The sequence below is a fragment of the Pseudomonas sp. GM24 genome (genome assembly GCF_000282235.1).
Classification (GTDB): Bacteria; Pseudomonadota; Gammaproteobacteria; order Pseudomonadales; family Pseudomonadaceae; genus Aquipseudomonas.
In genome coordinates this window covers 57,672-103,423 of sequence record NZ_AKJR01000024.1, presented here as the reverse complement: position 1 = coordinate 103,423, position 45,752 = coordinate 57,672, and the positions used below count along the sequence as shown (strand labels likewise).

Annotated in this window: 58 protein-coding genes (1 of these 58 only partly in view); 8 read left to right on the top strand and 50 right to left on the bottom strand. The window is 59.7% G+C overall.

From position 1 onward, the window contains the following. The first annotated feature begins 232 nt into the window (after positions 1 to 232). The 5 genes from PMI23_RS04165 to tsaA all read left to right on the top strand — a co-directional run bounded on the left by PMI23_RS04165 (position 233) and on the right by tsaA (position 3,931). The gene (locus PMI23_RS04165) at positions 233 to 706 is read left to right on the top strand and encodes a GNAT family N-acetyltransferase (RefSeq protein ID WP_007908717.1); all 474 of its coding nucleotides are present in this window, start codon (positions 233 to 235) and stop codon (positions 704 to 706) included. Positions 707 to 894: 188 nt separating this feature from the next. Further along, positions 895 to 1,605, top strand: a complete 711-nt coding sequence (locus PMI23_RS04160; protein WP_042704893.1) for an rRNA pseudouridine synthase — start codon at positions 895 to 897, stop codon at positions 1,603 to 1,605. 72 nt (positions 1,606 to 1,677) lie between these two features. Beyond that, the gene (locus tag PMI23_RS04155) at positions 1,678 to 2,148 is read left to right on the top strand and encodes a DUF1456 family protein (RefSeq protein ID WP_007908719.1); all 471 of its coding nucleotides are present in this window, start codon (positions 1,678 to 1,680) and stop codon (positions 2,146 to 2,148) included. Positions 2,149 to 2,277: 129 nt separating this feature from the next. Beyond that, a complete protein-coding gene (locus tag PMI23_RS04150) occupies positions 2,278 to 3,048 on the top strand; it encodes an SDR family oxidoreductase (protein ID WP_007908720.1) in 771 nt (256 codons plus the stop codon). A gap of 175 nt (positions 3,049 to 3,223) precedes the next feature. Beyond that, on the top strand, positions 3,224 to 3,931 hold the full coding sequence (tsaA, locus tag PMI23_RS04145; protein WP_007908721.1) for a tRNA (N6-threonylcarbamoyladenosine(37)-N6)-methyltransferase TrmO: 708 nt from the start codon (positions 3,224 to 3,226) through the stop codon (positions 3,929 to 3,931). A 164-nt stretch (positions 3,932 to 4,095) separates the two neighbouring features. On the opposite strand, the gene fpr is transcribed toward tsaA, so the two are convergent. Beyond that, on the bottom strand, positions 4,096 to 4,875 hold the full coding sequence (gene fpr, locus PMI23_RS04140; RefSeq protein ID WP_007908723.1) for a ferredoxin-NADP reductase: 780 nt from the start codon (positions 4,873 to 4,875) through the stop codon (positions 4,096 to 4,098). Between the two features lie 133 nt (positions 4,876 to 5,008). Here fpr and PMI23_RS04135 point away from each other — a divergent pair, with 133 nt between their 5' ends. Continuing rightward, on the top strand, positions 5,009 to 5,935 hold the full coding sequence (locus PMI23_RS04135) for a LysR family transcriptional regulator (RefSeq protein WP_007908725.1): 927 nt from the start codon (positions 5,009 to 5,011) through the stop codon (positions 5,933 to 5,935). On the opposite strand, the gene PMI23_RS04130 is transcribed toward PMI23_RS04135, so the two are convergent. From PMI23_RS04130 to PMI23_RS04120, 3 genes are all read right to left on the bottom strand, one after another. Then, positions 5,932 to 6,294, bottom strand: coding sequence for a diacylglycerol kinase (locus PMI23_RS04130; RefSeq protein WP_003222276.1), 363 nt, complete (start codon positions 6,292 to 6,294; stop codon positions 5,932 to 5,934). The two genes, PMI23_RS04135 and PMI23_RS04130, sit on opposite strands and share 4 nt — an antisense overlap. 74 nt (positions 6,295 to 6,368) lie before the next feature. Next, the gene (gene erdR / locus PMI23_RS04125) at positions 6,369 to 7,019 is read right to left on the bottom strand and encodes a response regulator transcription factor ErdR (protein ID WP_007908734.1); all 651 of its coding nucleotides are present in this window, start codon (positions 7,017 to 7,019) and stop codon (positions 6,369 to 6,371) included. Positions 7,020 to 7,242: 223 nt separating this feature from the next. Next, positions 7,243 to 7,992 (bottom strand): tRNA-uridine aminocarboxypropyltransferase, encoded by a 750-nt coding sequence (locus tag PMI23_RS04120; RefSeq protein ID WP_007908736.1) that lies wholly within the window; start codon positions 7,990 to 7,992, stop codon positions 7,243 to 7,245. A 186-nt stretch (positions 7,993 to 8,178) separates the two neighbouring features. Between PMI23_RS04120 and PMI23_RS04115 the strand changes: the two genes are divergently transcribed. After that, a complete protein-coding gene (locus tag PMI23_RS04115) occupies positions 8,179 to 8,604 on the top strand; it encodes a PA3611 family quorum-sensing-regulated virulence factor (protein ID WP_007908738.1) in 426 nt (141 codons plus the stop codon). Here PMI23_RS04115 and PMI23_RS04110 read toward each other — a convergent pair whose 3' ends face one another. Further along, entirely contained in the window at positions 8,605 to 8,799 is a 195-nt protein-coding gene (locus PMI23_RS04110; protein ID WP_007908740.1) for a hypothetical protein, read from the bottom strand. Between the two features lie 351 nt (positions 8,800 to 9,150). Between PMI23_RS04110 and PMI23_RS04105 the strand changes: the two genes are divergently transcribed. Beyond that, positions 9,151 to 10,269 (top strand): TIGR00730 family Rossman fold protein, encoded by a 1,119-nt coding sequence (locus PMI23_RS04105; RefSeq protein WP_007908742.1) that lies wholly within the window; start codon positions 9,151 to 9,153, stop codon positions 10,267 to 10,269. 55 nt (positions 10,270 to 10,324) lie between these two features. Here PMI23_RS04105 and recX read toward each other — a convergent pair whose 3' ends face one another. The 45 genes from recX to PMI23_RS03880 all read right to left on the bottom strand — a co-directional run. Beyond that, positions 10,325 to 10,795, bottom strand: coding sequence for a recombination regulator RecX (recX, locus tag PMI23_RS04100; protein ID WP_007908744.1), 471 nt, complete (start codon positions 10,793 to 10,795; stop codon positions 10,325 to 10,327). An 8-nt stretch (positions 10,796 to 10,803) separates the two neighbouring features. Further along, a complete protein-coding gene (gene recA / locus PMI23_RS04095; RefSeq protein WP_007908746.1) occupies positions 10,804 to 11,859 on the bottom strand; it encodes a recombinase RecA in 1,056 nt (351 codons plus the stop codon). An 83-nt stretch (positions 11,860 to 11,942) separates the two neighbouring features. Further along, positions 11,943 to 12,443, bottom strand: coding sequence for a CinA family protein (locus tag PMI23_RS04090; RefSeq protein WP_007908748.1), 501 nt, complete (start codon positions 12,441 to 12,443; stop codon positions 11,943 to 11,945). 67 nt (positions 12,444 to 12,510) lie between these two features. Beyond that, positions 12,511 to 13,029, bottom strand: a complete 519-nt coding sequence (locus PMI23_RS04085; protein WP_007908749.1) for a lysis system i-spanin subunit Rz — start codon at positions 13,027 to 13,029, stop codon at positions 12,511 to 12,513. Further along, positions 13,008 to 13,574 (bottom strand): glycoside hydrolase family 19 protein, encoded by a 567-nt coding sequence (locus PMI23_RS04080; protein ID WP_007908750.1) that lies wholly within the window; start codon positions 13,572 to 13,574, stop codon positions 13,008 to 13,010. Before PMI23_RS04080 ends, PMI23_RS04085 begins: the two co-directional genes overlap by 22 nt. A 36-nt stretch (positions 13,575 to 13,610) precedes the next feature. Continuing rightward, positions 13,611 to 13,865 (bottom strand): hypothetical protein, encoded by a 255-nt coding sequence (locus PMI23_RS04075; protein ID WP_007908751.1) that lies wholly within the window; start codon positions 13,863 to 13,865, stop codon positions 13,611 to 13,613. After that, positions 13,865 to 15,025, bottom strand: a complete 1,161-nt coding sequence (locus PMI23_RS04070; RefSeq protein ID WP_007908752.1) for a glycine-rich domain-containing protein — start codon at positions 15,023 to 15,025, stop codon at positions 13,865 to 13,867. Before PMI23_RS04070 ends, PMI23_RS04075 begins: the two co-directional genes overlap by 1 nt. Before the next feature lie 9 nt (positions 15,026 to 15,034). Further along, positions 15,035 to 15,475 carry a phage tail assembly chaperone gene (locus tag PMI23_RS04065; protein WP_007908754.1) on the bottom strand — a complete coding sequence of 147 codons (441 nt, stop codon included), beginning with the start codon at positions 15,473 to 15,475 and terminating at the stop codon, positions 15,035 to 15,037. A gap of 2 nt (positions 15,476 to 15,477) precedes the next feature. Further along, on the bottom strand, positions 15,478 to 16,398 hold the full coding sequence (locus tag PMI23_RS04060) for a gp53-like domain-containing protein (protein WP_007908756.1): 921 nt from the start codon (positions 16,396 to 16,398) through the stop codon (positions 15,478 to 15,480). 39 nt (positions 16,399 to 16,437) lie between these two features. Further along, positions 16,438 to 16,905, bottom strand: a complete 468-nt coding sequence (locus tag PMI23_RS04055; protein WP_007908758.1) for a phage tail assembly chaperone — start codon at positions 16,903 to 16,905, stop codon at positions 16,438 to 16,440. Beyond that, positions 16,905 to 17,828 carry a glycine-rich domain-containing protein gene (locus tag PMI23_RS04050; protein ID WP_007908760.1) on the bottom strand — a complete coding sequence of 308 codons (924 nt, stop codon included), beginning with the start codon at positions 17,826 to 17,828 and terminating at the stop codon, positions 16,905 to 16,907. The genes PMI23_RS04055 and PMI23_RS04050 overlap by 1 nt, the downstream gene beginning before the upstream one ends. 22 nt (positions 17,829 to 17,850) lie before the next feature. Further along, a complete protein-coding gene (locus PMI23_RS04045) occupies positions 17,851 to 18,417 on the bottom strand; it encodes a tail fiber assembly protein (protein ID WP_007908762.1) in 567 nt (188 codons plus the stop codon). A gap of 7 nt (positions 18,418 to 18,424) precedes the next feature. Further along, positions 18,425 to 19,522, bottom strand: a complete 1,098-nt coding sequence (locus PMI23_RS04040) for a hypothetical protein (protein ID WP_007908764.1) — start codon at positions 19,520 to 19,522, stop codon at positions 18,425 to 18,427. 139 nt (positions 19,523 to 19,661) lie between these two features. After that, entirely contained in the window at positions 19,662 to 20,177 is a 516-nt protein-coding gene (locus tag PMI23_RS04035) for a hypothetical protein (protein ID WP_007908765.1), read from the bottom strand. Beyond that, positions 20,174 to 21,331 (bottom strand): hypothetical protein, encoded by a 1,158-nt coding sequence (locus PMI23_RS04030; RefSeq protein WP_007908767.1) that lies wholly within the window; start codon positions 21,329 to 21,331, stop codon positions 20,174 to 20,176. Before PMI23_RS04030 ends, PMI23_RS04035 begins: the two co-directional genes overlap by 4 nt. 13 nt (positions 21,332 to 21,344) lie before the next feature. Beyond that, positions 21,345 to 21,944, bottom strand: a complete 600-nt coding sequence (locus PMI23_RS04025; protein WP_007908769.1) for a YmfQ family protein — start codon at positions 21,942 to 21,944, stop codon at positions 21,345 to 21,347. Then, positions 21,932 to 22,978, bottom strand: coding sequence for a baseplate J/gp47 family protein (locus PMI23_RS04020; protein ID WP_007908770.1), 1,047 nt, complete (start codon positions 22,976 to 22,978; stop codon positions 21,932 to 21,934). Before PMI23_RS04020 ends, PMI23_RS04025 begins: the two co-directional genes overlap by 13 nt. After that, on the bottom strand, positions 22,968 to 23,366 hold the full coding sequence (locus PMI23_RS04015) for a phage GP46 family protein (protein WP_007908772.1): 399 nt from the start codon (positions 23,364 to 23,366) through the stop codon (positions 22,968 to 22,970). Before PMI23_RS04015 ends, PMI23_RS04020 begins: the two co-directional genes overlap by 11 nt. Further along, positions 23,366 to 23,875, bottom strand: coding sequence for a phage baseplate assembly protein V (locus tag PMI23_RS04010; RefSeq protein ID WP_007908773.1), 510 nt, complete (start codon positions 23,873 to 23,875; stop codon positions 23,366 to 23,368). Before PMI23_RS04010 ends, PMI23_RS04015 begins: the two co-directional genes overlap by 1 nt. Positions 23,876 to 23,989: 114 nt before the next feature. Beyond that, positions 23,990 to 25,036, bottom strand: coding sequence for a phage baseplate assembly protein (locus PMI23_RS04005; protein ID WP_007908774.1), 1,047 nt, complete (start codon positions 25,034 to 25,036; stop codon positions 23,990 to 23,992). A gap of 3 nt (positions 25,037 to 25,039) precedes the next feature. After that, positions 25,040 to 26,275, bottom strand: coding sequence for a DNA circularization protein (locus PMI23_RS04000; protein WP_007908775.1), 1,236 nt, complete (start codon positions 26,273 to 26,275; stop codon positions 25,040 to 25,042). After that, positions 26,262 to 28,034 carry a hypothetical protein gene (locus tag PMI23_RS03995; protein ID WP_007949659.1) on the bottom strand — a complete coding sequence of 591 codons (1,773 nt, stop codon included), beginning with the start codon at positions 28,032 to 28,034 and terminating at the stop codon, positions 26,262 to 26,264. The genes PMI23_RS04000 and PMI23_RS03995 overlap by 14 nt, the downstream gene beginning before the upstream one ends. A 130-nt stretch (positions 28,035 to 28,164) precedes the next feature. Then, positions 28,165 to 28,461, bottom strand: a complete 297-nt coding sequence (locus PMI23_RS03990) for a phage tail assembly protein (RefSeq protein WP_007908778.1) — start codon at positions 28,459 to 28,461, stop codon at positions 28,165 to 28,167. Then, the gene (locus tag PMI23_RS03985; RefSeq protein ID WP_007908779.1) at positions 28,458 to 28,805 is read right to left on the bottom strand and encodes a phage tail tube protein; all 348 of its coding nucleotides are present in this window, start codon (positions 28,803 to 28,805) and stop codon (positions 28,458 to 28,460) included. Before PMI23_RS03985 ends, PMI23_RS03990 begins: the two co-directional genes overlap by 4 nt. 67 nt (positions 28,806 to 28,872) lie before the next feature. After that, positions 28,873 to 30,369: a phage tail sheath subtilisin-like domain-containing protein gene (locus PMI23_RS03980; protein ID WP_007908780.1), complete on the bottom strand. Its 1,497-nt coding sequence runs from the start codon at positions 30,367 to 30,369 to the stop codon at positions 28,873 to 28,875. Beyond that, positions 30,369 to 30,548: a DUF2635 domain-containing protein gene (locus PMI23_RS03975; protein WP_007908782.1), complete on the bottom strand. Its 180-nt coding sequence runs from the start codon at positions 30,546 to 30,548 to the stop codon at positions 30,369 to 30,371. Before PMI23_RS03975 ends, PMI23_RS03980 begins: the two co-directional genes overlap by 1 nt. Then, a complete protein-coding gene (locus PMI23_RS03970) occupies positions 30,545 to 31,129 on the bottom strand; it encodes a phage tail terminator protein (RefSeq protein ID WP_007908784.1) in 585 nt (194 codons plus the stop codon). The genes PMI23_RS03975 and PMI23_RS03970 overlap by 4 nt, the downstream gene beginning before the upstream one ends. Positions 31,130 to 31,271: 142 nt before the next feature. Beyond that, positions 31,272 to 32,303, bottom strand: a complete 1,032-nt coding sequence (locus tag PMI23_RS03965; RefSeq protein WP_007908786.1) for a hypothetical protein — start codon at positions 32,301 to 32,303, stop codon at positions 31,272 to 31,274. A 9-nt stretch (positions 32,304 to 32,312) separates the two neighbouring features. Beyond that, on the bottom strand, positions 32,313 to 32,525 hold the full coding sequence (locus PMI23_RS03960) for a tail protein X (RefSeq protein ID WP_007908788.1): 213 nt from the start codon (positions 32,523 to 32,525) through the stop codon (positions 32,313 to 32,315). Next, entirely contained in the window at positions 32,518 to 32,901 is a 384-nt protein-coding gene (locus PMI23_RS03955) for a phage tail protein (RefSeq protein WP_007908793.1), read from the bottom strand. Before PMI23_RS03955 ends, PMI23_RS03960 begins: the two co-directional genes overlap by 8 nt. Then, entirely contained in the window at positions 32,901 to 35,264 is a 2,364-nt protein-coding gene (locus PMI23_RS03950) for a phage tail tape measure protein (RefSeq protein WP_238539510.1), read from the bottom strand. Before PMI23_RS03950 ends, PMI23_RS03955 begins: the two co-directional genes overlap by 1 nt. A 152-nt stretch (positions 35,265 to 35,416) precedes the next feature. Continuing rightward, positions 35,417 to 35,998, bottom strand: coding sequence for a phage tail assembly protein (locus PMI23_RS03945; RefSeq protein ID WP_007908797.1), 582 nt, complete (start codon positions 35,996 to 35,998; stop codon positions 35,417 to 35,419). A gap of 154 nt (positions 35,999 to 36,152) precedes the next feature. Next, entirely contained in the window at positions 36,153 to 36,659 is a 507-nt protein-coding gene (locus PMI23_RS03940) for a phage major tail tube protein (protein ID WP_007908799.1), read from the bottom strand. Beyond that, positions 36,659 to 37,825: a hypothetical protein gene (locus PMI23_RS03935; RefSeq protein ID WP_007908806.1), complete on the bottom strand. Its 1,167-nt coding sequence runs from the start codon at positions 37,823 to 37,825 to the stop codon at positions 36,659 to 36,661. The genes PMI23_RS03940 and PMI23_RS03935 overlap by 1 nt, the downstream gene beginning before the upstream one ends. A 2-nt stretch (positions 37,826 to 37,827) precedes the next feature. Next, entirely contained in the window at positions 37,828 to 38,013 is a 186-nt protein-coding gene (locus PMI23_RS03930; protein WP_007908808.1) for a hypothetical protein, read from the bottom strand. 99 nt (positions 38,014 to 38,112) lie between these two features. Continuing rightward, positions 38,113 to 38,535, bottom strand: coding sequence for a hypothetical protein (locus PMI23_RS03925; RefSeq protein ID WP_007949656.1), 423 nt, complete (start codon positions 38,533 to 38,535; stop codon positions 38,113 to 38,115). A gap of 85 nt (positions 38,536 to 38,620) precedes the next feature. Continuing rightward, on the bottom strand, positions 38,621 to 39,160 hold the full coding sequence (locus PMI23_RS03920) for a DUF4376 domain-containing protein (protein ID WP_007908810.1): 540 nt from the start codon (positions 39,158 to 39,160) through the stop codon (positions 38,621 to 38,623). Between the two features lie 26 nt (positions 39,161 to 39,186). Further along, on the bottom strand, positions 39,187 to 41,643 hold the full coding sequence (locus PMI23_RS03915) for a phage tail-collar fiber domain-containing protein (RefSeq protein WP_007908811.1): 2,457 nt from the start codon (positions 41,641 to 41,643) through the stop codon (positions 39,187 to 39,189). After that, on the bottom strand, positions 41,644 to 42,279 hold the full coding sequence (locus PMI23_RS03910; protein WP_007908812.1) for a phage tail protein I: 636 nt from the start codon (positions 42,277 to 42,279) through the stop codon (positions 41,644 to 41,646). Then, the gene (locus tag PMI23_RS03905; RefSeq protein WP_007908813.1) at positions 42,276 to 43,271 is read right to left on the bottom strand and encodes a baseplate J/gp47 family protein; all 996 of its coding nucleotides are present in this window, start codon (positions 43,269 to 43,271) and stop codon (positions 42,276 to 42,278) included. The genes PMI23_RS03910 and PMI23_RS03905 overlap by 4 nt, the downstream gene beginning before the upstream one ends. Next, on the bottom strand, positions 43,268 to 43,600 hold the full coding sequence (locus PMI23_RS03900) for a phage baseplate protein (protein WP_007908814.1): 333 nt from the start codon (positions 43,598 to 43,600) through the stop codon (positions 43,268 to 43,270). The genes PMI23_RS03905 and PMI23_RS03900 overlap by 4 nt, the downstream gene beginning before the upstream one ends. 14 nt (positions 43,601 to 43,614) lie before the next feature. Then, a complete protein-coding gene (locus tag PMI23_RS03895; RefSeq protein ID WP_007908815.1) occupies positions 43,615 to 44,223 on the bottom strand; it encodes a phage baseplate assembly protein V in 609 nt (202 codons plus the stop codon). A gap of 3 nt (positions 44,224 to 44,226) precedes the next feature. Further along, positions 44,227 to 44,748 (bottom strand): hypothetical protein, encoded by a 522-nt coding sequence (locus tag PMI23_RS03890; RefSeq protein WP_007908816.1) that lies wholly within the window; start codon positions 44,746 to 44,748, stop codon positions 44,227 to 44,229. A 70-nt stretch (positions 44,749 to 44,818) separates the two neighbouring features. Continuing rightward, positions 44,819 to 45,157, bottom strand: a complete 339-nt coding sequence (locus tag PMI23_RS03885; protein ID WP_007908817.1) for a phage holin family protein — start codon at positions 45,155 to 45,157, stop codon at positions 44,819 to 44,821. A 108-nt stretch (positions 45,158 to 45,265) separates the two neighbouring features. Then, positions 45,266 to 45,752 carry the 3' portion of a DUF642 domain-containing protein gene (locus tag PMI23_RS03880; protein WP_007908819.1) on the bottom strand. The gene runs 89 nt beyond the window's last position, so 487 of the gene's 576 nt are visible here — the last part of the coding sequence; its start codon lies off the right edge, out of view; it ends in the stop codon at positions 45,266 to 45,268.

The window sequence follows — 45,752 nt, the reverse complement described above, 5'->3', positions numbered from 1 at the left end:
TCCGGGGAAATTAGACCACTGCACAGCACCAAGATCAGCTCCCTTCCCCCTCGCCCCCTCTGGGGGAGAGGGTTGGGGTGAGGGGGAGAGATCTTGCTGGCGACAGAAATAGCCAGCCAGACACCGCAATAAATACGGAAAGCCCCGCTCTTTTTACGAGATGCGGGGCTTTTTTACGGCTATCGTTTAGCGGGGGACGGACTCCCTTGAAACGGACATGAGGCAGACGGGCATGCGTCACCATTCGGTCATCCACACACCGAAACTCAGCGATTACCAGGAACTGACCCAGGTCTGGGAGGCCTCGGTCCGCGCGACCCATGATTTTCTCCCGGACAGCTATATCGAGCTGCTGCGCAACCTGGTGCTCACCCGTTATCTGGATGCGGTGATGCTGATCTGCACCAAAGACGCCAATCAGCGCATCACCGGGTTTGCCGGTGTTGCGGCGGGCAAGATCGAAATGCTGTTCATCGACCCCGATCATCGCGGTCAGGGCTTGGGCAAGAAACTGCTCAACTACGCGATGCAGCACCTGAATGCTGATGAACTCGACGTCAACGAACAGAACCCACAGGCATTGGGCTTCTACTTCAAGCAGGGTTTTGAAGTGATCGGCCGCTCGGAGGTGGATGGCATGGGCCAGCCGTATCCGTTGCTGCATATGCGGTTGCGTCAGAACCAGCAGCGCTCCAGTAACGGCTGACACACCATGGCCCCCGTGGGAGCTGGCTTGCCAGCGATGCAGACGCCTCGGTCTGACAGATGCACCGAGGTGATGCCATCGCTGGCAAGCCAGCTCCCACAGGGAATACGGACACCGTGAAAATGGAACCGGACTTAACCGGCGCCACACAGGTACAATGCCCACCCCTTTTTTGTTACGGCCCTGTCATGACTGACCCGATTCGCCTCTCCAAACGCCTCATCGAACTGGTTGGTTGCTCCCGCCGGGAGGCCGAGCTGTTCATCGAGGGCGGCTGGGTCACCGTGGACGGCGAAGTGATTGACGAGCCGCAGTTCAAGGTCGGCGACCAGAAGGTCGAGCTCGACAAGGACGCCAAGGCCACCGCACCGGAGCCGGTGACCATCCTGCTCAACGCGCCGGCCGGTATGGACGTCGAGACTGCCATGCAGTCGCTCAGCGCCGAAACCCTCAGCGAAGAGCACCGTTTCAGCAAGCGCCCGTTGCGCGGGCACTTCCTGCGCCTGACCGCCAGCGCCGACTTGCAAGCCAAGGCCAGCGGCCTGCTGGTGTTCACTCAGGACTGGAAAATCCTCCGCAAGCTCACCGCCGACGCCGCGAAGATCGAGCAGGAATACGTGGTCGAGGTCGAAGGTGACATGGTCGCCCACGGCCTCAACCGTTTGCAGCACGGCCTGACCCACAAGGGCAAGGAGCTGCCGCCGGTCAAGGCCAGCTGGCAGAACGAAAACCGTCTGCGCTTCGCCATGAAAAACCCGCAGCCCGGCATCATCGCCCAGTTCTGCGAAGCGGTCGGCCTGAAGGTCATCGGCATCCGCCGCATCCGTATCGGCGGTGTCTCGATCGGCAAAGTCCCGGTCGGCCAATGGCGCTACCTGTCCGGCAAAGAGAAGTTCTAAGACTTCCACTGCCGCCACACATTCCGGTAGCGCGCCCGCGTGCTGCCCACAACGCTTATCAGGATGACTCACATGATTCATAACGACGTATTGCGCAGCGTGCGCTACATGCTCGACATCAGCGACAAGAAGGTTGTCGAGATCATCAAACTCGGCGGCATGGAAGTCGCGCTCGCCGACGTGGTGACCTGGCTCGACAAGAAAGAAGAAGACGAAGAAGGTTTCGTGCGCTGCCCGGACGAAGTCATCGCGCACTTCCTCGACGGTCTGGTGATCTTCAAGCGTGGCAAGGACGAAAGCCGTCCACCGCAGCCGATCGAAGTGCCGGTGACCAACAACATCATTCTGAAAAAACTGCGCGTGGCCTTCGAATTGAAAGAAGACGACATGCACGCGATTCTCAAGGCTGCCGAGTTCCCGGTGTCCAAGCCTGAGCTGAGCGCACTGTTCCGCAAGGTTGGCCACACCAACTATCGCCCGTGCGGCGACCAGTTGCTGCGCAACTTCCTCAAGGGTCTGACCCTGCGCGTTCGCCCGGCCTGATCCCCTTCTGCGGTGGCGACTGATGGTCGCCGCCGCAACGCATGATCGTTCATTCCCTCCAGAAATAATGGCTCCGCTTCGTGCGGCTGACGACTAGGGTGTACTGATCCCTAATCCTCAGGACTCGCCATGCACCCGTATTTCTCCCTGCAAGGCCGCACCGCTCTGGTGACCGGCGGCACCCGTGGTATCGGCAAGATGATCGCCAAGGCCTTTGTCGAGGCTGGTGCCCGCGTCTATGTCTGCTCGCGCGATGCCGAAGCCTGCCATCAAACGGCTGAAGAACTCAGTGCCCTGGGCAAATGTCATGGCATCGCCGCGAATCTGGCGACGGAAGAAGGCGTACAGGAATTGGCCGCGCGCCTGGGCGAGCAGATCACCCACTTGGATATTCTGGTGAACAACGCTGGCACTACTTGGGGCGCGCCGCTGGAGAGCTATCCGGTCAAGGGCTGGGAGAAGGTCATGCAGCTCAACGTGACGTCGGTGTTCAGTTGCATCCAGCAATTTCTGCCGCTGTTGCGCAAGGCTGGCTCAGCGGCGAATCCGGCGCGGATTATCAACATTGGTTCGGTGGCGGGGATTTCTTCGTTTGGTGAGCAGGCGTATGCCTACGGGCCGAGTAAAGCCGCCCTGCATCAATTGTCGCGGATTCTGGCGCGGGAGCTGGTGAGCCAGCACATCAACGTCAATGTGATCGCACCGGGGCGGTTTCCGAGCAAGATGACTCAGCATATTGGTAATGATGAGAAGGCGCTGGCTGAGGATACGGCTTTGATTCCGATGAAGCGTTGGGGGCGGGAGGAAGAGATGGCGGCGCTGGCGATCAGTCTGGCGAGTACAGCTGGGGCTTATATGACCGGGAATATTATTCCGCTGGATGGCGGGTTCAGTCTCTGAGATCGGCGGTGCGGCCTTCGCTGGCAAGCCAGCTCCCACAGGTTTTTGTGGTGTACTTGGATTATGTAGCCACTCGAGAACCCTGTGGGAGCCGGCTCGCCAGCGATGGCGGCCGCCCGACCACCACCAGACTTGAGGGCTGTCGGGTTATCATGCCCACCCTGCCCCGCTTCGAATGCAAACCATGACTTACAGCGTCTCCCCCATCGGCTTCGTGCGCTCCTGCTTCAAGGAGAAATTCGCCATCCCGCGCCAGCCACAACTGGCCCCCGCCGCCCGTGGCGTGCTGGAACTGGTGGCGCCGTTCGATCAGGGTGACGCCGTGCAAGGTCTGGAACAGGTCAGCCATGTGTGGCTGTTGTTCCTGTTTCATCAGGCACTGGAAGACAAACCGCGCCTGAAAGTCCGCCCTCCACGCTTGGGCGGCAACAAGTCCATGGGCGTGTTCGCCACCCGCGCGACTCACCGGCCGAACGGCATCGGTCAGTCAGTGGTGAAACTGGACAAGGTCGAAGCCCATCGGCTGTTCATCTCCGGGATCGACTTGCTCGACGGCACGCCGATTCTCGACATCAAACCCTACGTGCCTTACGCCGACATCATTCCCGAGGCTGCCAACAGCATCGCCAGCGCTGCGCCACAGCTGATTGACGTGCAGTGGACGGATTCCGCGCTGCAACAGGCGCACACACACGCTCAGCGCCTTGGCGAACCCTTGGTTGAACTGATTGAACAGTGCCTGGCGCAGGATCCGCGCCCGGCCTATCAAACCCCGGTGCCTGAGCGTGAATATGGCGCACAGTTCTGGGATCTGGACGTGCGCTGGCATTACCCGACACAGGAGCAGATCCGCGTGCTCGAAGTCATTCCCGCCATGGTCTGAAACCGCGCCCAATGTAGTAGCTGCCGCAGGCTGCGATCTTTTGATTTTGCTCTTCAAAAGCAAGATCAAAAGATCGCAGCCTGCCGCAGCTCCTACAGGGAAATGTTCGGGCATAAAAAAGCCCCCATTGCCTGCAAAGGCAATGGGGGCTTTTTCAGTGGGGATTACTTCTCGACGAACGCACGCTCGATCAGGTAATCACCCGGCTCGCGCATCCGCGCCGAGATCTTCAGGCCGAAGCTGTCGAGCACTTCGCTGGTCTCGTCGAGCATGCTCGGGCTGCCGCAGATCATCGCGCGGTCGTCCTGCGGGTTGATCGGAGGCAGGCCGATGTCGCTGAACAGCTTGCCGCTGCGCATCAGGTCGGTCAGACGGCCCTGATTCTCGAAAGGCTCGCGGGTCACGGTCGGGTAGTAGATCAGCTTGTCACGCAGCGCTTCGCCGAAGAACTCGTTCTGTGGCAGGTGCTCGGTGATGAATTCGCGGTAGGCGACTTCGTTGACGTAACGCACGCCGTGGACCAGGATCACTTTCTCAAAGCGCTCGTAGGTTTCCGGGTCCTGAATGACGCTCATGAACGGCGCCAGGCCAGTGCCGGTGCTCAGCAGATACAGGTGCTTGCCCGGGTTCAGGTCGTCCAGCACCAGGGTGCCGGTAGGCTTCTTCGAGATGATGATCTCGTCGCCTTCCTTCAAGTGCTGCAGTTGCGAAGTCAGCGGGCCGTCCTGCACCTTGATGCTGAAGAACTCCAGATGCTCTTCCCAGTTCGGACTGGCGATCGAGTAAGCGCGCATAAGCGGGCGGCCGTTGGGCTGTTGCAGGCCGATCATCACGAACTGACCGTTCTCGAAGCGCAGACCCGGATCGCGGGTGCACTTGAAGCTGAACAGAGTGTCGTTCCAGTGATGAACACTGAGGACACGCTCGTGGTTCATGTTGCTCATGTACGTTTGACTCCTGGAGATTGGGTCTGCGCTGGCTTTTGAAGGCGACGGTGCGCAATTGCATCGCATTCTAATAGCGACGACAATATCTGTTAACTGGATTATTAAGATAAGGGTTATCGGTTATATCGATATGCGATTTACTCTCCGTCAACTGCAAGTCTTCGTCGCCGTCGCCCAGCAGGAAAGCGTATCCCGTGCTGCGGGTCTGCTCAACCTCTCGCAGTCGGCCGCGAGCACCTCGATCACCGAGCTCGAGCGCCAATCCAGCTGCCAGCTGTTCGACCGCGCCGGCAAACGGCTGAGCCTCAACGCCCTCGGCAAACAGCTGTTGCCACAAGCGGTGGCGCTGCTCGATCAGGCCAAGGAAATCGAAGACCTGCTCAACGGCAAATCCGGTTTCGGCTCGCTGTCGGTGGGCGCAACGCTGACCATCGGCAATTACCTGGCGACGCTGCTGATCGGCAGTTTCATGCAACGCCACCCGGAAAGTCAGGTGAAGCTGCACGTGCAGAACACTGCCAATATCGTGCAGCAAGTCGCCCATTACGAAATTGATCTGGGTCTAATCGAAGGCGATTGCAGCCACCCGGATATCGAAGTGCAGAGCTGGGTTGAAGATGAGCTGGTGGTGTTCTGCGCGCCGCAGCATCCACTGGCCCAACGCGGTACGGCGACCATGGAGGAGCTGACGCACGAGGCATGGATTCTGCGCGAACAGGGTTCCGGCACGCGGCTGACCTTCGATCAGGCCATGCGTCACCATCGCAGTGCGCTGAATATTCGTCTGGAGCTGGAACACACCGAAGCGATCAAACGCGCGGTGGAATCAGGACTGGGGATTGGCTGCATCTCGCGGCTGGCGCTGCGTGACGCGTTCCGACGCGGCAGCTTGGTGCCGGTGGAGACGCCGGACCTGGATCTGGCCCGACAGTTTTACTTCATCTGGCACAAGCAGAAGTACCAGACTTCGGCCATGCGCGAATTTCTCGAGCTGTGCCGCGCTTTCACCGCCGGGGTGCAGCGCAGCGACGAGATCGTTTTGCCGACAATCGCTTAAAGCAGAATCACTGCCCACACCAGCGCAATCATGCTCAGTGCCACGAATTGTGCGGCGCTGCCCATGTCCTTGGCGTTCTTCGACAGCGGGTGCAGCTCCAGCGAAATGCGGTCGATGGCCGCTTCCACAGCCGAATTCAGCAACTCGACGATCAGCGCCAGCAGGCACACGGCAATCAACAGTGCCTGCTCAACGCGGCTGACATTGAGGAAGAACGTCAGCGGAATCAGCACCACATTGAGCAGTACCAATTGGCGAAAGGCTGCTTCACCGGTGAAGGCTGCGCGCAGGCCGTCCAGCGAGTAACCGGAGGCGTTGAGGATGCGTTTCAGGCCGGTCTGGCCCTTGAAAGGTGACATAAAGTAGAAACCAACCAAAAAGGAGTGGGAAAGCTAGAGCAACAAAAGTCAAAAAAGCGTGAAGACGCCAGCCTTTATTGGCTCGGAATTGACTCAAGTTGTTGCAGCAGTAAAGCCGCTTGCGTACGAGTGCGCACATTCAGCTTGCGAAAGATCGCCGTGACGTGGGCCTTGATGGTCGCTTCCGACACACTCAGCTCATAGGCAATCTGCTTGTTCAGCAGGCCTTCGCAGACCATGGTCAAGACGCGGAACTGCTGCGGGGTCAGGCTGGCGAGACCATCGCTGGCGGCTTTGGCTTCATCGGAAACGGCGACTGCCTCGAACGCCTGCGGCGGCCAGAAAACATCGCCATCGAGCACTTTGCGCACGGCCTCCTGAATCACGCTGAGGTCGCTGGACTTGGGGATAAAACCACTGGCGCCGAACTCACGGGATTTGACCATCACCGAAGCTTCTTCCTGCGCCGAAACCATCACCACCGGAATCTGCGGGTACTGCCCGCGCAGCATGACCAAACCGGAAAACCCGAAAGCGCCGGGCATGTTCAGGTCCAGCAGGACCAGATCCCAGTCAGCCTTTTCGGTCAGGCGAGATTCCAGCTCGGCGATGCTCGCCACTTCTACCAGCCGGACGTCCGGGCCAAGGCCCAGCGTCACCGCTTGATGCAGGGCGCTACGAAACAGAGGGTGGTCATCGGCAATCAGGATGTCGTATGTGGCCATTTTTCAAATGATCCTGTTTTTGATGGCAGACCCGGTGCATTCCGGTCTGGCCAAAGCAACTCAAGATGCCGCTTGAAAGCGGTATCTACAGGGGCACGTTCAACGCCAATCAACAGCAAACACGGCGTTTCAAACCTTGGCCGCACCCCAATCGGCGCCAAGCATGCCCAGCGAAGACGGGGTGGTCAAGCAGCACGGCCGCTGGCTTGTACAGTATGGGCCACTATTGGGCCAACTCCGGCTGCGGCTTTCGTATATAGGGCAACAACTCGGCGTGAGCCGGCGTTGACTCATTCATGTCCAGTTGCTGTTTGGCGCCCAGATAATGCTGGCTGAACACGTCAAAATAGGCGTCCAGCGCAGAGGCGGCGTCGCTGTCACCAGCCAGTTCCAGGCACAATGCCGCGACTTCGGCGGTGCACAGGTGCTCGCTGCGGGTCGAACGGCGCAAGCGGTAGCGCGAAAGCTTGTCGGGCAGCAGACTGAGAATCGGCAAGCGATCAAAATACGGGCTCTTGCGGAAAATCTTCCGCGCTTCGGTCCAGGTCGCATCCAGCAGAATGAACAACGGGCGCTTGCTGCTATCGATCGCGACAGTATTGGTCACTCGCGACGGCTCGACGTATTCGCCGGGAAACACCAGATACGGTTGCCATTGCGGATCATTGAGCAGCGCCAGCATCTGCGGATCAGGCTCGGTACGCGACCAGATAAACGCATGGTTATCGCGCACCACGTCGGCAATCAGCCAACCGGTGTTGCTCGGTTTGAACACTTCCTTGCCGGTCATGATCAGGCACACGCCCGATCGGGTTTCGACACTCGGACGCCAGGCGCACAAACAATGGCTGATGATCACCCGGCAGTCGCGGCAACGCTCGGAGCGAAAGCCACGGGCCTGAATCGGCTTGATGCCCTCGTCCTCGCGCTGATCGCGCAAGCGGGCTACGGCGTTGGGGGCATGATGGGTCACGGGCAACGCCTTACGGCAGGAAAACTCGACACGCACAGCACTCGGCAAGGCTATAAAGGCCGGCAGTTTACCAGAGCGGCGAGTGCAAACCTGTACCGTCCCGACCGGCTCCCCTATAATCCGGCGCCACTGAACGCACAGCCACAGGGCTGGTCGAACCACCAGTCACTGAATCAGGAGAGTTTCATGCTGCGCCTTATCGTTCCTACCGCTGCCATTCTGCTGGCGTCGTCCTTCACCGCTCAGGCTGCATCCCTGAGTGAGCAGAATCTGAACCGAGAGCTGCGCAACGTCGCCGCCCAGAGCAGCGTCGGCACGCCTCGGGCAATCAATGAAGACATTCTTGATCAGGGCTACACCGTTGAAGGCACTCAGTTGATCAACCACCTGAGCGTACAGAAGAGCCACGCCGACAAAATGCGCGCTGACCCTAAAGCCGTGTATTTCCAGTTGGGCGCCTCGGTATGCAACAACCCGTCGTACCGCAAGCTGATGGCCAAGGGTGCGATCATGCGTTACGACTTCACGGAAGTGAAAACCAACAAAGCGATCGGCTCCGCCAGCTATCAGGAATCGGATTGCCCGAAAGCCGCCCCGGCGAAGAAGAAGTAACTATCGCGAATTGGCGCGCCGCTGTTCATCCTCGGCGCGCAGTTCAGCCAGCAAAGCCTGTAAATAGTGCGAACGACGCTCGCCACCCGCCAACCGCCGGCAGCACTCCTCTTCGAGACTGAGTTGATTGGTCTCGGCTGATGCCTTCAACATCCGATACAACTGCGTATCGATCTCCAGAATCACTCTGGCCATGTGTCCCGCCTCCTTGCCACCCGCAAATCCTTGAATCGCGTGCACCTTGCGTACGGTTATTGACCTAAAGCTGTCGTAAGGCGCCTGTACGTTAGTTAATCAGAGGGTTTGCCATTCGGTGCACGTTCGGACGAGCGGTGAAGCAACGCGCGGAAAATCAACAAACGATTGCCAGCCAAAACTTTACGGCGCAATGATCAAGTCAGCGCAAATGCGCGCAAGGGTCTAGATTCAGAGTATTCCCGATCATTTTTCAACGGCAGACAAGGAACTGCCGATCGTGTGTTTTTTGCAGCGCGGCACTGACGCCGCTCGTCAGGGCCATCCGCTCTGTGCAGAAGGAGACGTTGAATGCCTTACCAACCGAATGACCTCTTGAGCCGTCATTTTCAGGAAAGCGGTCCCGACCTCATCAGTAAGGTCGAAGAACAACTCAACCGTGTTTCACCCAACAGCCCGAATATCCCCATCTACCGCGACATGATCCTGACCGTGCTGCGCATGGCCCAGGAAGACCATAACCGCTGGAATGCCAAGATTACCTTGCAAGCCCTGCGCGAACTGGAGCAGGCGTTTCGGGTCCTGGAGCAGTTCAAAGGCCGACGCAAAGTCACGGTATTCGGTTCGGCGCGCACGCCGGTCGAGCATCCGCTGTATGCGATGGCCCGTGAACTCGGCGCGGCGTTGACCCGCTCGGGGATGATGGTCATCACTGGCGCCGGGGGCGGCATCATGGCTGCCGCGCATGAAGGTGCCGGCCGCGATCACAGTCTCGGCTTCAACATCACCCTGCCCTTCGAGCAGCATGCCAATCCTACGGTGGACGGCACCGGCAATCTGTTGCCGTTTCACTTCTTCTTCACGCGCAAACTGTTTTTCGTCAAAGAAGCCGACGCGCTGGTCTTGTGCCCAGGCGGTTTCGGCACGCTGGATGAAGCGCTGGAAGTGCTGACATTGATCCAGACCGGGAAAAGTCCATTGGTGCCGGTGGTGCTGCTGGATGCGCCGGGCGGCACATTCTGGCAAGGCGCGATGGACTTCATTCGCCAGCAACTGGAGGAAAACCATTACATCCTGCCGACCGATATGAGACTGATGCGTCTGGTTTACTCCGTTGAGGAAGCGGTGGAACAGATCAACCAGTTCTACAGTAACTTCCACTCCAGCCGCTGGCTCAAGCGCCAATTCGTGATTCGTATGAATCACAAGCTCAGCGATCAGGCGTTGGCGCACATGCAGGAAGCATTCGCCGATCTGTGCCTGAGTGATCAGTTTCATCAACACGCCTACGCCGGCGAGGAACACGATGAAGCACAGTTCAGCCATTTGGCACGACTGGCCTTCGCTTTCAATGCCCGAACGCACGGGCGTCTGAGGGAGTTGATCGATTACATCAATCTGCCGGAAAACTGGGCCGATTCAAAACCGCAAACAGCACAACGCAGCCGCGAGCCGTCAAAGGCAATTTGAAGGCAAAAAAAAACGGCCCGCTATTTTCATAGCGGGCCGTTTTTATTGAAGCGGTTTAATCGTCCATGCCGCGACCGCTGAACAAGCGGTTGATCATCTCCATCGAGAACCCCCGATACGCCAGAAACCGGCCTTGCTTGGCCCGTTCTTTCGCATCAATCGGCAAATGTCCGGAGAACTTGCGTTGCCACGTTTCCTGCAGTTGCTCCTGCCAACTGATACCGCTTTCGCGCAGGGCGAGTTCGATATCGGCACGTTGCAAACCGCGCTGGCTGAGTTCTTCGCGGATCCGCAGCGGGCCATAGCCGGAGCGGGCGCGGTAGGAAACAAAGCTTTCAAGGTAACGGGCTTCGGAAAGCAGCCCCTCTTCCGTCAAACGGTCGAGGGCTGTTTCGATCATCTCCGCTTCAGCGCCGCGCTGACGCAGTTTGCGCGTCAGCTCGACTCGACCGTGCTCGCGGCGTGCGAGCAGGTCCATGGCGGTTCGCCGCACAGCGACGAGGGTATCGAGTACGGCGGTGGTCATCGCTGCAATCAGATGTCAGCGTCGGCCAGGTCGTCTTCAGTCTCTTTGACTGCAGAAGCCTTGGAGTCGATCACTGCAGGAGTCAGCAGTTTGTCACGCAGTTGCTTCTCGAGCTTCGCGGCGATTTCCGGGTTGTCTGCCAGGAACTTGGCCGAGTTGGCCTTGCCCTGACCGATCTTGGTGCCTTCATAGGCATACCAGGCGCCGGACTTCTCGACGAAACCGTGGAGCACGCCCAAGTCGATCATCTCGCCGTTGAGGTAGATGCCTTTGCCGTAAAGAATCTGGAACTCGGCCTGACGGAACGGCGAAGCGACCTTGTTCTTCACAACCTTGACGCGGGTTTCGCTGCCGACCACTTCGTCGCCTTCCTTCACCGCGCCGGTACGGCGGATGTCGAGACGGACCGAAGCATAGAACTTCAGCGCGTTACCACCGGTGGTGGTTTCCGGGCTACCGAACATCACGCCGATCTTCATACGAATCTGGTTGATGAAGATCACCAGGCAGTTGGCGTTCTTGATGTTACCGGTGATTTTACGCAGCGCCTGGGACATCAGACGGGCTTGCAGGCCCACGTGCATGTCACCCATTTCGCCTTCGATTTCAGCCTTCGGTACCAGGGCTGCCACGGAGTCGACGATGATCACGTCAACGGCGTTGGAGCGCACCAGCATGTCGGTGATTTCCAGCGCCTGTTCGCCGGTGTCCGGCTGCGACACCAGCAGGTCGTCGACGTTGACGCCCAGCTTGCCGGCGTACTCAGGGTCGAGGGCGTGTTCGGCGTCGACGAATGCGCAGGTCGCGCCGGCTTTTTGAGCCTGGGCGATCACGGACAAGGTCAGTGTGGTTTTACCGGAGGATTCAGGACCGTAGATTTCAACGATACGGCCTTTTGGCAGGCCGCCAATGCCGAGCGCGATGTCCAGACCCAGAGAGCCAGTCGAGATAGCCGGGATCGCCTGACGGTCTTGATCGCCCATACGCATCACGGCACCCTTGCCGAATTGACGTTCGATCTGACCCAGGGCCGCAGCCAAGGCTTTCTTCTTGTTGTCGTCCATTAAAGTCCTCACGTAATCAATAAGGCCTGACGGCCAACACCTGTATAAGTAGCCAGTATTATTCCACAGCGTTCGCGGATCGCCTACCCCTGATTTTCGATTTCTCGTGCCGCTAGTCGCAGGAGCCCCTCTAGCGCGGCCTTCACCGTTTGTCGGCGGACTTCATCACGGTTGCCGGGGAAGTGCTGAACCTCACTGGTCACTGCCTCGCCGACACCCCACGCCAGCCACACCGTGCCGACCGGTTTGTTCGGCGAGCCACCGTCCGGCCCCGCTACGCCGCTGACCGCCACGGCAAATCGCGCCAGGCTTTTGTCCTGCGCGCCACGCACCATCGCCTCAACGACCTCGCGACTGACCGCACCCACCGACTCGAACAATTCACCCGACACATTCAATTGCTGGGTTTTCTGTCGATTGGAATACGTGACATAGCCCGCCTCGAACCACGCCGAACTGCCCGGGATCCGCGTGATGGCTTCGGCGATCCCGCCACCGGTACAGGACTCAGCGGTGGTGACGTGGGCATTGAGCAGTTGCAGACGTCGGCCAAGGTCGGCGGCCAGTTGAGTGATCTCTTTCACGGCGTGCTCCGGATCGTGTGGAATGCCTCCACCGTACACGAGCCGGTTGCGCTTTCAATACACAGACTCATTCAAAATGTTCGGGCGCGAGCGCTCTGACATACGCCTGACACGCCTGCAAGGCGATCAGTCCACGGTCGCCGGTGTCGGTGATGGCGATAATTCGTTGAGCATGCGCCGGGTCAAGTCGGGCGCGTACGGTTGCATGATCCACGTTGCCGGCGCCGGCGGTGGCTGGCACATTGCAGCCTGGGGCAGCGTCGCTGGCGTCGAGAAGGACTGACAGGCGCACATCAGCAGTGGCAAGACGATCGCGCAGGCGATCCTGATCACGTTGGGCATCGCTCAGCGCTCGGTAATGGGTTTGTTCACTGGCCGCGAGCCGCTGCTCCAACGCCAGACGTTTATCCTGCTCGGCCTGCTGCGCTGCAGCGGCGGTCTGCGTCAGTTGATTGAGGGTTTCGGCGTTTAACCGGGCCTGCTCGGCCAATTGCCGTTCGTAGCGCCACCCCTGAAACTGCCAGGCCGCAGCAAAAGCACCAGCGGCCAGCAATAAGATGCCGATCACTCGCCAGGGGATTGGCATAGCACTGCCCTCGCCCGCGCCCAGATTTCCAGGCGATCCTGCAAGCCGTTCAACCCGCCGTTGATTCGCCGGGTGATGGTGTTGAACTGATCGCGATCGGCCAGTTCATTCAAGCCGTTCTGCTCCCAGAACCATGCCGCGGACTCGGCAGCCCATTGTGGCTGTTCGAGCAGTTCGGGCAGGGACAACAGACGTTCATCACCGAACAGGCCAACGCTGCACTGGCGATAGTTGCTGCGACCAGTGATCTGGATCAGTCCGCGACCACGATACTTCTGCCCGTCGCCGTCAGCCTCGGGCGTGTTGCCCAGGCGCAGCGCCAGCGTGCCGGTGTCGTATTTGCTCAGGTATTGGTTGTTGCCCAACTCCCGCACATAGCGCAGTTGCCCGGACTCGTGCCCGACCTGCGCGAGGAACGCCGCGACGCGTTTGGGCGAGTCGATATGACGGCGCGCCATCGCGCTGTTGAGTGCAGAAACAAAAACGCCCGCTTGGGAGCGGGCGTTCGGCATGATGTCGATAAGGTTGCTTTCAGTTATTTGCATAATGCTTGATCCTCCCTGGATATTGCCCCGATTGAATCATGGTTGGCGGCCAATGCCCGTCAGCCATTTTTTTGCCAGAGTTTTCAGCGTGCTGTCCGGTGCAAGTTCTTCGGGCACGTCGAACACCCAACCGAGGGTACCGAAGTGGGCGGTCCAGTCGATTTGCGGTACCGGAGTGATTTCAGTGATGTCGACCCAGAGCAGATCCGGATGAAACATCTCGGCCATATTGCCATCGGTGGAGAACAGCTCGACCACGGTGCTGTTGAAGATGCGTGCGTAGGTTTTCATCAGGCGTACTCGTAGATGATCACGGCGCCCGAGGCACCTGCGCCACCTGGTCTGCCAGGTTGATTGGGGGCGTTGGCGATTCCTCCCGCACCGGAGCCGAAACCGGAACCGGGTGCAGCCAGAGAGCCTGCTGCGCTGCTGCCAAAACCGCCTCCGCCCCATGGCGAGCTGCCACCGTGCCCAGCAAGGGTTGAGCCGTTGACAGATATCCCGGGGGCGCCCGCATTTCCCGCACTATTGACGATGTTGCCGCCACTGGCCGTCTGACCGGGATAGCCTCCGGTATAAAGCCCCATGCCCTGATTCGCGACAAAGCCAATCCACGGCGACCCTCCACCACCGGCAGCAGAAACCAGCGAGCCAAAAGAACTGGTACCACCACCTCCGGCATTCGCCGCTGCGAGTCCCGCGCTTCCGCCAGCCCCCACCGTGACAACCTGACGAGAACCAATAGTCTCGGAAGGTAACCACGCTTCAGCATAACTACCGGAGGCACCGCCGCCCACGGTTGCATACTGGGAAGTTGTGGTCGCCCCGACTCCCGCACTTCCACCACCACCGCCCACAACCTTGACCAGAACGTGCTTCGTCCCGGCTATCGGCTCATAGGTACCGGATACGGTAAACGTCTTTACCCCCAACAACCGGCCGCTCGCAGCACTACCACCGCTCGCATACACCAGCACCCAACTGTCCAGCGCCGCGCTATACACCACCGAACACACACTGCTGCCGACAATCTCCGCTGGCCGCAACGCACTCAGCCCAAGGCTCAATAGCGGCCGGGGCATCAACCCGTTCGGTGCAAACGTACTCGCCCCGGTATTGGCATTACCGGCAGTAAAGCGCAGCGCCAATCCGTCCTTCAGTGCGGTGACGGCAGGCACATAATTGGCCATGTAGAGATTGGCCGCGCCGATGTCAGTGGCATGTTTGTCTTCACCTGCCTGACTGAGCTTTTTCATCGCTTGCAACAACTGGGTTGCATCGGCTTCGCTCGGCTCAAGGCCGGCTGATTTGACGACGTTCAACAATTCATCGGTAACGCTGTTGCCCCAGGTCGCAGGGATCAACGATCCGGGCAATCCCGCGACGACGTCTTCATTGACGAATTTGCCATTCACCAGCCCGACGCTGGGAACGCTTTTTGGATAGTCCACGTTAGTTCCTCAACTGCCTGTCCGAAGCAAGCCTTCCAGCCAGTCAGGCTCAACTGGTCGGGAAGATAAACTCGGAAAGTCCGGATCATTCGGCCAATCGCGCAGTGCCTGCCGATACGCCAATAGTTGTTTGAATTCCTCGGAACGCAAAGTCGTGCCCTCGCCCACTTCCAGTTCTTCGGCATCACGAAACACCAGCCACTGGGTGTTCTGCAGAACGTGGTTGCGCCATGCGCGCTCGTGGCTGGCAAGCGTTGCAGGAGAAATGACGGGGTCGATCAAAACGGGCTGACCACTGGCACTGGCGCTGATGACTTTGCCGCTTGCCTGGCCGGCAAACAGTTCGGAGTATTGCGCCTTGGTGATTTCTACTGCACCTTCAGGTAAGTCCGCGCCGGCTTCTTCGATATGATCGAATCCAAGCGTCTGAGCAAAAAAGTAAATAGCCATGGTTATCTCCCCCAAACCAATACTCGACCCGAAATTCCCGGCGACACTTTTACACCATTGCTATCAATGCTCCTGACCCGCGCAAAAGCCACCGTAGTAGTCGAATTTCCCAAATCGAACCCCCAAACGCTGGTATTCGCGGTAGACCAGCCGATCGGGTTACCTTCATTGGCGATACCCCCCAACACGACGTTATTAAACCTGATAGGCAACGTTACCCTCATCTCACCGTTTGCATCCGAAGATCCCAACACCCACTGGACGATCAGGCCACTGGGGAGCTTTTGATAACCCGCCGTCTCGAATTGCGCAGCGTACGAGGAGGAATATTTGAGGCTGGCAGTGCCATAAACCACCCACACTCCAGACTCTCTGACAAAGTTCGCACTCTCACCATTGTTCAAAACGATCCACGCCAGATACGCCCCTTGCGGACTGATTTGCGTGCCGGTTTTACTGGCCACCGTGACGGGCGCACTGTTACGGCAATGCAGGCTGATCGTGACGCCGTTCGGCACCGCAGCGGCATCCGGCAGCGTAACGGTGTACGCCGCGTTGCCGCCCAGACCGATCGAGCAGCCGACATCTGCCTGAGTCAATTGGGTGGCGGTGGATATACTGCGAGTACTGGCATAACTGCCCAGCGCCCGTTGCACAAACTCGGACGTTGCTGCCGAGCGCCCAACATCAAACTGCGGCGCGGTCATGAACAATGCCGGGCTGCGCAACGCCGCCAACAACTGATTATTCGACACCTCGTTCGGCGTCATGCCCGCCGCCTGAATGACGTTGAGAATTTCTTGCGTGACGCTGTTGCCCCACGTCGCCGGGATCAGCGAACCGGGTTTTCCGGTAACCGGGTCCTCGTCGACAAACTGGCCATTGACCAGCCCGACACTGGGCACACTCTTGGGATAGTCCAAGGCTTATCTCCTTAATCTGAAAAATTTTTGGCGCGGGTCTCAGCCAATGGGTGCGGCTAACCACGCGGGGACCGAAGGCCGGGAAACTATCGAAGGAAACTGGCTTGAATCAGGCCAGTCGCGCAGTGCCTGACGGTATTCCAGCAACTCCAGATACTGCGCGGCCTTGAGCGTCGTCCCACACCCCAGCGCCTGCTCGTCGCGATGCCGCGTCACCCACCACTCTGTGGCCGACAGGCTGGACTGACGCCAAGTGCGCGCTGCTGCCAAAGGTTCCTGTTCTTCGACGATGGCTTCGGTGGAAACGACCGGATTGTCGACTATCGGCAACGGCGCAATCTCTTGGCGCAGTTCGCCAACGGGCGCGCCGATCTCGATCTGCTTGCCCTCCGGCACCTGCACCATCGTCTCGATGAAAGCGGGGGCAAACAGTTGGGTAATCGAGTAGCCGCCCGTATCGATCAGTTCGACCGCAACACCGTTTTCCACTCGTGCATAACGGGCCATTACTCGTACTCCCAGATTTCACAGAAGGCGTTGCCGCCAGCACCGCTGACGACTGAAGCCGAAGGGTTGACCGAGCATGAACCGCTGCCACCAGAGCCACGGCTTCCAGCATTGCCAACCGTATTAGAGCCGGTGAAAGAAGCCCCGCCGTCGAACGGACTCGCAGCCCCACACCCCGAGAGCAGTCCCCAATTGGCGTTACTCATCCCGAATCCTCCGGTGATGCCACGGGCGCTGCAAAGATTGCCCCCGGTGATCGTCCCGCCCACTCCGCCCTGAATGAATCCAGACGATGTAGCCGAAGTCACGATCGCAAGTTTTTGCCCACCACCTCCCCCCGAAACGCTCATGTAGGCGCCGAAAGAAGCGCCACCGCCCGCCATGCCTGTGGAGTTGCTGATTGCACCACCGGCGCCCAGCGAAACGGGTACGCCAGCGAGCATTTGTGCGGTGACGTCATACAGGCTTTCCGCGTAAGCACCGGAGCCACCACCGCCACCAAGAATTTGGTTACCTGCCGGCACAGGCTCACACCCGCCTCCCGAGCCACCCGCCCCCACCAACCTCACACGAATGCGTTTGGCCTTGGGATTGGGCTTGTAAACTGTGATCCCGACCGTCTCGATCTGCCGGACCGCCAGCAGTCGTCCCACCGCATCGATGATGCCGTAGCCACTCAAAGTCGTCGGGGTGTTTCTCAATTTGGTGAAATCGACCATGGCTCCGATGGCCGTTGCCAATTGGTCGGTTTTGGCTTCATCAGGCGTCACCCCGGCCGCCTTGATCGCGTTGAGAATTTCTTGCGTGACGCTGTTGCCCCACGCAGCGGGAATCAACGATCCCGGTGTTCCGGCGAGCGGGTTTTCATCGACAAAGCCGCCGTTGACCAGCCCCACCCCGGGAATACTTTTTGGATAATCCATTGCACTGCTCCCTGTGCTGAATTCAGTTGGCTAAGGATGTGCCGGGTGCGACCGGCCAGGTAATTTCATCGGGGAAACCGGCCTTTTTTTCGATGCGGTTCAGCTCGACGCTGTAGAGCTTCCATTCGATCAGCAGCAGTTGTTCGTCATGGCTGGCATCGCCGATGTCTTCGGCGTATTGCAGGGGCGCGATGCGCAGCACCGCATCGCGAAGCAACGCGTCGCGTTGAACGAGGACGATGCGTTTGCGATCCGCCAGTTGCGCGGCCTCATCGACCTGCCAGGCGTTGCCCAACCAGACGTGAAAGCCACCCGGAAAAGGCAACCGGGTGAAGCCCTCCGGCAATTCGCCAAGCGCGTTCCAGGTTTCCCGAATGCCTGTGTCAGTGCGATAGACATCCCCACGACAATCGATCTGCTGTTGCAACGAACCCTTGTTATAGGCCCAGGCAAACCCCTCAGGCGCAGGGGAGAGTTCGATGCTCAGCGTCACAGCATTGCTTGGCAGTTGCAGACCGATCCCGGGCACCAGCGGAAACTCGACAGGCCCGGTCAATGCACCGCTGTCATCTATCAAATAATTGAACATGTGCACCTCAGATAAATTTGATTCGCGCGGGATAGGCGATGTTTCGCGGTCGGGTTTCGCCAGCGAAATTGCCGATATTGCCGATGTAGGCATCATTGTCGAATGCTGGGTTGGGATAGGTCGTTGCCACCGTTGCTGAAGTCGGTAAAAAATTGACGTTGGTGGTAACGTCCCAGGCGGTATCCGGAATCGCTGGAGCAGGCTTGAATGTCGCCCCGGTTCCCGTCGGCAGATAATGGTTGTGGCTTTGCAAGGCGTGCATTTGCAGACTGCCTATTACACGTCCAGCATCAACGCTTCTGCTCTCACTCAGCACCCGCAAAAACTCACCCCGAATCTCGGGAATTCGAAAGTTCGAAGCGCCATCGCCACTGGTCCAGCCACCTTCTCTGCCCGCTCGGGCCGCTTCGGTCGTCAGTGCCCCGGACGCCTGAGCAAAATCCCACAGCCACGGCCATTCGGCGCGCTTGAACAGATCACCGTTGGGAACGCCATAACCTCCCGGGTTAAGCGTTGTGGTGGTCTCCAAAAACGGGCGTCCCAAGGCGGTATTGTCGAAGCGTCCTATCGGCCACCAGCTCCCGGCTCCGTCACTGCGCAGATGCCACCAGTCACCTCCCCCCATCAACACCAGAAACGGATAACCGCTGGCCGACAAGTAGGTGTGAAAGCGAATCCTGTCGGTGCCGGATGCTTGAACAACGAGGCGATTGCCGCTGTTGTCGACACGACGAAGAATCACATCGCGTACACCCAGAGAAACATCCGCCGGAGGTAAAGTCAGGGTCACAGGGGCGGGGCTGCCATCGATCAAAACAAGTCCGAGTTCCTGCTCAGTCAGTGACTTGGAAGCTGCAAGCCGGGTAATCACCGAGCGCATCGGACTGGCATTACTGACAATCGACTGAATCGCCTTGAATAGCTGGCTGGTATCCGCCTCGGAGGCCACCAACCCACCGCCGCTGATCACACTCAGAATTTCCTGAGTGACACTGTTGCCCCACACCGCCGGAATCAACGATCCCGGCGTACCCGCCACTGGGTTTTCATCAACGAAGCGGCCATCAACCAAGCCGACGCTGGGGACGCTTTTTGGGTAATCCATAGGTTGTTCGTTCCTTTGAAATGACAAATGACCGGCGTCGACACGGCGCCTTTTAGGTGCCTGCCCGCGGTCTGTTTTCTGAAAATAAAAAGCCCACATTGAAGTGGGCTTGGGTGACGCTGAACGGAGGCTTTTCGGCTTAGTTGGAAAGGCCGCTGGTCAGCTCGCGAATGGCGACCAAAGCTTCCTCACCCGCGCTGCGCGCCAGATCCATGTTGCCCTTGGCGGCCTGTGCGCGAATTTGCGCTTTGGCTTTCAGGCGCAGCGTACGCAGCGCCAGCAGATGGTCGGTCAGTTGATCGGCCTTGCTCAGAATCTGCTCGGCGGCCTGTTTAGCCGTGCGCCCTTTGACAACCCACGCGGCGACTGACAGCGGCACTTCCTTTTTCGGGTAACCGGCGTCCTGATAAGCCTGCGCGTCAGCGGCGGCCTGGGCGTACTCCAAGGCTTTGAGGGGGTCGCCGGCCAGCGCGGTGCGGATGTTGTCGGCGGTGGCGTCGACTTTGGTACACAGACGTTCAGTTTCCTGCTCGTTCAGCACAGCCTGCTTATCGCCGTTCACGACCCACTTCTCACCGTCCCAGTCATGGGCGGCAGAAGGTTGAGGAAGGCGCATTTCGCCGTCGAACTGATGAAGTTCCTGAATCACGATCATCGAATAAGCTCCCACGACAGTTGGACGTTCACGGCGTCTGCAAAGTTGATCGCAATCCCGACGCTGTAGTCGGTGACAGGGTGGCTCTTGATGCCCATGCTGAGTAACAGCTCATCACTGTCGGCGTTCGACTGACCAAGGTTGTGTTCTGCCTGATAGCACTGCCACAACGAGCGCAGATTGGCATGGTCGAAACTGGCGGCCAGGGTTGAAACCGTCACGTCGTTAACGATGTTGTTGGTAAACAACACACAAGGGGAAACCGTTGCCGGGTTCCAGCCCCCGGGGTTGTTGGAACTTCCCGCAATAATGGGCGACAGGAAGCAATAGTTACCGCCCGCCCATCCCGTTGACGGAAAGGCAACCGACGTCACTGCCGTCGAGGACGGCGTTGGATTGCCGGCAACCAATCGGGCAGAACGTGCGTGCGGATCCAGCGGCAGGAAAATCGCGCCGGTCCCGTTGACGGTCTGGGTCCAGGTCAAGCGGGCACGGTTGTAAATCGTTCGCACCGTCGGCACCGAACCCGGTGCGCCGGTCACGACCCAGGCCAGGCACATGTCCAGTGCCGTTGACTGGAACCCACCACCGGCGGCACCGTTTACCGTTCCTTTCAACGACTCGGGCGTCACGTCATGAATGTTGCCACGCTGCACGTAGAACGTCAGCGCACCACCGGAAACTTGCGCGCGCAGAAAGTAGTGGCTGCTGGGCAACAGATCCACGCTGCTCCAGGCCGATGTCACAAAAGTGCGCGAGCGGCCCAACTGGCCATTCACCACTTCCTGCCCCAGGCTGATAAACGTACCCGCCGCGATCGAAACCTTGCCACCGCTGGTAGCGGCAGCTGCCGGGCTGACCGTCAGCCGGCCATCGGCAGTGGCTACCGTTGGTAGCGGCAACGCCACCAGTGGCAACGCCAGATCCTGATTCCAGCCCTTGGCCGTCACCGATTGAATCGCCTGCAACAACTGATCGTATTTCTTCTCGTCCGGGGTCAACCCCCCGGCATTGATCACGTTGATGATTTCCTGCGTAACCCCATTCCCCCAGTCCGCCGGAATCAGCGATCCCGGGGTTCCGGTCATCGGGTTCTCATCGACAAACTTCCCGTTCACCAAGCCGGCGCTGGGAACACTGTTCGGATAATCCATGGCTCATGCCTCCCTAGTCATAATTGATGTGCACCTTGGTGTGCGCCGGGGCGCTGCGGTGGATCAGGCATTCCAGCGCCGAGCCCGGGTTGACGCCAAAACGCTCGCCCCAGTAGCTCGCGCCGTAACGCCGGCCGAGCAGCAAGCGGCCGCCGGTGTTGAGCGTCCACATGAACTGCGCTTCCCACGTGCCCCAATGCGCCGAGCCAAAACGCGAGCGGCCCATGCGTGGGGCTTCGAGTTCGGTGATGGTCGCGTTGGGGTAGCCCTGGCTTTTGGCGATGTCGAGGTAGTAACCGACAGCCTGGCTGCCGACCGCGAGCAAGCGCCGGCGTACGGCGAGGCGGCGGTCGTCGAACAGCGGCGTGGCGCCCAGGCACGGGTCGGGCAGGTTCATCACCTGCTCCCAGTCCGGCACCAGTTCGCTGACGCCGGCCGGGTCCATCTCGTTGAGCAGGTCGGCGGCGCGGGCATCGAGGCGGGCCAGTTCGACGGCGACGCCTTGCAGCACTTCTTCGAGTTCCGGCACACGCTCCGGGTCCCACGCCGGGCCACTGGGCAGCAAGGCGCGCAGTTGCGCCTGATATTGCGCGGCGGTTCTTATGCCCCCCATACGCAACCTCCGAAGGTGAGCAGTTCGCTTTGCCCGGCAGGCACGTCAGCGGCCGGCGCGGTCAGGGTGTGATCGTACTCACCACCGGCGCTGCTGATGGCTTCGCGGATATGGCTGATCAGCAGCGGCACACCCAGGTCGGCCTCGCGGTTGTGCAGGTCGCGCAACTGCGCTTCAACGGCGGCGCGCACAGCGGTGGTGTCCGGATTGACGCTCTTGAAGCGATACACCACCGGCACTTGAATCGGCCGCTGTACGTGCACTTCCGCAGTCACCGGACGCAGCGGTTCGATGTACGCCTGAACCTCCGCCAATTGCTCATCGTTGGGCACCGGTTGCGGGTCTTCATCACGCATGATGAACACCGTCACCGTGCCTGGCCCGAGCAAGCCACCACGACACCAGGCGCGCGTTACGCCCGGCACTTCCAGCGCCCAGGTCTCGTAATCACTGGCCGAGCCGCCATGGGGAATCACGCGGTAGGAACGAATCACCCGCGAGCGCAGCGATTCCAGACTTTCCCGTGCCACGCCGCCGCTGAGCCCCGGCGCCAGCACGACAAAACTGGTGCCGACCACACCGGTAATTGGCTGCACCGGTGTCAGCGCCAGACCGGCGTCGGCATTACCGAGGCTGCCGGCATCCAGCGCGGCGATGGTAGTGGTGTTGCTGCCATTGACCGTGGTGCGCGCGGCGGTGACTTTGTAGGTGCGACCGTCGTTCGATTGCAGCAACGTGTCGACGTCCAGCACTGCACCGGCAGTGGCGGTAAAACTGACGCTGCCGCTGGCGACTTGCGCGGGTTTGCGCGGTTGATTCAGACGCAGTGCGGCGATGCGCTCCAGGGTCGATTCATCGGCCTTGTCCGGCAGGATCTGCTCGGCAATCCAGTCGAGATAACCGTACAAACCATAAGCCGCGCCACCGAGGGTGCGGGCCAGCACTTGCGCATCGGACTGGCGCAGCGAATCGCCGGCCAGGTCGCTTTGGGTGCGCTTGATCAGCACCGGCAGCGAAGGGGTTTCAAACGGCATAGATCACCTGCCAACTGTTATCGGGGTTGATGTCCAGACGTTCGCCGTCAGCCAGGGTCAGGACCGTGCGCAGGTTCAGGCGCTGGGCGTCGAGGCGTTCGCTGATGATGTCGATGGCGCTGCAGTGGCCGTCGTCGATCAGCCATTGCAAGGCTTCGCGGGCATAGAACTCGGCGTCCATCTGCGTTTGTCGGGTCAGCTTGACCCGGCGCAACAGCCACAGCCGCGAGCCGATGCGGTCGTCGGCAACGGTGGGAAACGTGTCGCCCCACCAGCCGAAACGTTCGTCGTCGTCGAGGGCGTCGTCATCGGCGGCGCGGCGCCAGGTGAACAGGCTGATGAGCACGGCGCGGGTCAGCGCGGCGTGGAGGTTTGGGCTGATCAGCATCACTTGCCTCCTGCCGGCGCGCCGGTCTGGCCGTTGCCGGCCTGTACGCCGACATGCACGTGGTTGATCTGGCTGATGCCACCGGCGAGCTGATCGCCGCTGGAGACGATCTTGCCGGTCTGATTGATCACTGGCGTATCGAAGTTCACCGCGCTGCTGGCGCGGATGTTCAGCGTGGCGGTTTCGATATCGATGATCCGCCCGCGCTTGAAATGAATCTTGTCGCCCTCGTCGGTGTAGATCGCCACTTCACCAGCGGCAAGCGCTTGCAGGCGATAGCGGCGGTCGGCGATGACCAGGGCGATGGCATGGGATCGGTCACCGCCGATGAAGGTGACGACGCCCTCGGCGCCGGCCAGCGGATGGCTGGTGAAGCCGTAGGGTTCGAAATGTTCCATGTCGTCGTTCACTTCACCGGCGGTGAGGCGCATTTGCAGCGATTGCAGCTTGGATGCCGAATTGGCGAGCACGACAGTGCCGCGCGCCAGCAGGCGTGTCAGTAGGCTCATGCTTGGTTCCTGTAAGAAACGGGCCGAGGTCAAAAGATCGCAGCCTTCGGCAGCTCCTACATAAGATCGGCGTACACCTGTAGGAGCTGCCGAAGGCTGCGATCTTTTCCGGGCCTATGAGGTTGTTTTAGGAGGGCTGGGATTGGCATCGAAGGTGTGCGGCGGGGCCATTTGCAGGGTGGTCACCGAGCCTTGCGCCGACAGCGAATAAGTGACCTTGGAAATCAGCATGTCGCCATCAAACCCAAGCACCGGATCCGTGACTTTGACCAGCGTGTTGTGCCGCCAAAGATCACCGTTGGCCTGGCGCCAGCCCTGCACCTGATACGTGGTGGTCTGCGCCCGCCCCATACGGGTGGCGCTTTCCCACTGGGCGCGTTGCTGGGCCAGTTCGAACGTCAGCGCGGTGCCCTCGTTGATGATCGTGGTGCGTCGACGTTTGAAGCTCAGATCGGTCGCGCTGGATTCAACCTCGCTGACTGCCGCCCCGCTCTTCTTGTCCGAACCTTTTTGCTGGCCGATCACCCGGTATTCGGAGAACACCTGGCTGTAATCCATCGACGCGCTGGCGGACAAAATATTCTTGCCCAGCTCCAGCGCATCACTGGCCCGCCCACCGCTGCCCGGCTTGGCCAGCACCAGCCGGCCCTGCTCGTCATCGGTGGAAAACACCCGCAGCAGCGAGAGCAAACGGTCGATCGACTGAAACACCGTCTCTCCCGGCACAATCGTGTGTTTGGTCAGCCGCGCGGTCTCGGGAATTTCATTGACCACCATCAGCCCGTACTCCATCGCCAGCGCCTGAACGATGCTCAGCAGCGGTTGTTCCTGCCACTGGTTCGGCGTGTTCCTGGCGGCGCAATCGACCAGATCCTGGGTCTTGGAACTGCCCTCGATGGTCAGGCTGATCTGGCGTCCGTCATAGCGGATCGGCGCCTTGAACACATAACCGGTGAGCACCAGGTCCTGGCCGATTTTCACTTCGCAGGGGTCACCCGGCTTGATCCGCTGGTCCACCGTCTGCCCCGGCCACTGCCAGGTGATGTCAAGTTTGAAAGTGCGGAACTGGCGCTCCAGATCAGCGGTGATTTCCACGTTTTTCCAGCCGCCGTATTCCATGTTGTTGACGGTCAACGTGACGCGGTTATCCATCTCGCTCATGGCTCACTCCCTGGACACTTTCACGTCGTTGGGTGAAAAGCCCGGATGGTTCATCGCGTTGCTCTGAGTCACTTGAGTCACTCGTGTGGCATCGGCAAATTGCTTGTAGGCCACAACCAGCGCCGGCAGGCTTTCCTGGAACGATTTAGTGACCTGTCGCACACCGGATGACGCCACTGCCTTGAGATGCGCCAGCAGCGCTTCCTTGACATCGTTGATTGCCTGGTGGTGCTTGGGATCGGCCTTGTCCAGCATTGGATCAATGGCCACCCCGACCGCCTTCTGCAGCGCTTTCATTTCGTCGGTCACCGGTACTTCCTGACGGGTCACCGGTTGATCCGCCTGATGTGCCACCGAAGGTGTCGACGACAGTTTCACCGCGGGGGTCGCCACTGGCATCGACGCCACCCACTGCGCCACTTTGACCAGCATCGTGTCCTGCACCAGATCGGCCATGGCCTGCGCCGCGGCGTTGGTGTCCTTGCCGGTGGTGATCTTCGGTGCATCCGCCTTGCGGATGGCTTCGAGTTGTTGGGAGACGTCGGCAATCACGCCACGGTAGCCCTCCTTCGCGAATGCCTTGAGCTCTTTGATATCGCCGAGCAAACCTTTGAACTCAGCCGCCACTTCCTTGGGCAACTCTTTCACTGCCTTGACCAGTTCGGTGATCTGCCGGTACTGCTCGATCAGCGGCTTGAGCTGTTCTTTGATCACCTCATAAACCCCGGTGAGGCTGTTGCGCAGATTGGCGATGCCGATCCGCGCAGCCTTGATCAACGTCATCGCCTGCTCGAAGCGTGCCACCGCCGAACCCAACAGCGTGTCGGCCTTGGCCAGCAACACTTTCTGTGTGCTGACGGTAGCGGTCGGAAACGGCAACGGTTGGTCTGGATAGAACTTCAGGGTAAAGGTCACCAACCCGCCGTCCTGGCGGGTGTGGGTCATGTCGCATTCGCCGACCTTGACTTGCAGGCGTCCGAGCCACGGATGCACCAGTTCACCACTGCCCGCCTCCAATGCCTTGAGCAGCTTGTCACGCTGCTCCAGGCAATCGGCGCCGATGATGAATGCAGTGACGTCGTGGGTCTTGGCCTGCTGACCGAGATCTTCGAAAAACGGCAGGTCACGCTGCGGATATTCATGCAACTGACCTTTGCGACCGACCGGGGTTTTCGCCTGATCGATCCAGAAGCCGACACCGCGAAAGGATGCCGGCAACAAGCGGTCACGCCAGTTCATTGGAACCTCCCATCGACAGCGAGCGATAGCCGATGCGCGAAGACAGCGCCAGGCCCGGTTGATTGGTTTGCGGTTGATCGGTACGCAGCCCGGCCGGCGCATTTTCGAAGCGCACGGTCAGGCCGCCTTCGAGTTGCGTACGGTTGTTGGCCGCGCTTTGCTGGATCAGGGCGCCAGAACTTTGCGGTAACGAACCACCCTGCAGCGCACCGTTGGCCGATGTTTGAGGACTTGCCCCGAAGAACGCCGGCGCCAGCTCTCCTTGGCCTTCGGCATTGGTCTGGCGTTGCGCTTCGGTGAACGTTTCAACCTTGCCGGTAACCTTGGCGATCAGTCCGGCAAAGCCGCCGTCGAACAGCTCCTTGATCGGCGCGATCACGGTTTGCAGCTTTTGCCACAACTCGCCGAACCACTCGGTGATCGGCCCCCAGTTCTTGATGATCTGCCCCAACGGGGTCCATTCGAACATGGTGTGCAGAAACTCCAGCACCGGCGCGGCCAACGCTTGCACCACGCCCCACAGCGCCGAAAACACTTCGCTGATCGGTTGCCAGTACATGGCGATCTGTTCCAGCGGCGACCATTCGAACAAGCTCTGGAAAAAACTTTTGATCTGCTGCGCCGCCGTTTGCAACGCGGCCCAGATCGGTTCGAAAAAGGTCACGATGGCGCCCCAGTTGTTGACGATCATCCCCAGCGGGGAATAGTCGAACAACGTGCCGAAGAAGTCCTTGATGGCTTGCGCCGCCGGTTGCAGCGCCGTCCATATCGAGGCAAAGAACCCGGTGATCGCCCCCCAGTTATTGATGATCATGCCCAACGGTGTCCAGTCGAACAGACCTTTGAGAAACGCCATCACCGGCACACTCAAGGCCTTGAGCAATTCCCAGATCGCCGAAAACAGCCCGGTCAGCGGCGTCCAGTTTTCCAGGATCATGCCGGCGGGCGTCCACGAGAACACCGATTTGAAGAAGTCGATCACCGGCGTGGTGACGGTTTTTACCTTGTCCCAGATGCCCGAGAAGAACCCCGCGACCGGTAACCACAGCGCCGCCAGTGCATCCAGCGGTCGCCAATCGAGGATCGAGCGCAACGTCGCCATCGCACTCGCACCGATGTTTTTCACGCCCTCCCACATGCCTTTGAAGAAAGCACTGATCGGCGTCCAGTTGGCATAAATCAGACCGGCCGCCACCGCGATGCCCATGGCGATCAGCATGATCGGGTTGGTCTTGAGCACCATGCTCATCACGTCCATCACTTGGGTCATGCCGGTGACGGCGGTTTGCATCGCCGAGAAGGCAATCGCCCCCGCCGCTAGGCCTTCGACCAGTTTTGGGTTGTCAGCGAGCAGACTGCCGACCTGGGTCAGCATCGGTTCCAGCCCGACCACCAACGCCCCCACCGCCGGCACCAGTGCCGCGTCCACGGCTGCGGAAACCTTTTCCATCGACGCACTGAACACGTTCATGTTTTGCGCAGCGACTTTCGGTGTGGCGGGCAAGTCGACGGTTTTTGCCGTGTCGCTGACTTCAGTCAATTTGCCCTGAAACGCTGCGGCCGATTTGATCCCGTCCACAAACGGCGTGATCACGCTGCCGCCCTTGAACAGACCACTGATGTCCAGTTTGCCGAGGCCGGCCTGTTCGAGGTTGTTCTTGAAGCTCTCGACCTTGACTCGCAAAGCGCCGAGTTTGGGCGACAGTTCATCGATGCCGGTAAGCAACACCGACGCTTTAGCTTTGGTTTCTTCTGCCATCACTGCACCTGCTGCATCGCATTGATCCGTTGCGCGTGCTCCAGCGATTCGCGGAGCACATCCAGTGGCCTGGCCATCATCTGTTCGGGGTCAACCTTCCAGAACCAGGCCAGGTCATAGGCGACGGCGATCAGGTCGGTGATGGCGCCGACGCCGCACTCATGAAAAAACTCGCAACGGCCCAGCTCAGCGCATTGAGGTCAGCCAGATCGAGCTGGTTGACCGACGACGGCGGAATGCCGGCGCACACGGCGATGTATTTGGCCGCCACGTCCATGTCGAGGCTGACTTCTTCGCTCTTGTCGATCTTGTACGGCAGCGCCTTGATCGCTCGCACTTCCTGCACCGTCGGACGGCGCAGGACGAGTTCGGTCAGGGGCTCGCCGTGAGCTTCGATCGCAACCTGAAGCTTCACGGCGCCGCTCATTGCCAGGTCCCCTTGATGCCCTCGAACTTCAGCTCGATGGTGGCGTCATCACCCTTGGAAACTGGCTCTTCGACCAGGTAGGCACCGGCCAGCACGTAGACTTTGCCGTTGCTGAATTCGCAGGTGACGGTGATGTCGGTGCCTTCGATCAGCTTCTTCAGCGGGAAGTCGGCGGTGTGCAGCGCGGTCACTTTGAACGACGGCGCGATGTCGGTTTCCTTGTAGAAGCCGGGTACGACGGTTTCGCGTTTGACCGCCATCAGCGGGGCTTCGCAGCCGCCATTGATGGTCAGTTGTGCGCCGTCGACTTTGACGTAGCAGGTGCCTGCAATCAGTTGACCCATGGTGTTACTCCCTTGAATAAAAAAGCCCACGCGAGGTGGGCTGAAAACTTGCCGTCAAACGCGCGGATCAAGCCGCGTCGTCGTACTGCAGACGGAATTGGTTGAGCAGCGCGAACACGCGCAGACCGTTGATGTAATCCGGCGGGAACAGCACGTTCACGCGGCTCGGGTCCTGCACGTCGCGCTCGACGATCAGGTGCTCGGCAAACAGCTCGGCGTTCTCCACGTGACCTTCCAGTTCGAGCTTGGCGTACTGGGCGATCAGCTCACCGCGAATGGTCGCTGGCGTCACGATTGGCTGACCGGCGCCGAAACGGGTGCCGTCGGAGGCCAGTTTGTGCCGGCCGTATTTGCTGGTGATCACGCTTTGCAGACGACGCACGATGAACGCCGATTGGTGCATGGTTTCGCTGTCCAGGTAGGAGTTGTCGGCCTGACCGTAAGCGTTTTTCTGGTAGGTGGTGATCGAGCGCTGGATGCGCACGTAACCGCCTTCGTAATACGCGGTGGCGATGCCGTAGTTGAGCAGCGACTGTCGCTCGGTCAGGGTGAAGCGTTCACTGGCCGGCGCCGGATCAACGCCCGGCAGGCTGCCGCTTTGCGTCGGACGGCTGGCGTCGGCGGAGATGAACACGGCGGTGCGTGCAGCCAGTGCGGCAGCTTGTACCCAGAACGGTTGCGGAACGCCCGGCTCCAGCGCCTGAATGGTCATGTGCTGATCGTTGCGCGCCTGGCCTGCTGCGACCAGCGTACCGACGGTGCCGCGTTTGGCGCTGTAGACGTGACCGAACAATTGCTTGGCCCACGACCAGCGACCGGTGCTGTCATCCATGACCGCTTGCCAGGTGTTGAGGGTCGACAGATCGGACCATGGCAGTGCGATGAATTCGAACGGCTCATCGCCCAGCGCCGCGATGGCTTCAACCTGATCCGGCACACCGGCGCCGCCAGTCATGGCGGTGATCGCAGTGGTCAGGCCGGCCGGGGTATCTTCGCCGTTGCTCTTGCCCAGGCGATTGAATTGCAGGCTGATGTCGTTACCGCTGTCGCCAGTCCATTTGGCGCTCAGGGTGACCACACCTTCGGCAGCAGCAGCGCTGACCGGCAGGTCGGCGGTAGCGTTGATTTTCTGTGCCAGTGCGGTGGCTGCTTGCGCAGCAGTGGCACCGTTGACCACGGTGGCTTGCACACGCACGCCGCCGACATACAGATTGAGCACGCCAGCCTGAGTGGCAGTGCCGGTCAGGGTCAGCACGCCTTTGGCGATCGCGCCTTCGGTGTTGTGCAGCGGCAGGCACCAGATCTCACCGATCGGGTCGGCCTTGCGGAAGGTCTCGTACATCGAGGCGAGCATCGAGCCCTGACCTCCGATGCTTTTGGCCAGCGCAACGCTGGAGACCAACACCAGTTTGCCGACTTCGGTCGGGGCAATGTTGTCGTTGACCTGAGCGACGATCAAACGACGCAGGGTCGAACTCGCGCTATTGGCGGCCGAGTTGTCCATTTCGGCATAGAACAGCGGCACACGAATGTCCGCGGGGATGTTGCTGAATCCGATCGCCATTATTTGGCTCCCTTTTGTTTGGCTGGTGCGGTTTTGAGGGTGATATCGCCGTCGGCCAGACGTCGGCGCCACCAGGCGCTGTCCAGCACTTCACGGCCTTCCAGCGGCAGCAGATCGCCGGCCTCCGGGTCAGGTACAACGCGGCCTTCGGCCGGCAGTACGGTGATGCGATTGCTCATGGGGTTACGTCTCCAGAGAAAGTCATTTCCACGCGCCCATCAGGGCCCGGGCGTTTCAGGTTGGGGTCGGCCGGGTCGATCGTATCGACCCGCACGGTGGCCCCGGTAAAGGACGACAAACCGTCCAGTTCGCGTTCGTGCCAACTCTCCGCAGGCTGACTTGGCAGATTGCGGCCGAGCTGGAACTCGGCAAAAAAGCGCAGCCGGTAGAAGGCGCGGCTGCTGTTGATCGAGACCATCTCGCCGCCGTCGTAAACGATGGCGCTGTAGTCGGAATCGGGCTTGAACCCCACCACCGCGCGCCACAGTTCGGCGCGCAGGTCGTGCAACAGATCCAGCGCTTTTGTAGCGTCGCTGGCGTCAAGCACCAGGACGATTTCGAAGCGCTCGCGGATCGGTTGGGCGATGAGGTTTTGTGTGGTGCTGTTGCTGGCCAGATCGGCGCTTGGCAGCACGTGGGCCGAAGGTGTTGGCAGATCCGGGTTGCCTTGCAGCAAGGCCAGATCGAGGCCCACCGAAATGTGGTTGGCAAGGCCAGGGCATTGCCCACGCAGTTGCGTGAGGATCGGGGTGATCTTCATGGGGGTGTTCCAAAATAGTGAGAGTTACCGCAGGCCCCTGTAGGAGTGAGCCTGCTCGCGATAGCGGTGTGTCAGGCGCGTTGGTTTTGAATGTGGCACCGCTATCGCGAGCAAGCTCACTCCTACAGGGGGGGCTCGTGGGTCAGTCTTTGGACTCGGCTTTGGGGTCGAGGCACGACGCATCGATCAGGCAGCGATAGCTGTTCTCGCGATTGCCACTGGCGGTGACCTTGTCGATCGACCAGCGCCCGCGCATGAAGTCCGGCCAGGTGTCATCGAGCAGCACCAGGCCTTCGGCGGCCAATCGTGGATCGCCTGGACAGGTGATCTTCACCTTGTACTTCTGCCGGAGCATTTTGCGCACTTCGCCCTCGCCGACGGCGATGGCATCCGCTTCATTGGGTTGCTTCTGGCGGATGGTCTTGAACGGCGCGAGTCCCGTCTCGACCCAATGCAAAACGCCTGTAACAGCATCGACAAAACAAGTCTTGCAGCCCTTTGCCTGTTCGCGGGCGGCCTCTTCCAGCGTGGCGCTGATAAAGGCGTGATCGCCGGGACGATTGTCGTGGGTGACCGACAACGTCACATCCTGCAGTTTCTGCCCCGAGATTGATTTGATCTGCCCGGGTCGCGCCAGCACATACGCATCGCCATAAGGTTTGGCGACCAGGTTGTACTTCTTCGCCAGCCGCGTCAGAAAGCCCATATCGGTTTCATTGGACTGGTCGACGTGGGCGATCTTGATCATCGACACGTCCGCAGCGACACGCGATGAAAAACCGTGCTGCGACACCAGTTTGCTAAACAGTTGACCGAGCGTCGTCGGTCCATGACTGGCGGTGCGGCGCTGCTTGAAGCCGGTTTCATCATCCTTGCTGAACGGCGCTGCAGTGGCCACCAGGGTCAGGCGAAACGGAAACAGCGTCGGTGTCAGGCGAGTGACTTTGAACTGGCCCTTATCGACCATTTCTTCCATTTCCAGATAACCCACCAGCAGGCCGATTTTCCCGCCGAGGCTCGGCAGCCCTTTGAGGCCCTCCAGATCAATGGTCAGGGTCAGTTGATCCGACTCGATGCCGGCGGCATCGATGTGCTCCCAACTGATCAGACGCTGGTTGAGAAGATCCGCGTTTGCGCCATAAATCTGCACGACCGGGGTAAAACCCAATGCCATACAACCTCCTTAATCCCAGGCCGTGAGCGCTTTGATCGCAGCAGGTTTGCTGTCGAGTTCAGGCAGCACGACCCAGATGCCAGCGGGCAGAACCGGGCCGTGTTCGGCCAGGATCGGATTGAGTTTCCACAGGGCTTCTTCAGCGGCATCGTCGCTGCGCCCGGTTTCGCGGTAGAGCAGCAAATTCACCGAATCACCGGCCACGCTTCGAACCTTACGCATTGTTGAACTCCGCCAATTCGATGACCCAATCGACCACCATCGCCGTACCGTCATCGATGATCTGGGTCTGGGTTTCCTGAACGTTGTTGATCCGCCAAAGACCCCAGTTGCGACCAATGCCGTCAATCAATGGCAGCGGTATGCGCAGTGCCTGCAAGGCGCGCAGTTCATCGAGCCGATCCATGGCCACGGCGTACATCGACCTGCCGGTGATGGTCAGGGTTTCCGACTTCTGGCCGGTCTGGCTGGATTTCGGTTTGCTGGTGAGGATCTGTATTTCGCTCCAGCCGCCATCGGACTTGCGCAACAACTGGTGGTACGCAAATTGACGCGAGAGGCCGAAGATGAAATTGCCCAGTGCCATTTGTTGTTTCATCAGGCGACTCCATCGGTCAGGGCTGCGTCACGGCGGGTGGCGAGGGGGTTGGTTGGCATGATTTGACCCAACTGCCCCATGGTTGTTTGGACCACCAGATTGGCGAGCGCCTGGGCGCTGGCCAGATCCTGGCCATTGATCTGTATTGTTGAGTTGAACGTGACAGGCTGGCTGGCGGCTGTGGCTGCCGGGATCGCCGAGGTCGCCGAGGTCGTGATCAGATCCTTGCTGACCTGAGCAGGCGCGCCAAGACGATCGACTTGGGTCCCCAGCTTGTCGCCCAGCGACTCACCGATGGCTCCCCCCGCCATGCTTCCGAGCCACCCGCCAATTGCAGTGCCCACGCCAGGCAGAATCAACGTGCCAAGCGCGGCACCGACAGCAGCGCCCGCTGAAGCCCCGGCCAACGAAGCACCGGATGACACCACTGAACGCGTGTCCCCGTGCCTCACACCATTGACCAGTTCATAACCTGCGCTGAGCAGGCGCAGCGGCGGCGCTTTTTTGGCCAGCAGCGCGCCGGCCTTGGCGTAGGAGCCGGACAGCGGCGCGGCGTGCATTGGGCTGGCGCTCGATGAGCCGGCGAATGCCGTCATGCTTGCCGGCCACGCTGAGGTCTGGCGAATGAGAGGATTGCGAGCTGCAGAGCTGCCGGAGCTTATCAGTGGTTGATGGCTCTTTCGTTGGGTCAAAGAACCGAGGCTCACCCTGCTTGGTTTCAGGCCTCCACGCTTTCTCTGGGCAGGCTTTTTCGGATCTGGTTCATCAAAAGTCGAGTTCTCAACGGGTTTACCGCTATCGCCGGCAACATCGATATCCGCAATCCATTTGCCAAGTCCCTTCGGCAGTTTCGTTGCGATACCCTTCACAAGCTTGCCAACGAAATTATCGGCGGCCTTTGCCAGCAATGCCCCCACAAACGCCGTAATCCCCGCCGCCGCAATAGTCAGAGACGTGGCGACTTTCGGGTTTGCCTCAGCTTTTTCCGCCGCCCAGTTCAATGTATTGGTAAGCGAGTCCAGCGTTTGTGCATCCGGAGCTACCGCTGTCGCCAAACGATTTCTACTGGCCTCCAAAGCATTCCAGCTCTGCTGAGGGCTCCCGCCTGCCGGATCGGCTGACCTTTGCACCGCACCTTTGTACTGCGGCTCGATGCTTTGGGTCGGTCCTTGAAGGGGAACCGGCGAGACCGGCGTATCAGCAGGTTTCGCCATCAACTGATGCAAACCGTCGCTGCCGGTCGACAACGTCTTCAGCAACTCGGTCTGTGGATCAAGCGGTTTTCTCGCGGTCAGCAACGCAAATGTCTTTTCGACATCCTGCGGTTTCTCCAGCAGTTTGCTGACGCCTTCATCACCGTTGAACAACGTCTTGATCAGTGCCGATTGTTCGCTCGCAGGCTTTTGTTTAAGAGCCTCGAGTGCTTTGAAAACGGTTTGCGGAACATTCTCGGTGAGCTTGTCCGGCTGGAGTCCAAGTGTTGCCCAAGCGGCACGCTCGGCGACAGAGCCTTTGGTACCTTTGGCCAACGCAGCGCTGATGCTTTTCACCGATGTAGCGGCGCCAGACGTGTTCACATCTGCGTTGAGCAAAGCGGCCGCAAGAGCAGCCAGTTGCTCAGGTGCAATACCCGCCGCGACTCCTGTTTCGCCAGAACTCTGTACCACCGAGCCGATGTCGGCTGCGGTCGCTTTCAGCGAATTCTTCCCGAGATGAATACTGGCGTCGGCCAAGCTTTGAGCCTGCGCGCGATCAAGCTTGAGCGAGGTTCTCCAGACCGTCAGCATTTCTCCAGCAGCTTTCAGCTCAATGCCAAACGCTGTCGCGTTCGTGGCGGCATCACGGCCGAAATCCAGCAGTTCCTTTTCCTTTGCGTCGCCAGTGAGATTGGCGCCTACCCCGGATTTGCCCGCGGCATATTCGACCTCGGCCAGGCTAACCGCGGTCGCACCACTGCCCGCCACCGCTTTTTCGCTGGCCATTGCCAGGTTGGCGATCTCCATGCTCTTGAGATCGCCGTCCATGCCCGGCACTTGTTTTAGCCTGGCCATGGCCGTTTGAAGCGCCATGGTCGGCTGCAGAAACGCGGGAGGCTGACGCTGTTCGATCTCGGCCGTGAGTTTTGACTTCGGCGCAGTTACTGGCGCCGACGTCGGCGAACTGGCCTTCGACAGCGATTGCAGCGCGACCATGACTTCCCGGAGCTTGATCTGCTCCTTGATCAACAACCGGATGTCCTGACTGGCGGTCAAGACCGCCAGCTTCAACTCCGCCAGCGGATTGGCGATAACATCGAATGCAGACCTCTCACCTGCCAAGCCAGTGTTGCTGAACCCGACGCTGCTGTTCGCGCTGGCCAGCATTGGCGAATACCTTGTTTCTGCCATGCCGCTCTACTCCTGTTTCACGCCAAGGCGAGTGATCGCTATGTCGTAGCGGCGCAACGCCTTTTCGGCGTCCCATTCCAGAATCTCCGCTTCACTTACCGGGTAAATGAGCGGGACGATATCGAGGATTACTTCGATGTCGCGTTCCGAAAGTAGGCCGCCGGCTGGTTTAAAAAATCGTCGATGCGCACCTGCAATTGCGTCCAGTCCGGGACGGTCATCAGGGCCAGATCGGGGATCATCAGGCCGGTGCAATGGGCGGTGATGAACTCGGCGCGTTCCTTGGCCGTTTTCAGTTTCTTCATCACTTTGGTCGCGCGCAGTGCCGGCATTTCCAGCGACAGCGAGGTTACGGTGCGGCCGGTCACGGCGAGCGGTTGCAGCAACTGCACCTGGTCTGGATCGGCGGATTTTTCCGCGTCTTCGACCTGATCGAGAAAGTACGACGCAGGACGTGTCGACATCTCGTGCACGTACTGGGCGATGCTCACGTAATCCGGGCGCTTGAGCTGGTCGAGTTCCTTGACCGAGAGGCCGGTGGCGAGCAGCGCCAGTTCGAAGAACTGATCGTCTTCGTCATCGCCGGCGCGCTCCAGCGCGTCTTTTTGCGCGGCGTAGAACAGCGGCTTGAGCTGGATCGTTTCGATCTGCGAACCGTCATCGCCGGTGATCGGCGACAGCAGGTCATGCTGGGGTGGCATCCACGACATGAATGAATTCCTTGGTGATTCTTGAGGGGTGTAGCAATTCCCTTGTAGGAGTGAGCCTGCTCGCGATAGCGGTCTTTCAGGCACATTGATGTTGAATGTGCTGGCCTCATCGCGAGCAGGCTCACTCCTACAGGGTTTTGTGGTGATGGGAGGGTTACGGCATCAGCACCGCACGACGCGCATCACCGAGGATGTCGACGCCGTTGAGCACGAACTTCTGGGTGCGCACGTCGATGTCGATCACCGGAATGCCGTTTTCCAGGCGGTTGTAGGTACGGCACGAGAAGTCCAGCGTCGTCAGGGCTTTGCCACCCATTTTGATGGCGTCCTCCCCCATGGTTTTGAGCTTGCCGCCGATGGTGTGATAGGTGAACCAGGTGTTTCCGTCCTGATCCTGACCGGCTTCACGCACGTTCAGCAGAATGTCATCGCCCAATTTCACACCCATGGCGAGCAACACTTCGGCGCCCGTGCCCTGCAGCTTGATCTGAGCATTCAGCGGCTTGGCACTCTTGGCCATTTCCTCAACGATGAAGCGTCCGCCCGTCATGTTTTCCATGTCGAAATCGATTTTCGGCGGGGTGAATTCTTCAACGGTCGCCGACAACGGCAGGCCTTGCAGAGTGGCCGCGATGGCCTGTCTTACGCGGTTGGTAAACATTAGAGAACGTCCTCCAGGAACTGCTCGATGATTTCATCGCGGGCGTTGAGTTGGTAAACCATGTGTTCGTTCGGCGCGTAGCGGCCGTAGTCGATGACCACGTACCAGGTGCCGTTCTTGTACTTCTCGACGCTGTTCAGTTCCGGGTGCAGATACACGCTGCCGCCAGGAATGGTTTCGTCGGCGACCAGGGTTTGCAGCCAGTCGTTGATGCGCTTGACCTCTTGATCCATGAAGGACTTGGTGAGGTTCTTGGCCATGGCTTTCTGGCCGGCCTTGACCAGCTTGCGGCTGATCGCATCTTCGAGGCCAACATAGCTGATGAACTTGCCGGTGATCGAGCGGTTACCCAGCAGCGAGAAGCCGCCGAGCACGGTGCGGGCGTAGTAGCTGACGCCGTAGCGGTTGAGCAGGTCGCCCTCGGTGGAGGTGTCGAGAATGTTGTATTCAACGACCCGCGAAACGTCCTCGGCGTAGGTCACCTGGTTGCCCGGGCTCTCCCACTGCTTGACCTTGGCCAGCGCGGCAATCGCCAGGCTGGAAGGCGACAGGAAGACGTTTTTCTTCGCCGCTTTCGAATACACGGCGGGCATGTTGTGCACCACCAGGCAACGGTCAAAACCGAGATCGGCGCCGCCGAGTTCCTGGCTGTACAGCACTTGATCGGCGACCGAGGCGTCCTTGCCGTCCAACACCACACGGGCCTTGATGCGCTTGCCGAACGAGGCGAACTCGCTGGCCACTGCTTTGGTGCCGGTAAAGCCCGGCGCGCCGATGATGGTCAGGTCTTCCGGAACACTGCCCAGTGCAGCCAGACCGAGCTTGCGACCGGTCAGCGGATCAACGCCGCCAATCACTGCGTTAACGGTGTCGGACGGTGTCGCGCCCGCTTCGACGATGACCACGTAGACCGGCACCTTGACCACTTTGAGGATCTGGTAGACGGCGTGGTACAGAGTGCCCTCTTCCGAACCGGTCGGATCGAGCAGCGCATGGGTGGTGAAGCTGTTGATGCGGAACGGTGCGTTACGCGGAATCAGCGGATCGGCTTTCGGCGCAGTGCCGACCAGACCGATGACGTTGTCACCCAGGCCACCCATGGCCTCGGGGGATTCGGTGGCATTGACGGTAATGCCGTTGTGCTCGAAGTTCAGAACCTCAGCCATATTCAGTCAGCCTTCTTGGCAGCGGCCTTTTTGGCCTGGGTGGTTGGGGTTTTCAGTTCCAGTCGACCGGCGAAGTGCAAGGCACTGGCCTCGACGTCGAGCAGATCAAGGTCTTGACCGATGCTCGACCAATGCCCACCGCCGGTGGGGAATGGGACGAGCACGGTGTAGGTTTGGCGGGTTGCCATTCGGGTTTCTCCAAAGACGAAAAAGCCCCTTGGTTTCAACAAGGGGCTATCAGTTGCTGATCAGCGGATAAGAAAACGCCCCGTCAGTGCGGGGCGTTTTTATTCAGGCAGGCTAGCGAGCCATTCCGGCGCTGCCGGGCGGTGTTCGCTCAAGGGCAACTCACCGCCCTCCGGCCAGATGCGCAGCACATGGCGATAAGTCTGCAACTCGATGTATTGCGCCGGGGTCAGCTGGGTTGGCCAACGGTCCACCTCGTCGCGGTGACGATTGACCACGGGATCAGTGAGCGCGATCTGCTGTTTGCGCCAGTAGCGTTCAATGCTCTCAAGTTCCGCAGGCGTTGGCCCCGGCCGATCAACCAGCACCGGATAGTTATTTTCATTCATGACAATCATCTTGCCGGTAGACAGCCCGTTCAATAACTCGAGCCAGTACTCCTGAGAAATTTCAACTGCATCGCTTGGAATTTCGGTATGAAAGGCGGAATCGTAAAAACCGCCCGTGGAGGGTGCGTAAAACATAGGTTCTTCCTTGTGTGATTAACGACGACTCTAAAACCACCCTCGTGAGTGGTCAGATATGAAAACGCCCCAGAGAATGGGGCGTTTACTGATGCGCGGTGATCGGTGGCGAGAGCGGCCAACCTTCAGCGAGCATTTCATCTTTATAAGTTCGCGCCTCGAGGGCCCGGAGCAAATCCAGTTCGCGATCAAAGCAGGCCTGGACATGGCTGCGCACAGCCTTGGCAATGGCGAGAATCTGCTCGGCGCCGATCTCGACAAAACCATCGAGGGTTTTGAAGTTGCAGCGATACTCGGGGTCGAGAATGGCAGACAGACCTGTGCTGGCGATCAGCGCCTGGCTGTCGCGAGTTGTTTCTATATTCAATCCCTCTATAGCGATACCGTGTGTTTCATGCAAGAACCGCGTTTGCGCAAACAGTTCGGGGTAATTCGGCTCCGCTGTTGCAAAGGGCACTTTTACGACCTCGCCATCGACCAGCCTCCACTCACCCGTTTGATCGGTTCTGGTGGCGAGAAAAACTTCATCGCTCAGTTCGACCGCTTGTTCAGGAATGACTGAGTGAAGGGCCGAGTCATAACGTCCGGTCAACTCACCGGTTTCACTAAATGTTGCAAACTTCATAGCTAACCCTCGACTGGTTCTCGGCCTCAACGGCCGATAGCCAGAAAATAAAATTGTGCCGGGGTGGGGCCAATGTTGCGAATGGTCACGTTCGCCCTACTCTGAGCTCGAACCTGCCCGATATAGGTCGAGCCCGTCGGCGCATCCACTGCAGCATTGGGATAAGTCGTAAACACTGCTGGCACAAACAACGGGAACGCTACCGGAAAGGGCTGGAGGTAATTTGCGCCGGATGCGATTGCGTTCGTCATCCCCCACTGAATGATCAAACCTCCGAGCCACGTCGGAAATACGACGTAGCTACTGCCCAGGTTCTCAGAAATGCCAATTGAAAAGCCCCAACGCATTTTTTTGGGGGTGACTACAGCTTTGTCATCAGTGCCCGCGTCTGTCTGGGCTTGGGTGGCGATTTTTGCTGTGCCTTGATTGCTTTCGGAAGCTTGTTGCGCCAGAGTCGCCAGCGCAGTGATATCGATGTTTCCCTGATTGATCGACGCATCCCAGGCTTTGATGCACCACATGACGGCGATGTTGCGGGGGCGGGTTTCAGCGCCTCCGGTACTGGCAATGTAGCTTTGAGGGCCGCCGCTGGACGCATATTGCGCACCACTTCCCACCCTGTCACCGGCAGCCGAGTTGGTGATCCCCAGAACGGAGCCAGTGCCTACTGGACCTGTTGCGAACAGGGCATCGTGATAGTGGGACTTTACTTCGTCCCCCTGATAAATTCCGATCTGCCGCCCGGCATCCACACCGCGCCCATGATCCCAGCCGCGCAGGAACTCACCGCGTGATTCCGGCAAACGGAAGTTGCCTGCGCCTTCATTACCCCTGTTGTAAGTGGCGCCGAGATAGGCAGCCAGATCCGGATAGGTAGCAATGCTCTGCACACTGCCATCCAGTTCCAGATAACCGGGAGCGACGATGCCGGTCGGAAATGCCAGAACAGCGCCAACTGGAACAGCGGATTTAAGCCGTTCGACTTCCTTGACCAGCGCGGCGACATCGATGGTTCCCTGATTGACCGGGGCGTTCCAGGCTTTGATGCACCACATGACGGCGATGTTGCGCGGACGGACAGTGATTGCCGTATTCGCAATGTCGTTGCTGCCGGTAGCTGCGGCGTAGGACTGCGAAATACCTGTAAGAGAAGCATCACCATCTGAATTCAATCGGGCTTTGAAGGCTGCTACATTGTCATCCTGAGTGTTATAAAAACTGCCCACAACTTGCGATGTTTTCGTGGCATCCCCTGCGCAAACCGCCGTAGCGGCCTGTTGGCTGCCAATAGTTCGCTCGACATCCACTCCGCGCCCATGATCCCAACCGCGCAAGAACTCCCCACGCGCCTCGGGCAAGCGGAAATTGCCAACACCCTCGTCACCCTTGTTGAACTTGCCGCCCAGATAAGCGCTCAGGTCCGGGTACGTAGCACTGCTCTTGACGCTGTTATCCAGCTCCAGAAAACCCGGCGGTGGTGCATCAACCGGAAACGCGACAATCGAACCCACCGGCAACGCCGACGCCTTGGCAATCAGCGCTTCAACTTCAGCCTTGGTGTACGAATCCTTGATGCCGAACCCGGCCAACGTTTCAGGGTTCGCACCGGCAGTCGCCCGGCCATATTCATCAACCGTCAGACTTTTGTAAGTCCCGGCGGCAATCCCGGTGCGCCCGGCGAGCATCTTGAACGTCAGCGCGGTCGTGCCGAGGGTAATCGGCGCATTGGTGGTCAGGTGCCACAGCGAATCGCCGTTCGTGGCGCCCTCCTCCACCATCACCGTCAGGCCCGGCGTCACCTTGGCGCTGGTATTGGCATCGGTCGCCCGCACCCAGTCGCCATTGGCGACGATCCACAGTCCGTTGTCCTTGGCCAGCGTCTGATTCGCAACCAGCACGCGGTCACCAGCGATCACTGCGACACCGTCAATTTGCTGCGCACCGTTCAACACGACATTGCCAGTCGCAGCAACACGCACCGACTGCTTGCCATCGAGCTTGCCGAGTTCTTCGGCGAGGTAACTCATGACCCAGGCACGCGTGGCTTTAACCACGGTGTCATCAATCAACAACGTCACCAGCGACGCATTACTCGTCTCGAAAATCGAGCGAATGTAGAACTCTTTACCCGAACCCGACGTGGCCAGAACCGGTTTGAACGACTCCGGATATTTGACGATGGCGTAGAGAATCCCGGTGTCAGTCCACAACCCGGCCTCTCGTACATACCAACCGCCGACATCCGGCGGAATGGTCACTTCGGCGAGCAGCCAGCTCGGATTCTTCTCGTCCTGGAACAGCGCATTGAGCGGCCCGCGCCAGACTTCGCGTTTCAGCGCAGTGGCGGTCGCGGCCGGGTTGTAGACCGAGCCGCCGCCGTCACCGACGGAAATCTGCGTCAACTTGATCGGCGTGCCCGCGGCCTTGCACGCCGTTTCGTAGGCAATCCCTGCGTTGGTGAGCAGGGTGTAATAGTCAGCCATTCAGGCCCCCTGAGGATAAATAGTGGATGTTTCGACGGTGTACATGCCGGCAGCCATGAACGCCTCTCCCGAGGTTTCGAGCCCTTCGATGAACACCGGATAAACCGTGGTCAGCTCGCCGCAGAACGTCGCGGCGCCGATGACGTGATTGCCGAAAGCGCTCAAGCCAACGGAGACCGTCAGCACATCGCGCTCGCTCTTGGCATCCGCCAGGCGTCGGTCGAGACGGGCATCGATTTCTTCGCTGTAGGGTTGGTCGCTGAAGGCGCGAACGGAAAAGCTGTACGGCGCACCGGGCGGTGTCTGTTCGTACCAGGCGCGGATTTCCGGGCGCAGTTGCAAACCCTTGGCGGCGTTTTCCAGCGCCTTGCGAGTGCCGGCCTGGCGCGCGGTGGGCCAGGCCAGTTCAACGGTCAGGCGCTTTTCTGCTTCTGGCGCGGCGGTGCTCCACTCAGCAACACCGCGATCCGCTGCCAGATATGGCAGGAAGGCGACTGGTGTTTCTGCTGGGTTCATCAGTTCCGGGAACGGCGGCGCGATGCGATCAAGCAAGGCGCCAAAACCCAGATCCAGACCTCGTTCAAGTGCCGAACTGTTGGCCGGCAGCAGTGTTGGGCGCTGAGTTTTTTCACTCATAGCGTCAGCACCTCAACTTCGACCGCAGTGCAATACGGCGCTTGAAACGCCGTGGTCACGATCGGCGCCAGCGGTTCAAGAATCTGCAGTTGCACGGCACCGGCGCTGTGCAGCGTGTAGTCGATCCAGCTCGGATCGACCCGCCCTTCGAGGCGATGACAGCTGTCGGCATAAGCCTGCAATTGCTGTTGCGCGGCGACTTTAGTCAGGCCCGAGTCGGGGCCGGAATTGATCTTGGCGACGACACGAATCTTGTAGCGCTGAATGTCGGCAGCCTTGACGGTGACGAGATCGGTTTCCGGTCGCACATCCGGCCGGGCGAAGTGTTCACGCACGCCTTCAAGCAATCCTTCAGATGGCGTCCCATCACCCTCTCGCGACAGCACCGTGACCTGCACTTCACCGGGCGCGGTGCGTCGACCGTTGCCATCCTTGACCTGCGCGGCGAGACCATCGGGGTTGAAGGTGTAAGTGACACTCACCACACCGGCATCGGTGGATTCGACCTTCACCGTTGGCCGCTCGCCGAGGGTGAAGACTTCGCGGCGATATTGCATCCGTGAGCCCGCTGCCGGTGCATGCGGTGCCAGGTAATAACGCAAGCGAGCATCGTCGTCGCTTTCATAAATCGCCGGCACCGGTGGAAATGCTGCCGGATCACCTGGATCAAGCAACTGCCGCTCAAGGCCCATGTCCGCCAGCCGTGCATCGAGGTTGCTGCCCGTCGCCCACCACGCCAGCATCTGTTTGATGCGAGCGTTGTATTTGCGCTCGTGGGTTTGCAGTCGGACGCAGAAAGCTTCCAGCGCCAAGGTCAGCAGTTCACTTTCGTTTTCCAGGCTGGTCTTGAGTTTCGCAGCACTGTCCGGCGAACGCGCCCCGACGTATTCGACGACGAAAGTCTTGAACTCAGCGAGCAAGTCTTCGAAGGCTTCAACGGTGATCAGCGCGGGTTCGGCCAATTGGTTCTGGCCGGGGATCAACATGCTCATGTCACGACCTCGAAGGTTTGTTGACGGTTTTTCCAGGTGCCGGCGAAACGCAGCAGCAGACCGGCGCCCTGACGGCTGGCGACGATCACTTGCGGCTGAAAATCGCTGATCCCGTTCTGCGCGTTGTAGAACGCCTGCGCCGCGTGGCTCTGGGCCAGAAGCAGGACGTCGTCGCCGAGGTTCTGCCCCAACAACGAGGGGATCAGCGATCCGTACAAGGGCCTTTTTTGCCGGGTACCCAGCGGCGTAGTCAGGGCCCGGGTCGCGCGCTGCACAAATTGCAGCCAGTCGTCGACCGTGGCCCCGCTGTCTCTATCGATTCCGATCATGGAAGGCTCTTGATTCAGGGGCTGATGACACGGCCCTGGTGATCGACCAATGGGCCGCTGAAGTGCACGCCCGAAGCGTCAATGGTCAGGCCGACTGCACCCAGTTGCAGGGTGATCAGTTGCGGTGTCATTGCCAGTCGTGCCGGGCCGATGCTCAGCTCCAGCGATTCACGAGAACCGTTGAAAGCTGCCGGGCCGTTTTGCCAGTGCAGGGTGTGTGAAGCATCGTCGTAGCCGCTTTCGCTACCGTCCTGATGCACGCGACGGGTCAGCGTCGGGATCGTAGAGGCTGGCGGAAAACGGTCACTGTTCAAACCGAACAACGCCACGCTCTGTGCACCGCTTTCGCCGCTGCCGTAGTTGAACAGCAGACACTGCTCGCCCACCGTCGGAATCCGCGATTCACTCTGCGCGCCAGCGCTGGGATTGAAGAACTTGATGGCTGGCGTGAGCAAGCCACCGTGACTGACCTGACAGGTGTTGCTCGCGGCGTCGACGGTCTGGCAAATGCCGATGCGGCAGAAGCTCTCGGCACGGCGGTGCAGGTCGTCGATTTCCGCTTCCATTTCGGCCAGGCGCTCGATGATCGGGCCGAGTTGCATGCGCAGTAATGCGTCGAACATCGGTCAGGCCTCCAGCGCGGTGTATTGGTCCGGGTCGTCGATATTGCTGACTTCCCAAGTGCGAGCGAATTTCGGCGTGCCCAGTGGATCGTCCAGCAAGGTCGGGCCGAGGTAGAGGGTCTGGTTGAACGTCAGGGTCCAGGCTTTGTATTGCTGATCGCCGCGAATGAGCAATGACGGCAAGCCATCAATATTCATCGGCAGATCGCATTGATCGCCGGGCAGGTTCCAGCGGTTGTCAGTAATCAGGTTTTTCAGCACCGCGATCAGATCGCACGCTGCAAATGCGCTGGCGGCAAGGGCCGGGATGACTTGCAGGGAGACCGTCATGACATGAGCAATTCGCCCGTCAGCGGCACGCACTCCCGGCCCATTGCGGTCGAAGTCGATCAGCACCCAGGCCTGATCGCCCGGTGCAGTGAAATCATCATGATTGCCGACGCTGAGGTTGAGTCCGGTAGTGTTGCGCAGTGTCGTCGCGATGGCTGTGAACAGTTGCGACGGCTGCTGGATCGGTGTGGGCATACATGACCTCCTTTTCAATCGTCCACGCGCAGCCCTGCCGCCAAAATGGCGGCACGGAGAAATACCAAGTTCAAGGTTGGTCGCGAGGCGGTACTTCGCAGACGCCGATGCGCTTGGCAGCCCAGCGTTCGTACAACCCGATTGCCACGTCGGCGCCGGCCATTGCGGTCAGGCAACCGAAGGCGCCGGCGGCCCAGATCGACATGCCGGCGGCATACAGCAGCATGATCGCCGACACGCCGCAGATCATGCAGGCGCCCGAGCGCAGGGCCAGGCGCCGCAGCAATGACCAGCCGCGAGCGCCCTCCTTGTCGGCGCGCCACATTTCGCCGGACACCCCGCCCACTACGGCAAGGAGGATGACCAGCCAGATCGGCATGTCGGCCAGGGCTTGTTGCTCGTTTGTCATGTCACGCCTCCGGGGTAGCGTTGAGGAAACAAGAAATTGTGAGCAGACCCGATGCGTTGAGGTCATCTCTCACGTTTGAGTAAAACCAGCGCTCCCCGTCTACAGGCGTTACAAACGCTCGACAATGACGTCATCGATAAAGGCAAAGTTGGCGTACGGGTTCTGCTCGTTGGAAAACGCCAGCGTTGTCTGCGGCGTGGTTGCGGTGAAATCGTAGGTCAGAGTGGCCCATTCAACTGCAACGCCTTTGGCGGTCGGCGTGTTGAAGGTTGCGGTTTGTCCTGCCACTTTCATCTGGATGACACCGTCGCCCGAGCGGCTGGCAAAACGCGAATTGCCCGCACTGAAGGTCACTCGGTATTTGGCGCCCACGGTCGTTGCAAAGTTCTGCTGTATTCCACCGCCGTTGCCGTACACGTAGTTGGCCAAGTCAACGATCATCACGCCATCTGCTGCAACAGAGCCGCCAATCGCATTAGGCATATTGAAATATTCGGCACCAGACAGAAATGTCGTCCAGCCTGTGATGGCGTTGGCTTTTGCGGGAGTGTCCAAAATGCAGCCTGCGCCGCAGGTTGATTGCTCGAAACTGCCG

Excerpts from the sequence above, each read along its gene's own strand:
- recX (WP_007908744.1), bottom strand. The coding sequence starts at position 10,795 with ATGACCACCGCCGTACTCGATACCCTCGTCGCTGTGCGGCGAACCGCC.
- PMI23_RS03935 (WP_007908806.1), bottom strand. The coding sequence starts at position 37,825 with ATGGCTGAGGTTCTGAACTTCGAGCACAACGGCATTACCGTCAATGCC.
- PMI23_RS04025 (WP_007908769.1), bottom strand. The coding sequence starts at position 21,944 with ATGGGGGGCATAAGAACCGCCGCGCAATATCAGGCGCAACTGCGCGCC.
- PMI23_RS04110 (WP_007908740.1), bottom strand. The coding sequence starts at position 8,799 with ATGGCCAGAGTGATTCTGGAGATCGATACGCAGTTGTATCGGATGTTG.
- PMI23_RS03885 (WP_007908817.1), bottom strand. The coding sequence starts at position 45,157 with ATGACAAACGAGCAACAAGCCCTGGCCGACATGCCGATCTGGCTGGTC.
- PMI23_RS04000 (WP_007908775.1), bottom strand. The coding sequence starts at position 26,275 with ATGAACTGGCGTGACCGCTTGTTGCCGGCATCCTTTCGCGGTGTCGGC.
- PMI23_RS03990 (WP_007908778.1), bottom strand. The coding sequence starts at position 28,461 with ATGAGCGGCGCCGTGAAGCTTCAGGTTGCGATCGAAGCTCACGGCGAG.
- PMI23_RS04105 (WP_007908742.1), top strand. The coding sequence starts at position 9,151 with ATGCCTTACCAACCGAATGACCTCTTGAGCCGTCATTTTCAGGAAAGC.
- PMI23_RS03925 (WP_007949656.1), bottom strand. The coding sequence starts at position 38,535 with ATGTTTTACGCACCCTCCACGGGCGGTTTTTACGATTCCGCCTTTCAT.
- PMI23_RS04020 (WP_007908770.1), bottom strand. The coding sequence starts at position 22,978 with ATGCCGTTTGAAACCCCTTCGCTGCCGGTGCTGATCAAGCGCACCCAA.
- PMI23_RS03895 (WP_007908815.1), bottom strand. The coding sequence starts at position 44,223 with ATGTTCGACGCATTACTGCGCATGCAACTCGGCCCGATCATCGAGCGC.
- PMI23_RS04080 (WP_007908750.1), bottom strand. The coding sequence starts at position 13,574 with ATGCAAATAACTGAAAGCAACCTTATCGACATCATGCCGAACGCCCGC.
- PMI23_RS03940 (WP_007908799.1), bottom strand. The coding sequence starts at position 36,659 with ATGTTTACCAACCGCGTAAGACAGGCCATCGCGGCCACTCTGCAAGGC.
- PMI23_RS04030 (WP_007908767.1), bottom strand. The coding sequence starts at position 21,331 with ATGGATTATCCGAACAGTGTTCCCAGCGCCGGCTTGGTGAACGGGAAG.
- PMI23_RS03950 (WP_238539510.1), bottom strand. The coding sequence starts at position 35,264 with ATGCTGGCCAGCGCGAACAGCAGCGTCGGGTTCAGCAACACTGGCTTG.
- PMI23_RS03920 (WP_007908810.1), bottom strand. The coding sequence starts at position 39,160 with ATGAAGTTTGCAACATTTAGTGAAACCGGTGAGTTGACCGGACGTTAT.
- PMI23_RS04150 (WP_007908720.1), top strand. The coding sequence starts at position 2,278 with ATGCACCCGTATTTCTCCCTGCAAGGCCGCACCGCTCTGGTGACCGGC.
- PMI23_RS04075 (WP_007908751.1), bottom strand. The coding sequence starts at position 13,865 with ATGAAAACCTACGCACGCATCTTCAACAGCACCGTGGTCGAGCTGTTC.
- PMI23_RS03970 (WP_007908784.1), bottom strand. The coding sequence starts at position 31,129 with ATGAAGATCACCCCGATCCTCACGCAACTGCGTGGGCAATGCCCTGGC.
- PMI23_RS03945 (WP_007908797.1), bottom strand. The coding sequence starts at position 35,998 with ATGTCGTGGATGCCACCCCAGCATGACCTGCTGTCGCCGATCACCGGC.
- PMI23_RS03965 (WP_007908786.1), bottom strand. The coding sequence starts at position 32,303 with ATGGCATTGGGTTTTACCCCGGTCGTGCAGATTTATGGCGCAAACGCG.
- PMI23_RS04055 (WP_007908758.1), bottom strand. The coding sequence starts at position 16,905 with ATGGCCCGTTATGCACGAGTGGAAAACGGTGTTGCGGTCGAACTGATC.
- PMI23_RS03955 (WP_007908793.1), bottom strand. The coding sequence starts at position 32,901 with ATGAAACAACAAATGGCACTGGGCAATTTCATCTTCGGCCTCTCGCGT.
- PMI23_RS03995 (WP_007949659.1), bottom strand. The coding sequence starts at position 28,034 with ATGGCAGAAGAAACCAAAGCTAAAGCGTCGGTGTTGCTTACCGGCATC.
- PMI23_RS03960 (WP_007908788.1), bottom strand. The coding sequence starts at position 32,525 with ATGCGTAAGGTTCGAAGCGTGGCCGGTGATTCGGTGAATTTGCTGCTC.
- fpr (WP_007908723.1), bottom strand. The coding sequence starts at position 4,875 with ATGAGCAACATGAACCACGAGCGTGTCCTCAGTGTTCATCACTGGAAC.
- PMI23_RS03980 (WP_007908780.1), bottom strand. The coding sequence starts at position 30,369 with ATGGCGATCGGATTCAGCAACATCCCCGCGGACATTCGTGTGCCGCTG.
- PMI23_RS04160 (WP_042704893.1), top strand. The coding sequence starts at position 895 with ATGACTGACCCGATTCGCCTCTCCAAACGCCTCATCGAACTGGTTGGT.
- PMI23_RS04085 (WP_007908749.1), bottom strand. The coding sequence starts at position 13,029 with ATGCCAATCCCCTGGCGAGTGATCGGCATCTTATTGCTGGCCGCTGGT.
- PMI23_RS04050 (WP_007908760.1), bottom strand. The coding sequence starts at position 17,828 with ATGGATTATCCAAAAAGTATTCCCGGGGTGGGGCTGGTCAACGGCGGC.
- PMI23_RS04005 (WP_007908774.1), bottom strand. The coding sequence starts at position 25,036 with ATGAGCGAGATGGATAACCGCGTCACGTTGACCGTCAACAACATGGAA.
- PMI23_RS04045 (WP_007908762.1), bottom strand. The coding sequence starts at position 18,417 with ATGTTCAATTATTTGATAGATGACAGCGGTGCATTGACCGGGCCTGTC.
- PMI23_RS04135 (WP_007908725.1), top strand. The coding sequence starts at position 5,009 with ATGCGATTTACTCTCCGTCAACTGCAAGTCTTCGTCGCCGTCGCCCAG.
- PMI23_RS04010 (WP_007908773.1), bottom strand. The coding sequence starts at position 23,875 with ATGAGCCTACTGACACGCCTGCTGGCGCGCGGCACTGTCGTGCTCGCC.
- PMI23_RS04015 (WP_007908772.1), bottom strand. The coding sequence starts at position 23,366 with ATGCTGATCAGCCCAAACCTCCACGCCGCGCTGACCCGCGCCGTGCTC.
- PMI23_RS04040 (WP_007908764.1), bottom strand. The coding sequence starts at position 19,522 with ATGGATTACCCAAAAAGCGTCCCCAGCGTCGGCTTGGTTGATGGCCGC.
- PMI23_RS03915 (WP_007908811.1), bottom strand. The coding sequence starts at position 41,643 with ATGGCTGACTATTACACCCTGCTCACCAACGCAGGGATTGCCTACGAA.
- PMI23_RS04065 (WP_007908754.1), bottom strand. The coding sequence starts at position 15,475 with ATGGCTATTTACTTTTTTGCTCAGACGCTTGGATTCGATCATATCGAA.
- PMI23_RS04165 (WP_007908717.1), top strand. The coding sequence starts at position 233 with ATGCGTCACCATTCGGTCATCCACACACCGAAACTCAGCGATTACCAG.
- PMI23_RS03930 (WP_007908808.1), bottom strand. The coding sequence starts at position 38,013 with ATGGCAACCCGCCAAACCTACACCGTGCTCGTCCCATTCCCCACCGGC.
- PMI23_RS04155 (WP_007908719.1), top strand. The coding sequence starts at position 1,678 with ATGATTCATAACGACGTATTGCGCAGCGTGCGCTACATGCTCGACATC.
- PMI23_RS03900 (WP_007908814.1), bottom strand. The coding sequence starts at position 43,600 with ATGATCGGAATCGATAGAGACAGCGGGGCCACGGTCGACGACTGGCTG.
- PMI23_RS04115 (WP_007908738.1), top strand. The coding sequence starts at position 8,179 with ATGCTGCGCCTTATCGTTCCTACCGCTGCCATTCTGCTGGCGTCGTCC.
- PMI23_RS04035 (WP_007908765.1), bottom strand. The coding sequence starts at position 20,177 with ATGATCGTGATTCAGGAACTTCATCAGTTCGACGGCGAAATGCGCCTT.
- PMI23_RS03890 (WP_007908816.1), bottom strand. The coding sequence starts at position 44,748 with ATGCCCACACCGATCCAGCAGCCGTCGCAACTGTTCACAGCCATCGCG.
- PMI23_RS03910 (WP_007908812.1), bottom strand. The coding sequence starts at position 42,279 with ATGAGTGAAAAAACTCAGCGCCCAACACTGCTGCCGGCCAACAGTTCG.
- PMI23_RS03975 (WP_007908782.1), bottom strand. The coding sequence starts at position 30,548 with ATGAGCAATCGCATCACCGTACTGCCGGCCGAAGGCCGCGTTGTACCT.
- PMI23_RS04130 (WP_003222276.1), bottom strand. The coding sequence starts at position 6,294 with ATGTCACCTTTCAAGGGCCAGACCGGCCTGAAACGCATCCTCAACGCC.
- PMI23_RS03985 (WP_007908779.1), bottom strand. The coding sequence starts at position 28,805 with ATGGGTCAACTGATTGCAGGCACCTGCTACGTCAAAGTCGACGGCGCA.
- erdR (WP_007908734.1), bottom strand. The coding sequence starts at position 7,019 with ATGGCCACATACGACATCCTGATTGCCGATGACCACCCTCTGTTTCGT.
- PMI23_RS03905 (WP_007908813.1), bottom strand. The coding sequence starts at position 43,271 with ATGAGCATGTTGATCCCCGGCCAGAACCAATTGGCCGAACCCGCGCTG.
- tsaA (WP_007908721.1), top strand. The coding sequence starts at position 3,224 with ATGCAAACCATGACTTACAGCGTCTCCCCCATCGGCTTCGTGCGCTCC.
- recA (WP_007908746.1), bottom strand. The coding sequence starts at position 11,859 with ATGGACGACAACAAGAAGAAAGCCTTGGCTGCGGCCCTGGGTCAGATC.